This is a genomic window from Pseudomonas sp. AU11447, assembly GCF_001672555.2.
Classification (GTDB): domain Bacteria; phylum Pseudomonadota; class Gammaproteobacteria; order Pseudomonadales; family Pseudomonadaceae; genus Pseudomonas; species Pseudomonas nitroreducens.
The window spans coordinates 228424-286094 of the sequence record NZ_LZDG02000024.1 but is presented as its reverse complement, the minus strand read 5'-3'; the positions used below and the strand labels follow the sequence as shown (position 1 = coordinate 286094).

Sequence of the window (57671 nt, the reverse complement as noted above, 5' to 3'; positions counted from 1 at the left end):
GCCTGAAGCTGCGCACCGCCGGCCCCTGGGAAGTGACCTGCGGCGCGTTCGGGATCGGCGGGCTGCTGACCCTGCCCTTGCTGATCTGGGTGCCGGTGCCCGGCACGCCGCAACCGATCGATGTGTTCTTCCTGCTGATCTGCGGCTGCATATTCAGCGCGGTGAACTACGTCGTCTACTTCCAGCTCGTCTCGCGAATCGGCGCGACCAGAACCATCAGCGTGGAGTTCGTCGTCACCGTGGTCGCCGTCCTGATCGGCGCCCTGGTGCTGGGCGAGAGCCTGTCGCTGGTGCAGGGCGTGGGCGCGCTGATCATCCTGATCGGCTGCGCCCTGGTGCTCGGCCTGGTGCCCGGCACCAAAGCCCGCGCAGTGACTTAACCGACCTGAGCCTGGGCAACGCCCGGCGAGGCGTCGTCGCGGTCGATCAGTTCCATCGGCAGATGCGAGGTTTCGCGCAGCAGCCAGGAACAGATCGCTACCAGCAATAGCGCTGCCGCGCCGTAAAGCACGACGCCGAAGGGGTTGCGCCCGGTGGCGATGAGAATGGCGGTAGCAATGCTCGAGGCCGTGCCGCCACCCAGTGCCGCGCCGATCTGGTAGCTGAAGGAAATCCCCGAGTAGCGCATCTCCCGCGGGAACTGCTCGGCGAGGAAGGCCGGGATCGGCCCCTGGGTCGCCCCCATGAAGAAGCCCACGGCGATATACGCCAGCAACGCCAGCGGCAGGTTGTGCAGGCCGATCAGCGGGAAGAAGACGAACAGCCCCAGCGCCATGATCGCCGCGCCGAAGATCATCACTGCACGCCTGCCGAAACGGTCGGACAAGTGACCGAAGAACGGCGCAGACGCGACGATGGCCACCGACAGCGAGAAGTCGAACAGCAGGGCGTGGCTGCTGCTGTAGCCGATGTCGGTCGCGTAGGCGAGGAAGAAGGTACTGCCGATATAGGCGATGGTGACGTAGCCGAAGGCGATGCCGATGCACAGCAACAGCTCGCGCGGCCGACGGCGGAAAGCCTCCATCAGCGGCATGCGCGCCTCGGCTTTCGGCGCGGCCTTGGGCTGCGGCGCGGTGTTCTGCAGGCGCGCGTAGAGGCCGATCAGCACCAGCAGGCCACCGAGCCAGAACGGAATGCGCCAGGCAATACCGCTCAGGTCATCGTCGAAGGCGAAGCTGACGATGGCGAATACCGCCGAACCGAAGATGCCGCCGATGCCGATACCCATGCTGGTGAAGCTGCCCCACAGGCCGCGGCGGCCTTCAGGCGCTACCTCAATGCCGAACAGCGCCGCCCCGCCCCACTCGCCACCGGCGGCGAAACCCTGCACCAGGCGCAGCAACACCAACAGGACGGGCGCGGCGGCACCGATGCTGGCGTGGGTCGGCAGGAAGCCGATCAGCAAGGTGCTCAGGCCCATCAACACCAGGGTGGCGACCAGCGCCTTCTGTCGGCCATAACGATCGCCCAGGTGCCCGAACACCACACCGCCCAACGGTCGGGCGAAGAAGCCGGCGCCAAAAGCGGCGAAGGCCACCAGCACGGCGGTCAGCCGGTCCATGCCAGGGAAGAACAGTTGCGGGAAGATCAGCGCGGCGGCGTAGCCGTAGATGACGAAGTCGTAGAACTCCAGCGCGGTGCCCATGCCGGAGACGCAGAAGGTGCGAAAGGCCGAGCGCGAGCCCGGCGCGGCGGGCGTGTGGTCGATCATGGCGGTTCACTCTTGTTTTTGTGGCAATACGAAACCCGCGCGGCGGCCGGTGGGCTGCCACGGGGGCGTAAGTTCTGAAATTGAGTAGTTGCGTTGTGACGTTTTACGAACTGCGGTGAAGCCAACTTCAGCGCTCGGACATAGCCCTCACTCCAGCCCTCTCCCAAAGGGAGAGGGGGCCGCATGTACCGGCTGACACCGTCGTTTCAACCTCTGCCGATCAGTCCCCTCTTCCCTTGGAAGAGGGTTAGGGTGAGGGGCTTTCAGGGCGCGCGACTCCCACCCGTTTGCCTCTAGAACCGCAGGAAGCCCTCATCGGCCATTTTCTTCGGCGTACCAGCCACGTATTCCAGCGCACAACCGGCGGTGTCCAGGCCGATGCTCAGCAGGGTTTCCCAGCGCTCGGTGTCCGGCTCGGACATATCCGGATGGAAGCACACCACCGCCTGGTCGCCGTCGGCGCCACAGAAGGCGTCGGCACGTTCGCGCAGGGCCTTGCCGGTCATGCCGGTGGTGGCCGCCTTGAGGTGCTCCAGGCGCGCGTAGGTGGTGGAGACATCCGCGGTACGTTCCCCCCAGCTCAGTTCGCCGTCGAGGAAGTGGTTGGTATGCAGCAGCCAGCCATCTTCGCGCGGCACCACCACGGCGGTGTGCGCCGGGCTCATCTCGATACTCGCGGCACGCGCGCGCACATCGTTGCGGGTGAACACGCTGAGCACGGTGGACGCACTGACCCGCGCCGAGCGTGCCATGTCGATGGCCTCGGTGACGCTGGTGGCTTCTTCCAGCACGCGGCGGGCGATGGCGTGTACCGGCACACCGGCGCTACCGTTGTCGCTCTCGTGGTGCAGGATGTTGAAGTGCACGCCCAGGCCCGCGCTGTTCACGCCGATCTTGCCGAGCATGCCGAACTCGGTGAACAACTTGGCGGTCAGGCCGGTGCTGCCGATGAAGCCCAGCAGCAGGCCGTGGGGCACCAGGCTGTCGTGCCAGTCCCAGGTCTGCAGGCTGCGCGGTGCGATGGCGCCGGCGGGCGCATGGACGGAAGTGGAGCACTCGCCCTCCACCGGCTGTTCGGGCATCACCGCCAGCACTTCGGTGCGCGCATTCAGCGCTGCCAGCTGCCACAGCGGCAGGCCGGCGCCCAGGGCCAGGCCCTCCACTTCCTTCGCCAGCGCCGGGCACCAGTCGGCCAGCGCGGACAGGCTGCCCTCGCCGATGGCCCGTGCCTTGTCGATCTCCACCCCGACGCGCGGGAAGAAGTCCAGGTACAGCGCCACGGTCTGGCGGATCTGCTCGGCGAAGGTTTCGCCGATCTGCCGACCACGCTGCAGCGGGTCGCGGATGTCGGTGGTGAAGGTGTGAAGGATCACGGCAAGGCTCCTGCAATTGCTTTATTTCAAGAAGCCAGAGCGCCGCGGCGCTCGGGCTGGATCAGAGTTATTCGCTCGAACGACTATAGACTTCGCGGCCGGCGAACCAGGTCTTGAGCACCCGGGTGTCGCGCAGCGCTTCCGGCTTGACCGTGAACACATCGCGGTCGAGCAGGATCAGGTCAGCCTGCTTGCCCGGCTTCAGCGAGCCGATGCGGTCCTCCAGGCGGAGGGTGCGCGCGGCGTTGAGGGTGTAGGCCTGGAACATGGTCTGCCGGTCGATGTCCTCGGCGGCGTTGAGCACGCCTTTCGGGCCGACGCGCTGGATCGCCTGGTAGATGGCCTTCCACGGATCGGGCGTGGTGATCGGCCAGTCGCTCGCGCCGGAGATGGTCGCGCCGTGCTTCAGCAGCGAGCGTGCCGGGTACATGTGCAGGAAGGCCATGGCGCTGACGTAGGGCTTGACCAGATCGACGCTGTTCTCGTCGGCGGCCGCCCAATAGAGCTGCATGGCGGCGATCACGTCGAGCGCCTTGAAGCGCGGGAAATCCTTCGGGTTGACCATCTGCAGGTGGGTGATCGAGTGCGGGATGCCGCTGTGGCGATCCTTGCGCGCCTGCTCGATGCCATTGAGCGATTCGCGCACCGCGCGGTCGCCGATGGCGTGGATGTGCACCAGCCAGCCGCGGGCGTCGGCGGCGCTGACCAGTTCGCCGAAGTGCTTGGGGTCGATCAGCAGTTCGCCGTACTTCTTCGAGTTGCTGTAGGGCTCGAGCATCGCCGCGCTCTGCGCCGGCACCTCGGCCACGCCGTCAGCGAAGATCTTGATGCCCGGCAGCGTCAGGTTGGGGACATCGATGAACTGCTGGCGCACCTTGTCCAGCTCGTCGAGGTCAGCCGGGGTCGCCTTGGAGTCGGCCATCAGCAGCGCAGCGACATGCGCAGTCAGCCCGCCCTGCTCGGCCAGCAGCTTGTAGGCCGGCAGCACGCCAACAGAGTCGTTGTGGATGTCACCGCCCGGATTCTCGTTCGCCAGGGGCTCCATCCAGCCGGTGATGCCCAGCTCGTGATAGTAGCTCTGCGCGCCTTTCAGCGCCTTGAGCAGCTCGCCATCGGTCGGCAGCGGCAGCAGTGCCTGCACCGGATAGAGACCGGCGTCCACCAGGAAACCATTGGGCGCGCCATCGGCACCGTGGCCGATGGTGGCCTGCTCCTCGCCCTGCAACGACTTGACCTTGGCGGCGTCGATGCCGGCCAGTTTCAGCAACGCCTGGTTGGCCCAGCCAGTGTGATAGTCGCCACCGGCCAGGAGGATCGGCTGATCAGCCCATTCGCCCTGGTTGAAGCGCCGCTGCAGCTCACCGATTTCATCCCAGTACGCCGTGGGCACGCCGCCGACATAGAGGAACTGGCCACGTCGTGCGCGGCCATCCTCGCGCCACTGGCGCAGCTTGCCCTCGAACTCGGCGAGCGGCAGGTCCTGGTTGTCCAGGTTGGCCTGGAGCATCTGCAGGCCGCCCTTGACCAGGTGGGTATGAGCGTCAATGAAACCGGGCATCAGCACCTGGCCATGCAGGTCGATGACGGTCGTTTCCGGTTGCTTGAGCTTGAGGATCTGCGTGTCGGAACCGACGGCGAGAATGCGGCCGTTCTCCACCGCCACCGCCTGCTGCAGTGCCTGGCCGGGTTCGGCGGTGTAGACCTTGCCGCCATGGAAGATCAGGTCGGCGGCGGCCATCGTTTCCATCGAGGAAAAAGCGCAAGCGGCGGATACCAGCGCCGGAATCAGTAGTTTCATCGCAAAGCCTTCGTTATTGTTGGTCTGCGAAGAAGGTTAAGCAAAAGCCCCGGCGCCTTTAACACCGACTTCCCGCACAACTTCTGTTCCTGCCAGGAAGTAATCCATGGACAAGATGACCGCCCTGACCATGTTCGTCGCCACCGCCGACCATGGTGGCTTCAGCCGCGCCGCCGAACAGCTGGGCAAGACGCCCTCGGCCATCACCAAGGGCGTCGCGCAGCTGGAGGCCGAACTGGGCCAACGCCTGTTCGAGCGCACCACCCGGCGCATGGCGCTGACCGAGGCCGGGCACATCTACCTGGAAGGTGCGCGCCAGGCGCTGGTGCAACTGCAGCGGGCCGAGGAGGAAGTGGAGCAGTTGCAGACCGAATTGCGCGGCAGCCTGCGCATCGCCGCCCCGCCCTCCTTCGCGCCGGCCTTCTTCAATGCCGTGTGTTGCCGCTTCCTGCGCGAACATCCGCAAGTGCGCCTGGAGGTCGACCTGGCCGACGAGTTCGCCGACCTGGTGGAAGGCGGCTACGACCTCGCCCTGCGCGACGGTCCCATCGACCTGCCGGACGTGATCGCCCAGCCACTCCTGGAAAACCGCCTGCTGCTCTGCGCGAGCCCGGCATACCTCGCACGCAAGGGGCTGGATGTAACCCTGGAGAACTACGAGCAGCACGACTGGCTGATCTTCCGCCACCCGTTGCTGAACCGGAATTTCTGGTGGGTGCAGCGTGACGGCGAGCGCATCCGTATCCGCCAGCCGACACCGCGTGTGGCCAGCGACAACTACGACTTTCTGCTGTCGTGCCTGCTGGATGGCCAGGGCCTGCAATTCCTGCCGCAATGGAGCGCGTTGCCCTACCTCGAACGCGGCGAGCTGGTGGAGCAACTACCGGATTGCTGGCGCGACCAGAGTGCATTCGGGCCATGGGTGCATGTGCTCTACCTGCCGCACCGAAGGAGCACGCGCAAGGTGCGGGTGTTCATCGACTACCTGCGCGAGCATTTGCAGGGGAAGGGATTGATCTGAGGTGCGCACCAGCCTCGTGGGAGGTGTGATGTCGATCCTGATCGTGCACAGAGTGCGCCTCTGCATCATCAAAGCCCCTCGCCCTGACTCTCTCCCGCACGCGGGAGAGTGCTGAGGTGAGAGGGAAGCACCGGCACCGATCAGCCGACAGAAGACCGTTGCTCCTACAGGGATTTTCCTGCCCGATCAGACCAACCGCTGCTCGCGCAGGTAATCCCGGAGGTGCTCGATGAACGCGATGATCTTGCGCGTCGCCCGCCGCGTACTCGGGTACACCGCCAGCAACTCGGACCCGAGCGCCTTCGGATCGAAATGGCAGTCGTCGAGAATCGTCCGCAACCGCCCGTCGCGCAGGTACGGCAGCACGCTCCAGTAGGGCGACGGCAGTATCCCCTGCCCGGCCAGGCAAGCCTCCAGCAGCAGTTCCTGGTTGTCGCTGTTCAACCGCCCGTTGCGCGGCAGCAATACGCGCTCGCCACCGCGCTCGATCAGCCAGCTGTCCCCCAGCGCCGGGTGGCGATAGACCAGGCACTCGTACTCCACCAGTTGCTCCGGCCGCTGCGGCTCGCCGTGGCGCTGCAGATAGTCGGGGCTGGCACAGAACACGATGCGGCTCGCGCCGACCGGCTGCGCGATCAGCCCCGGCAGGTCACTGTGGCCCAGGCGCAGCGCCAGGTCATAGCGACCGTCGAGCATGTCGATGTAGGCATCGCTCAGGTCCACCTGCAGGCGCATGTCCGGATGCTTCTGCAGGAAGCTTGCACAGGCGCCATTGAGGAACGGGCGACCGAATGCCAGCGGCCCGTTGATCCGTAGCCGTCCCTTCAAGCTGTGGTGCAACTGGGCGATTTCCTCCTCGGATTCGCGCATGCGCTCCAGCACTTCCCGCGCGGTTTCCAGGTAGAGCTGCCCGGCTTCGGTCAGCGCCATGCTGCGCGTGGTGCGCTCGAACAGCCGCGCGCCCACCTCCTGCTCCAGCTGCCCGACCGACTTGGCCACGGCGGAGGGCGTCTTGCCCAACTCCTCGGCGGCACGGCTGAAACTGCCGAGTTCGGCGCTGATGACGAAGAGCTGCAGGCTGTTGAGCTTGTCCACGATTGAGTCCAATTTTTCCCAAGTGTTGTGCCGGCGCGCCGCTTACTTGTCGCCCGCCAGGCACTTAGCCTCTGCGACACACCAACAAGAATCAAGGGCAACGCCATTTCTGCGGGTACTGACGCCAGGTCATCCCGCCGCACGCCGCGCCCTGCATTTTGAACTCGAAAATGAAAATGAGCTGCCCCGTCCGTCCCCGAGCACCGTTCCCGCCCCGCCGTCCGCACCAATGGGTGACGGATTTGGCAAGTCCAACCCGAGCCGCCCCGCCCATCCCAAGCCCCCTGGACGACTAACCGCCATCCAGGCGATACGCGGCCTCCGCGATGTCGCCTCTGCTCACTCAACTTCCGCCTTGCCTGGAGTCAACATGTCCACCCCTGCCGAGCTGATCATCACCCACGCCGACATCCGCACCCTCGACGACCGCCAGCCGCGCGCCGAGGCCATCGCCATCCGCGACGGACGCATCCTGCGCGTCGGCAGCAATGCCGAGATCGAAGCCCTGGCCGATGTCGCCACCCGGCGCATCGACGCCGGTGGCCGCCTGATGCTGCCGGGCTTTCAGGACACCCACGTGCATTTCCAGCTGAGCGCCGCCGACCTCTACCACAACGCCTCGCTGTACGAGGCCACCAGCCTCGACGAGCTGCTGGCGACCATTCGGGCCTTCGCCGAAGCGCATCCGGAGAAGCCATGGATTCGCGGCGTCGGCTTCTCCTCCGCGCGCTTCACGCCCGAGCAATTGACCAGGGAGCTGCTCGACAGCGTCACCGACGGCCGCCCGGCACTGATGTTCGCCAGCGACTACCACAACGGCTGGGCCAACAGCGCCGCCTTCGAAAAGGCCGGCGTGCGCCCCGGCAGTGCCGAGCCGGACAATGGCGAATACCTGCGCCTGGCGGACGGCACGCCGAAAGGCTGGCTGGTGGAAGACGCCATCTGGACGATGAACCGCATCGCCCCCGGCTACACCGACGACGACTACCTGCAGGCCATGGCGCACTACAGCAAGGCCTTCAACGCCCGCGGCATCACCGGCGTGCTGGATGCCATGGCGGCACGCAATTACCTGAAGAACTACCAGGCCTCCCATGAGCGCGGCGACCTGACCCTGCGCGTCTGCGCGACCTCGAAGGTCTTCGCGCACAAATCACTGGCCGAGCAGATGGCCGAGCTCAAGGACCTGCGCGCCACCTATCAGGGCGACCGCGTGCGCCTGCATTCCGCGAAGTTCTTCCTCGACGGTGTACTGGAGAACGGCACCGCCGTGCTGGCCGCGCCGCGCAGCGACACCGGTGGCAATGCCGAACTGATGTTCAGCCAGGAGCAGATCGACGAGTTCTTCACGGCCTTCGACAAGGAAGGCTTCCAGATCCATGTACACAGCATTGGTGATGGTGCCGTGCGCGCCGCACTGAATGGCCTGGAGATCGCCCGCGAACGCAATGGCAAGTGGGATTCACGCCACCAGTTGGCGCACCTGCAGGTCGTCGCGCCGGAGGACATCCCGCGCTTCAGGCAGCTGGACGCACTGGCCAACTACCAGACGCTCTGGGCGCAGCCCAACCCGGAAGCCGACGCCATCGTCGAAGCCATGATCGGCCCCGAGCGCAGCCAGTACATCTACCCGCTGGGCGAGTTCATCCGCCAGGGCGTGACCTGCATGCTCAGCAGCGACTGGGGCGTGACCGGCTACGACCCGTTCCAGATCATCCAGTGCGCCCTCACCCGGCAGAACCCGGCGCTGGGCAGCGACAGCCCGGTGCAGACCGCCCAGCACCGTATCGGCATCGACGACGCGATCCGGGGCTACACGATCAACGCCGCCCACGCCGCCTGGCGCGACGACTGCACCGGCAGCCTCGAACCGGGCAAGTACGCCGACCTGATCCTGCTGGACCGTGACCTCTACGCCATCTCGCCCTACGAGATCGGCCAGACCCAGGTCCTGCTGACCCTGCTCGAAGGCCGCGAAGTCCACCGTGACGCCGCCTTCACCGGCTGAGCCTCGCCGCCACTACGCCCGTCGCATGGACGGGCATCCCTCAAGAACAACAAGATCGGAGCCTGATCATGGGCGTTGCAAACCTGCAGAGCGGAGCGCAACTCAAGCGCACCCTCGGCCTGAAAGACCTGGTGGCCTATGGCATGGCCTACATCGCGCCGATGGCGCCGCTGACCACCTTCGGCTTCGTCTGGGACGCCTCTGGCGGATTGATCGCCCTGGCCTACCTGCTGGGGGCGATCTGCATGTACTTCACCGCGCAGAGCTACGCCACGCTGTCCAACGAAGTCCAGAGCGCAGGCTCGGTATACGGCTTCGCGCGGCACTGCCTGGGCGAACTACCGGGATTCGTCGCCGGCTGGCTGATCCTGCTGGACTACCTGCTGATCCCGGCACTGGTGTTCCTGATCATGTCGGTGGGCCTGCAGATCCTGATCCCCGGCCTCGACCGCGCGCCCTGCCTGGTGCTGCTGGTGGCGGTATCGCTGGGCATCAACTGGTTCGGCGTCGCCGTCACCACGCGGGTGAGCATGGTCTCGGTGGTGCTGCAGTTCACCGCAATGTTCGGTCTGCTCGGCCTGGCGCTGTTCGCGCTGTCCCAGGGCAAGGGTGCAGGCACGCTGACGGCTGCGCCGTTCTTCGACAGCAGCACCTTCGATGTCGCCAAGGTGTTTACCGCAACGTCCATCTGCGTGCTGTCATTCCTGGGTTTCGATGCCATTTCCACCCTCGCCGAGGAGGTGAAGGACAACGACCGTCGGCTGGTCGGACGCGCCATCCTCACCGTGCTGTTCCTCTGCGCGGCGCTGTTCGTGGTGACGACCTGGGTGCTGGGCAACCTGATGCCGGGCGTGGCCATCAAGGATGCCTCGGCCGCCATCTACGAGCTGACCTCGACGCAGATCGGCCCCTGGCTCGCGCTGGTGCTCGCCTGGGTGATCGCGGTGATGGTCGGCCTGACCAACGCACTGCCGATGCAGGTCGGCGTATCCCGCGTGCTGTTCGCCATGAGCCGCGACCGTCAACTGCCGTCGCTGTTCGCCCGCCTGCACCGTAGGCATGGCACACCGCACGTGGCGCTGGTGCTGTCGACACTGCTGTCGCTGGGGATTGCGCTGGTGATGCGGGAGAAAATCGACACCCTCGCCTCCTTCGTCAACTTCGGCGCACTCACTGCCTTCGTCCTGCTGCACCTGTCGGTACTGGTCAAGCTCGGCATCAAAGGGCGCAGCCGCCGCTGGTTCGCCCACTGGCTGGTGCCGATCGTTGGTATCGCAGTGGTGCTGACGGTGCTCGACGGCATGGACGTGCATGCACTGGCCATGGGCAGCATCTGGCTGGCGGTTGGCGTGACCTACGGCCTGTATCTGCGCGGCAAGGGACGGGTTGCACTGAGCGTCTGAGGCCCGGACAGGCCATGCCCGGGCAATCCGAATGACAGAACAACGCAGCGATACCCATCGACTTCCTGCACCGACTCGCACTTCGGCGCCGGACGGGTTCGCGAGCAAGCTCGCTCCTACAGGTGTGCGCCGGAGTATTTCCTGTAGGAGCGAGCTTGCTCGCGAACAATGGCCATTCGAGAGATCGCGGTCGGAGAGCAAGGCGCGGCCGAAGCCGCGCTGCGCTTCACATCACTTGATGTACCAACCCCAAGGCTGGTCGCTGAGGTACTCGGTGACCTGCTTGGTCTCCAGGTAGTTGTCCAGGCCCCACACGCCCAGCTCGCGGCCGATGCCGCTCTGCTTGTAGCCGCCCCAGGGCGCCTGGGTGAAGGTCGGTTGCGAGCAGTTGACCCAGACGATGCCGGCGCGCAGGCCACGGCTCACGCGCTGGCAACGCGCGGGGTCGGCGGACATTACCGCCGCCGCCAGGCCGAACTGGCTGTCGTTGGCCAGGCGCAGGGCCTCGGCTTCGTCCTTGAAGCGGCGCACGGCGAGCACCGGGCCGAAGATTTCCTCGCGCCACAGGGCGCTCTCCAGCGGCGAATCGATGAACACCGTCGGTTCGACGAACCAGCCCTTGTCCCGATGCGCCGGGCGCTTGCCACCAGTGGCGAGTTTCGCACCATCGCGCACGCCGGCTTCGATGGCCTGCAGTACCTTGGCGTGCTGGCCGGCACTGACCAGCGGGCCGAGCAGCACGCCCGGCTCCAGGCCGTTGCCGATGGTGATGCGGCGGGTTTCCTCCACCAGGCGCTCGATCAGCCGATCGTGCAGGCCGTCCTGTACCAGCAGGCGCGAGGTGGCGCTGCACACCTGGCCCTGGTTCCAGAAGATGCCGAACAGGATCCATTCCACGGCGGCCTCGACATCCGCGTCATCGAAGACGATGAAGGCCGACTTGCCGCCCAGCTCCAGGCTGACGTTCTTGATGTCCTGGGCCGCCGCCTGCATGATCGCGCGCCCGGTGGGCACGCTGCCGGTGAAGGCCAGTTTGTCCACGCCCGGATGCGCCGAAAGGGGCGAACCGGCATCGCGACCCAGCCCGGTGACCACGTTGAGCACGCCTTTGGGCAGGCCAACGGCATCAGCGGCAGCAGCCAGCTCCAGAGCGGTCAGCGGAGTCAGCTCGGAGGGCTTGAGCACGGCGGTGCAACCGGCAGCCAGCGCCGGAGCGACCTTCCACGAAGCCATCAGCAGCGGGTAGTTCCAAGGGATGATCTGCCCGGCAACACCGACCGGCTCGCGCAGCACGCGGCAGGCGAAACGCTCGTCGGGCAGCGCGACCACTTCGCCCTCGTCGTTCAGCCCTTCGGCCAGCTCGGCGTAGTAGTCGAAGCAGCCGATGGCGTCGTCGATATCCCACTGTGCTTCAGGCAGCGGCTTGCCGTTGTCCTGCACTTCCAGGCGGGCCAGGTCTTCGCGGCGGCCGCGCAGGTTGTCGGCGATGGCACGCAGGTAGCCGGCGCGCTCCTTGCCGGTGCTGCGACCCCATTCGCCTTCATCGAAAGCCCGACGCGCGGACTGCACGGCGCGATCCACATCCTCACCGGTAGCGGCGGCGACCTCGGTCAGCACCGCTTCGCTGGACGGTTCGTACACCTCGAAGCGGCCGCCCTGTGCGGGTGCCTGCCACTGGCCATCGATATAGAGCTGGTCGCGCATGCGAAGGTCTCCTGAGCTTGTTGGAATGCTTGTCGGGCGAGCATAGGGAAATGGACACGGGATTGATAACGCGGGCGCCGTGCATGCGGGCACGCGCGGAGCGGGCACGAGAATTGGGGGAATCGATCAACACCGACTCCCTTCACGTCGCACTTTGTAGGATGGGTGGAGCTTGCGATACCCATCGCCCGGATCGCCAGCGATTGATGGGTATCGCTTCGCTCCACGCCATCCTACAAAAGCGATCCGATCACGAAGTCGCCTTCTGCTCCAGATACGCCTTGGGCGACAGCCCCGTCTCCTCGCGGAAGCAGCGGTAGAAGGTCGACAGCGAACGGAAGCCCGCCGCCCGCGCCAGTTCGTCGATGCGCGTGACGCTGGTGGCGCCGTCGAGTTGGCCGAGCAGGTGGCGCAGGCGCAACTGGTTCAGGTACTGGTAGAAGCTCAGGCCCAGCACCTGGTTGAGGAAGTAGGAAATCTGGTTGCGCGTGTAGCCGGTGGCCGCTGCAACCTGCGGCATGTCCAGGTCGGGATTGAGGAACGGCCGGGTCTGCTGGAAATACTGCTGGATATCGCCGCCGAGCTGACTCAGCTGCCGCGCTGAAAGTCCCAGCCGGCTATCGGCCATGCGCGGTTGCGGCTCACTGGCAGCCTTCTGCGGCTGACCGATCAACGCGGCGTGCTCGTTGACCCGGATGATCCGGCCATCGCGCACGGTATAGGCCTCGGTGGTGCGGAAGGACACCAGCCCTTGCGTGCCGCGCAGGGTCACCTGGTACTGCAGGAAGGCCGTGTCACCGTCCACCCGCAGGCGATCGGTGTAGACCTGCGATTCATCTCCCGCCGCCGGCATGCTGGTCTGCAGGTACTCGCGCAGCTCACTCGGCGCGATCCGCCGCCCCTGGAAGAAATCGTTGTACTCCACCTGCGGGTCGAACAGCGCCATCAGCGCCTCGATGTCATGCCGGCGCCAGGCCTGGTGGTAGCGCATGACCACCGCGTGAGTAGCGGCGCTGGCCGGGTCGGGCTGGTGAGTCGTGCCGTCGAGCGTGGAGCTCCAGCCCTGTTCTTCGATCATTGTTTTCCCCTGCCGGTCTCGGCCGGCATTTCCTGCTCCGGGCGTGCCCGCAAAGAGCAGCGGACCGTATGCCTGGCCCCCCGGAGCGATTACAAAACTCGGACGCGGCCCGAAGACCGCTTTTTCTTCCGACATTCTGCCGGAGTTTTCCGATGACATCCGCCCCACTTGCGCACGCCACTCCCAGACCCTACTGGCTCGACACCCTCGACCCTGCTCCCGCCGCACCGGCGCTGGAAGCGGATCGCCGCTTCGACCTGGTGGTGGTCGGCGGCGGCTTCACCGGTCTCTGGACCGCCCTCCACGCCCGCCTGCGCTGGCCTGGCGCAAGCATCGCGGTGGTCGAGGCGCGGCGCTGCGGCGGCGAAGCCAGCGGGCGCAACGGTGGCTTCTGCGCGCCGAGCATTTCCCACGGCGTCGGCAATGCCCTGCGCCGCTGGCCGGAAGAAGCCGAGACTCTTGTACGCGTGGGTCGGCAGAATCTCGATGAATTCGAAGCGGACCTGAAGCGCTTCGGCATGAACGTCGAATTCGAGCGCCGCGGTAAACTCAGCGTTGCCGCCCAACCCTGGCAGGTCGACGGCCTGCGCAGCATGCAGCGCAACTACGAGCGCTTTGGCATCGCCTCGGAGTTTCTCGACAAGGCGCAACTGGCCGACAAACTGGACTCACCCGCCTACCAGGCCGGCGTATTCGAGCCCAACTATGCGTTGCTCAACCCGGCGAAAATGGCCGCCGAGCTGCGCCGGGTGTGCCTGGAACAAGGCGTCGAGCTGTTCGAGAACACCCCCGTGCACGAGCTGCACCAGCGCAGCGACCGCCTGATGCTGCGCTGCGATCGTGGCGAGCTGGAGGCCGGGCAGATCGCCCTGGCGACCAACATTGCACCGCCGCTGCTCGGCCACCTGAATTCCAGCGTAATCCCGGTGTACGACTATTCGCTGGTCACCCAGCCGCTCACTGACGAGCAGCTGCGTGCCATCGGCTGGGTCGACCGCTACGGTATCGCCGACGCCGGCAACCAGTTCCATTACCTGCGCAAGACCGCCGATAACCGCATCCTCTGGGCCGGCTACGACGCCATCTACCACTTCGGCAACCGCCGCGACGAAGCCCTGACCCAGCGCCCGGAAAGCTTCGAGCGCCTGGCCGGGCAGTTCCGCGAGGCTTTCCCGCAGCTCGGCCCGGTCGAGTTCAGCCATGCCTGGGGCGGCATCATCGACACCTCGGCGCGCACCACGCTGTTCACCGGCTGCGTGCTCAACGGCCGCGTCGCCTATGCGCTGGGCTTCACCGGCCAGGGCGTGTCGGCCAGCCGTTTCGCCGCGCTGAACATGCTCGACCAACTGGGTGGCGAGCGCACCGAACGCACCCAGCTGCGCATGACCTCGCAGAAGCCCTTCCCCTTCCCGCCCGAGCCGCTGCGCTACCTCGGCGTGAAGCTCGCCCAACGCTCGCTGGCCAAGGAAGACCGCACCGGCCGTCGCGACCTGCTGCTCAAGACCTGCGATGCCTTTGGCATCGGTTTCGATTCCTGATGGAGAACTTCATGTCCACCCTGCCCCGCCACGTCATCGACTTCGCCAACCCCACCCTCGCCCCGCAGGAGCGCGAGATCAACGACCCGGCCATCGTCGATGCGCCCTATCAGAGCCGCAGCTGGCGACACTTCAGCGCCCCCGAAAAGAACGCCATCGCCGGCATCTGGGAAGCCGGCGTGCACCTGGAGCGCTGCGAGTGCGACTACGACGAGCTGTGCCACATCCTCGAAGGCACGGTGCGCCTGACCGACGCCGACGGCGTGGCGAAGACCTTCGGCCCGGGGGACTCGTTCGTCGTGGCAGCGGGCTTCAAGGGCACCTGGGAAAACCTCACGCCGGTGCGCAAGGTGTATTTCATTCTCGGGTAACTTCAGCGTTTGCCTAATTGTTCGCGAGCAAGGGCCAGGCGTTCCCTCGGTCCTACCGGTGCGGCCAGCTTCAGAGCTTGCTGGCAGGTGCGGGCTTGCTCGCGAACAGCCTGAACCCTGGCATCGCCGTTGACGGTTCCGACCTGCCTCTACTGCGCCCCCGCAGGCCGTACGTCCCCCAAAGTTCCACTGCCGTTTGAAAGGGCTATAACTAGCGAACCGAAACGGCGAGCTGCCAGGGATAAACCCTGCAACAGCCGCCCCTATTGGCATTTCCCATTTGCCCGGATCAGGCGCCCCAGCCTGATCGGCGCCCGCGGCGCGGAGCGGCTTGATGAGTTCCAGAACCTGGCGATGGGCTCGCAGGAGCCTTCCTGGCTGCATCGGACTGGCATTGCTGGTCGCGCCGCTTTACGCCAACGCCCTGTTCAAGTGCCACGCGCGGGACGGAACCGTCAGCCTCAGCAGCCAGGCCATCGCCGGCTCGCACTGCACTCGCCAGAAAGACTCGGCGAGCGCCGCTGGCAGCACCCGGGCAATGACCGCATCCACGCTGGAGCGGGGCAACAGCCAGGGGGCAGATCGGATTCGCGTGTACACCTTCGTTCACAAGGGCGTTCGCCAATATGTGAGCCGACGCCCGGTCGGCATTTCAGCGCGAGTCGATGTGATCGAGGTGTATTACATCAAGGGCTGCTACCTGTGCATGGCGCCGAAGGATTTCAACGTCGCCACACTGCGCCTGGACACCCGCTCCTATCGCCGGGAGATCGAAGCCGCATCGGTGCGCTACGGAGTCGACCGGGCGCTGGTGCGCGCGGTGATCCATGCCGAATCGGCATTCCAGCCCAACGCCATTTCCATTGCCGGCGCCCAGGGCCTGATGCAGTTGATGCCCGACACCGCCGAGCGCTTCAACGTCAGCGATCCGTTCGACGCACGGCAGAACATCCGTGGTGGCGTGCGCTACCTGGCGTGGCTGCTCAAGCGCTTCAACGGCAATCAGCGGCTGGCGCTGGCCAGTTACAACGCGGGTGAAATGACGGTCGACAAGTACAACGGGATACCGCCCTACGCCGAGACGCAAACCTACGTCGCCCGCGTGCAGTCCCTGACCGAGCGCTATCGCAATCATCCGTAGGGCGCCGGGGACGGAGGCGGCTCGCGAGCAGGCATGTAGGGCGCATAACCTGGAACAGGTTATCCGCCGGCTTTTCGGCGGATAACGCTGGCGCGTTATGCGCCCTACGAAGGGCGCCAAGGTTTCAGCCGAACTTCCACCCCGCCGCCGCCAGCCGCGCATCCAGCGTGGCGAGGTCGGCCTCCACCCGCGCGGCCGGTTCCGGCATGTAGGCCAGCGGATCGGGCAGCGAGGACGGCTGGCCGAGGAAGCCTTCGGTCGCCGCGTGCAGGCAGTACGCGCTGTACGCCGGGTTGTAGCCGCCCTCCTGCACCACCAGCAATCGCCCATCACACAACTCGTCGGCCAGCGCACGGGCGCGGCGGGCCAGGCGGTTGAAGCCCTGCATGGTCACCAGTTGGCGGCCGTTGGGGTCGAACTGCGAGGCATCCAGGCCATTGGCGATGATCAGCAGGTCCGGCTTGAACGCGCGCAACGCCGGCTCGACAAAGCGGCTGAAGACCATCTCGTAGAGCTGGTCGCCAGAGCCCATCGGCAGCGGCAGATTGAGATTGCTGCCCAATCCCGCGCCAAAGCCGCGCTCGTCCACCGCGCCGGTCTGCGGGTGGCTCGGGCCCCAGGCGCCGTGGTCCATGTGCAGCGAGACGGTGAACACCGAGGGATCGTCGTAGAAGCCTTCCTGCGTACCGTTGCCGTGGTGCACGTCCCAGTCGACGATGGCGACGCGTTCCAGGCCAGCCGCCTGTGCAGCGCGCGCGGCAATCCCGGCGTGGTTGAAGAAGCAATAGCCGTCCGCCATGGCCGGCGCGGCGTGGTGACCCGGCGGGCGCACCAGGGCCATGGCCGGATGGCCGCTGGCCAATACGCTTTCCAGCGCCGCCAGGCTGGTGCCGGCAGCGGCCAGCAGCCCGGCGAGGCTGCCGGCGGACATCAGCGTGGTGCTGCTGAAGCGCTTGCCGGCGGCGTCCGCCTCGAAGATGCCGCGCAGGTAGTCGGCATCGTGGAAGCTCAGCAGATCCTCTTCGCTGGCGTGGCGGCCTTCGTGCCAACGCAACGAGCCGGCGACCGGCCCGCGCTGGAGGATAGCGCGCATGTTGAGCAGCCGGGGATTGCTCTCCGGGTGCAGCAGCTGCTCGGCCAGCAGGTCGCTGGGTGGCGCCTCGAACACGCCGGCGGCGGTGTCGTGACGCAGCACGTCGTCGTGCCAGAAAACATCCATCGTGTGACTCATCAGAAGCCCTCGGTTTCCATCACTGCGCGCGCAGGCGCAGACACGCAACACGGCTTCGCCCCCGGCGGTACGCAGACCGGGGGCGAATCTCCATCAGTCGATGATCGTCAGTTCCGGCGGTATCTCCGACAGGCTCGCCGAGCCCTTCTCGCCACACAGCACGGTGTCGCCGAGCTTGATACCGAAGCCTTCGTTGTACAAGGACAGGTTGGGCTCGATGGAGAACGACATGTTCGGCTGGAACACGTGGTCGTCGGCCTCGTCCACCATCATCGCTTCCAGCCACGTCGGCGGGTAGGCCAGGCCCAGGCTGTAGCCGATGCGGTGCACGCGGGTGCGCGAGAGGTCGATGCGGTCGAGGATCTGGTTGCACACGCGGTTGGCCTCGCCTACCGGGGTGCCCGGCTTGGCGATCTCGATGGCGGCGTTGAAGGCCTCGGTGAGCAGGGTCGCGACTTCCTTCACGCGCGGGCTGGGTTTGCCGATCACGGCGGTGCGCATGAGGATGGCGTGGTAGCGGTTGCACACGCCGGCGTGTTCGAGGATCACCACGTCGCCATGGCTGATGGTCTGGCGGTGCGGCATGGCGTGGGTCATGGTGCTGCGGCGGCCGGTGGCGCACATCGGGCTGATCGCCGAGTACTCGCTGCCGGCGCGGCCCAGGGCGTTGGCTACGATGCCGGCCACTTCCACCTCGGAGATGCCCGGACGCAGCGCCTCGAAGGCGGCCAGCATGCCCTGGTCAGCCATGCGTGCGGCGCTGCGCTGGTACTCGATTTCCTCGGCAGTCTTGATCAGGCGGTTCTCCGCGACCAGGGGGCCGGCGTCTTCGAAGCGTGCTTCGGGCATGTAGCCCAGCAATGCGTTGTACTGCGCCGGGGAGAAGGTCGAGGCAGTCATTTCCAGGCCGATGCGCGCCTGGGACAGGCCGGCCTGGGCCAGCACGTCGGCGACGATCTTCAGCGGGTCCTGCTTGGCGATGTCATAGAAGATCGCCTCGTTGATGCACGACAGCTCCCAGGTGCAGGGCTCTTCGCTGGTGCGGGTGAGGAACACCGGCTCGGCCAGTTTCGGCGAGATGATCAGCGCCTGGTACCAGAGGAAGCCCAGGCTGTCGAAGCCGCTCAGGTAGTTGATGTTGTCCGGGTAGTTGACCACCAGGGCATCCAGGCCACGGTCGGCCATGCGGCGTTTGACGGCTTCGACGCGTTGACGGTAGGTGCGAGCGGGGAAAGCAGTAAGCATGGGGATTCCCTCCTCAGGGACAAGGTGCAAGCGACACAGGTGTTGTTGTTTGGGGCCGCCATCCAGCGGCCGTATGCGGGGGTTGAAACAGTCAGCTGGGTGGTTGCTGTCGCGCCAGGTACAGGCGCACCAGCATCACCACCAGGGTGAGGACGATCATCAGGGTGGACACGGCGGCAATCGCCGGGTCGAGGTTGTAGCGCAGGCCGTCCCAGATGCGCTTGGGCAACGTCACCACGTTCAGGCCGCTGGTGAACAGGGTGACCACCACCTCTTCCCAGCTCATCACGAAGCCCATGAAGAAGCTGCCGAGCACGCCGCCGCGCACATTGGGCAGCAGCACGTTCCACAGCGTCGGCCAGAGCCCGGCACCCAGGGAGCGCGAGGCCTTGTACAGGCTCTGGTCGAGCCGCGCGTAGGCCACCAGCATGGCAATCACCGAGTACGGCAGCGCCATCAGCAGGTGGCCGAAACCGACGCCCAGCAGGCTGTCGAGCACGCCCAGGCGCGCATCGAGGTAGTAGATCGACATGGCCGAGACCACCTGCGGGACGATCATCGGCAGCAACACGATGGCAGTCAGCAGGGTGCGGTGCCGGCGCTGCAGCCAGATGCCGGTGGCGAACAGGAAGGCCAGCGCCGTGGACAGCGCACCAACCACCAGGGCCAGGCCCAGGCTCTGCAGGATCGACACCAGCCAGGCGCCGTCGAACAGCGTCGCATAGTGACGCAGCGACCAGCCGCCGTCCGGGAAAGCCAGGTAGCGCTGGTTGCCGAACGACAGCGGAACGATCACCAGGATCGGCAGCAGCAGGAACAGCGCAGACAGCGCCAGGGCGGCCCAGGACAGCCAGCGGCCGACCTGCGGGCGTGGCAGTTGCGGCTTTTTCACGCCCTTGGGCATGGCGGAGAGATAGGTTCCCTGCGGAGTCACAGCTCAGCCCTCCCGAGCAGGCGGCGGTAGCCGATGAGTTGTCCGAACAGCAGCGCGCAACCGACCACCAGCAGCATCAGCACGATGCTCAGCGCGGCGCCCAGGCCCCAGTTGGAGAGCTGGAACATCTGCACGTAGATGTACTCCGCGAGCATCGCCGCCTTGCCGCCGCCCAGCAGCGCCGGGGTGACGAAGCAGCCGAGGCTGAAGACGAAGACAATGGCCGATGCGGCGACCACACCGGGCAGCGTCAGCGGGATGAAGATGTCCTTCAGCGTCTGCCAGTGGCTGGCGCCCAGGCTGCTGGAAGCGCGCAGCAGGCTGTCGTCCACCTGCTTGAGCGAGGACAGCAGTGGCAGCACCGCGTAGGGCACCATGAAGTGCACCATGCCGATCAGCGCGCCCAGTTCGTTGCGCACCAGCGGCGGCGGCGCGTCGAACCAGCCGGTGGCCATCAGCCCCTGGCTGACCAGCCCACCGTTGCGCAGCAGCACCAGCCAGGCGAAGGCGCGGATCAGCATCGACAGCCAGAACGGCAGCAGCACGAACAGCTCGATCAGTTGCCGGCCGCGCGGCGTCGCGAACCGCCAGCGATAGGCGATCAGGTAGGCGATGGCGACGCTGATCGCGGTGGTCAGCAGGCAGATGCGCAAGGTGCGCCAGATCACTGCCTGCAGGTTGGCGTTGTCGGCGATCGCCGCGTAGTTCTGCGTTCCCCACTCCGGCAGGCTGAAGCTCCAGCCCAGCACGCCGAGGGTCGGCAGCAGGTAGCCGACCACCACCAGCAATGGCAGGGGCAGGATCAGCAGGCCGTAGACCGGCAGCACGCCCGGTGCGAAACGTCGCATCTCAGCCACCGATCAGCGCGAGGTAGCGCTCCAGGGTTTCGCCGTAGTGTTCGGCATGCCACTTGTTATTCAGCGACACCTGCTTCTTCAGGTTGTCCGGCGCGGTGGGGTTGATCGCCTGCAGCTGGGCGCTGAGCAGGTCGTTGGCCGCAAGATTCACCGGGCCCATGTTGTAGACCTCCATGAGCTTGGCCTGCACTTCCGGCCGCAGCGCGTAGGCGATGAACTCCATGGCCGCCTTGGCGCCGGCCGGGTTGCCCTTGGGCACCATCCACACCGAAGGCGAGACGATGCCGCCGTCGAAGCTCCAGTCGATCTTGCCGCCGGTGTCGTTCTTCACCAGCTCGGCGCGGGTGTGCCACATCTGCGCCATGCTCACTTCGCCATCGCGGATCAGCTGCTGCGACTCGGCTCCGGTGGACCAGTGGGTGGCGATGTGCGGCAGCAGTTCCTCGATCTTGCGCAGGGCACGGTCCACATCCAGCGGGTAGAGCTGCTCCGGCGGCACACCGTCGGCCAGCAGCGCGCATTCGAGGTTGGCGCTCATCCATTTGTAGAGGGTGCGTTTGCCCGGGTACTTCTTCACGTCCCAGAAGTCGGCCCAGGACTTGGGCGGGTTCTTGCCGAACTGCTCGTGGTCGTAGCCGATCACGTAGCTGTAGGTGTAGTTGGCGAGGCCGAAATCATGCACGTCGCCGTAGCCGATCAGCGACTTGTCGACGATGCCGAAGTCGATGGGTGCGAGGAACTTGTCCTTGCCCAGGCGATAGGACGAATACATCTCGCCGTCGCACACATCCCAACGCACCGCGCCGCTGCTGACCTGGGTCTTCAGCGCACCCTCGGTGGGGCCGCTGCCATCGATCTTCAGCGTCAGCCCGGCCACCTCGTTGAAGCCGCCGAAGCTCTTCTCGAAGGCCGGCACCGCATCACCACCCCAGTTGGCCACCACCAGGTTGCCGCCGGCAGCAAGGGCGCGGCCACCGGTGCCGAACGGCAGCGCGCTGGCGGCGGCGAGCAGCAGCAAGCTGCGGTTGAAATCACGACGGCTGATGCCGGCGCGCTCGCCCTTCTGGGCAGCGATTTCGATGGCGTCTTCGATGAAGCCTGGGCGTTCTTTCATGGTGATTGCTCCCCGATCGTTGTTTTCGTTATGTGGTTGTCAGGCGGACAGCAGGTGGCAGTGCTGCGGCGACCAACTGCACCAGTAGCGCTGGCCGCTGCGCAGATCGGCCAGCAGCGGGTGCGCGACCGGCAGGCGCAGGTCGAGGCGCTCGCCCTGCTCCAGGGTCAGTTCGAGGTTGACGTGGGCACCCTGGTAAGTGGCATTGCCGACGGTGGCGCACAGGCCGTTGTCGCGGCCGGCGTCCTGCAGCGGGCGCAGGTCGATATGCTCCGGGCGCACCGCCAGCCAGCTCTTGCCGCCCTGGTTCGCCTGGGCCGAATGGGCCACGCGCAGGTGCTGGCCACGGAAATCGCAGAGCGTGGCCTCGGCTTCGCGTCGTACCACGCCAACCTCCAGCAGGTTGGTGTCGCCGAGGAAGTTGGCGACGAAACGGCTGGCCGGGCGTTCGTAGACTTCGCGTGGGGTGCCGACCTGCTCCAGGCGACCCTTGTTGAACACGGCGATGCGGTCGGACAGCGCCAGGGCTTCTTCCTGGTCGTGGGTGACGAAGACGAAGGTAGTGCCGAAATCCTTGTGCATGCGCGCCAGCTCGCCCTGCATTTCCTGGCGCAGGCGACGGTCGAGGGCGGACAGCGGTTCGTCGAGCAGCAAGAGCCTGGGTTTGAACACCAGCGCACGGGCCAGTGCCACGCGCTGCTGCTGGCCGCCGGAGAGCTGGGCAATGCCGCGATTGCCCATGCCGGCCAGGCCGACGCGCTCCAGCACCTCGGCCACCCGGCGCTCGATCTCCGCGCCCGGCACCTTGCGGATGCGCAGCGGGTAGGCGACGTTCTGCGCCACGCTCATGTGCGGGAACAGCGCGTAGCCCTGGAACACCACGCCGAAATCGCGCTGGTCCGGCGACAGCTGGGTGATGTCGCGGCCGTCCATCTCGATATGCCCTTCGCTGGGCTCGACGAAGCCGGCGAGCATCATCAGCGTGGTGCTCTTGCCCGAGCCCGAAGGGCCGAGCAGCGTGAGGAATTCGCCCTGGCGAATGCTCAGGCTGAGGTCGCTCAGGACCTGCAGGTTGCCGTAGCGCTTGCCCAGGCCGAGCAAGTCGACGAAATGCTGCATGGCGGGTCTCCAGCCGTTTTTCTTGTTGATCGGTGTTGGCTTGGTGCTTTTTTTGTATTGGCTTGGGGCCATCTTCTGTGCAAATTTAACTAACGACAATTCAATAGATTTCCGCCTGAATCGTTAGTCAAATTCACACAAAAAGGTCTTCCATGCGTCAGAACAGTGCGTTCCGAATGCCTTCCCTCATCGCCCTGCGCGCTTTCGAGGCGCTGGTCCGGCAAGGCAGCATCAGCCGTGCGGCGCTGGAGCTGCACGTCACCCACGGGGCAGTCAGCCACCAGGTGAAGAAGCTGGAGGAAGAGCTGGGCATGGCGCTGGTGGAGCGCCAGGGCAAGGGCGTGAAACTGACCGCCGCCGGGCGCCAGCTGAGCCAGCAGATCAGCAGCGCCTTCGACCAGTTGCGCGACATCCGCCGCGCCCTGCCCAGCGAGGAACCCGCCGGCGAACTGCGCATTGCCTGCGCCCCGGCGCTGCTCGCGCGGGTGTCGTCGCTGCTGGAGAAATTCCTGCGCAACTACCAGGAAGTCGCCCTGCACCTGCTGCCGATGAGCAGTGACCTGGGCCAGGTGGACATGGTGATTTCCTTCGGCGAGACGCACATCGAAGGCCAGCGCTTCGCCGCGCTGGGCGACATCCGCTACTTCCCGGTGTGCAGCCCGCGCCTGCTCAACACCCAGGAACACCTGCGCAAACCGCGCGACCTGGCGCGCCAGGTGCTATTGCACGAGGACGATGGTTTCGACTGGAGCCGCTACTTCCTCGCCGCCGGCGTGCCCGGCCTGCAGGCGCGGCAGAACGTCTTCCTGCCCGACGCCTACCTGACCATCCGCGCCGCACTGGCCGGCGGCGGCGTGACCATCAGCGACCACATCCTGGCCGGCGAGGAGCTAGCCGAAGGCCGGTTGGTGCGCCTGTTCGACATCGACTTCCCGGCGCCCCACCCCTACTTCCTGATCATCCCGCCCCACGGCAACCAGGCCCTGGCGCGAGAGTTCGCAGATTGGTTGCTGCACGAGCTGGAAGCGATTCCGGCGTTTGATTGAGGAGCCAGGGTGCTTTGTAGGATGGTGTGGAGCGCAGCGATACCCATCGATTCCGTGCGGCGACAGCATGGGTATCGCTGCGCTCAACCCATCCTACGGTGGAGGCCATCCGGCAGGGCCCGCGTTGGGCGTTCGCGAGCAAGCTCGCTCCTACAAAGAGCACCATGGCGCACCCTGTAGGAGCGAGCTTGCTCGCGAACAAAGACCCGCTGTGGCGGGCGGCTATGACCTCAGAGCTTCCGCCCGCCGAGGAGGAAATGCGACAACGCCGGAATCAGGATCAGCGCCCCGAGCATGTTCCAGAGGAACATGAAGGTCAGCAGGATGCCCATGTCCGCCTGGAACTTGATTGGCGACCAGGCCCAGGTGATCACACCCGCTGCCAGGGTCACGCCAACCAGCGCGACCACCTTACCGGTGAAGGCGACCGCCTGCTGGTACGCCACCGACAGTGGCAGCCCGGCCCGCTGCAACTGCAGCTGCACGCTGAGCAGGTAGAGCGCGTAATCCACCCCAATCCCCACACCCAGGGCGATCACCGGCAGCGTGGCGACCTTCACGCCGATGCCCATCATCACCATCAGCGCCTCGCAGAGAATCGAGGTAAGCACCAGCGGCAGCAGCGCCACCAGGGTTGCGCGCCAGCTGCGGAAGGTGATCAGGCAGAAGATGCCCACGGCCGCATAGACGTAGAACAGCATGCGGTGGTTGGCCTCGCGCACCACGCGGTTGGTCGCCGCCTCGATACCGGCGCTGCCGGCGGCGAGGAGGAACTGGCGGTCCGGGGTGCTGTTGGCGCGGGCGAAGTTCTCGGCGATGCCGGCCACTTCGTCCAGGGTTTGCGCCTTGTGGTCCTTGAGGAAGGCGACCACCGGCATCAGCGAGCATTCGGTGTTGAACAGCTCCGGGGTGTTCACCGAGGCCTGCTGCGCAGCGTAGTTGAGCACGTCCTGGTTGCGCTGCAGGCTGGCGAACTTGGGGTTGCCCTCGTAGGTGCCGGCGGTGATCTGGCGCACCGCGTTGACCAGCGAAGTCGTCGCCTGCACACCGTCGTGCTGTTGCAGCGCCCAGCCCAGGCGGTCGGCGAGGATCAGCGTGCGGTAGTTCAGGCAGCCTTCGGGGGCGGTCTTCACCATCACCGCGAAGAGGTCGCTGGAGAGCGCGTAATGGCTGGTGATGTAGGCGTTGTCGCGGTTGTAGCGCGAGTCGGCGCGCAGCTCCGGCGCGCCGGCGTCGAGGTCGCCGATCTGCAGGTGCTGGCTGACCAGCAGGCCACCCGCGCCCAGCAGCGCCGCCACGGCCAGGGCGATAGTCGCCCAGCGTCGCTCGGTGAAGTGATCGAGCAGCGCCCACAGTTTGCCGAGGCCCTGCCGGCGATCCACCTGGCGTTCCTCGCGCAGGGCGCGCTCGGCGGCACGCTGGCTGACACCGACATAGGACAGCGCCACCGGCATCATCAGCAGCGAAGTGAAGATCAGCACTGCCACACCGATGCTGGCGGCGATGGCCAGGTCCTGGATCACCGGGATGTCGATCAGCATCAGCACGGCGAAGCCCACCGCATCCGACAGCAGCGCAGTGACGCCGGCGAGGAACAGGCGGCGGAAGGTGTTGCGCGCGGCCACCTGCTTGTGGGTACCGCGGCCGATGTCCTGCATGATCCCGTTCATCTTCTGGGTGGCGTGGGACACGCCAATGGCGAAGATCAGGAACGGCACCAGGATCGAGTACGGGTCCAGCGCATAGCCCAGCCACGCCACCAGGCCGAGCTGCCAGACCACCGCCAGTAGCGAGCAGCCGATCACCAGCAGGCTGCTGCGCAGGCAGCGCGTGTAGAAGAAGATGATGACGAAGGCGGTGACCACCGCCAGGCCGAAGAACAGCATCACCCGCAGCAGGCCATCGATCAGGTCGCCCACCAGCTTGGCGAAGCCGATCACGTGCAGGCGTACTGCGCCCTTGCCCTCTTCGCCAGCGGCGAAGGCCCGGGAATTCCCCAGGTATTCGTACTTCAGGCGCAGCTCGTCGAGGGCACGGGAGAATTCGCGGTAGTCGATGCCCTTGCCGGTGGCCGAGTCGCGGTCCAGCAGCGGCACCACCAGCATGCTGGAGCGGAAGTCATTGCCCACCAGGCTGCCGACGATGCCGGCGCGGGCGATGTTCTGGCGCAACTGGCCGATGGCCTCGGGTTTGCCGTCGTAGCCGTCGGGCATCACCGGGCCGCCCTGGAAGCCTTCCTCGGTGACCTCGGTCCAGCGCACCGCCGGCGACCACAGAGACTTCATCCAGGCGCGGTCGACGCCGTGGCTGAGGAACAGCTGGTCACTGATCTGCCGCAGGCTGGAGAGGTAGGCCGGGTCGAAGATGTCGCCGTTGGGGTTCTCCACCACCACCCGCACCGAGTTGCCCAGGCCGCGCAGCGCGGCGCGGTTGTCCAGGTAGTTGCGGATGTAGGGATCGCCGTGGGGGATCATCTTCTCGAAGGCCGGGCGCATCTCCAGGCGGGTCACGGCCATGTAGCCCAGCACCAGGGTGACCAGGGCAATCAGGGCGATGAACAGCGCGCGGTGGTTGAACACCAGGCGCTCCAGCAGGTTGCCGCTGTGGGCGTCGAAGTCCCGCAGTTCGCGGACTACAGGCATCTCGCCTTGCTTGAGGTCGACCATCAGGCTGTCTCTCTTTCTCTTGTTCTTATGAAGGGCCGGCGCACTCAGCGCACCGGCATGGCGTTCTCGCGAACGCCGCGGGTGCCGACCAGCAGCAGGCGACCGGGACCAGCCACGGCGCCGCTGACGGGCAGGCGCTCGGCCAGTTCCAGCGGTTTGAAGCTGACACCGCGGTCATCGCTGACCAGCCCCTGGCCAGCCTGGCTGAACAGGTACAGCCGGCCGCTGTCGTCGAAGCTGGCGGCGGTCAGGCTCACCGGCAGGCCGGTGTCGACTGCGCTCCAGCTCTCCCCACTGTCGACACTGCGCACCGCGTGCCCGCGCAGGCCGTAGGCGAACACCAGGCCAGGCCGCGCGACCACGCCGAAGAAGCTGCCGGCATAGGGCGATGGCAGGGCGACGAAGCGTTCCTGCTGGCCCTCCTGCTGATGGGAAAGGCGCAGCAACAGGCCCTGCTCACCGACGATGAACAGGTCATCGCCGCTGGCCGCGATGGCGGTCAGGTGCAACGCCTGGGGGTTGTCGATGCGATGGTTCCAGGGCTCCCAGGTGCGCCCGCCGTCGCGGGTATGCAGGATCAGGTTGAAGGCACCGACCACGAAGCCTTCATTGGCATCGAGGAACCACAGGTCGAGGAACGGCTTGTCGGCGCCCTCCTCCTTGAATCGCCGCGCCTGCTCCAGCCAGGTAGCGTTGTCCGGCTGCGGATGGGCGGCGTAGTAGTCGAGCATCAGTTGGCCGATCTGCCGGCCATCGAGCTGGCGCTCCCAGTGGATGCCGCCGTCGGCGCTGTGCAGCACCACGCCATCGTGGCCCACGGCCCAACCCTCGTTCGGCGTCGGGAAGTAGACGGCAGTCAGGTCCGAGCTGACCGGCACTTCGGCCTGGCGCCAGTGAGTGCCGCCGTCGTCGGAGTACAGGATATGGCCGCGCTGGCCGACGCTCACCAGCCTGTTGCCGGCACGGGTGACGGCCAGCAGCGGTACGCGGCTCGGTGCGTTGCTGTAGGCCGCCGGCAGGTCGAGCACGTCGACAAAACCATCAGCCTGTTCGCCAGCCTGGACGCCACCCGCCAGCAGCAATGCGCCCAGGAATAACAGGCGCTTGAAGGGGATCTGCATGGAGCTTTCCTCGGGTAGAGCAGCGGCGGCTCCGGGGGGAGCCGCCACTTCTTTCATCAACGAATACCGCTACCGGCCAGCGCCTCGGGGGACCACTGGGTCTTGGCCAGCGGGTCGATGTAGCTGATGCCGCCATACGGGCCGACGACGCCGTTGATGTTGTAGGAGCCGGCAGTCAGGTCGTAGATCATGAACGGCGTGGCGTCCGGGATGCGCTTGTCGTAGCTCTGGCTGAGGAAGGCGAAGGAGCCGCGATAGAGCTGGCCGCGAGCGTCATATTGGTCGGAAGCCAGGGCCACCCAGCTGTCTTCGTCGAGGTAGAAGCGACGCTTGGCGTAGATGTGCCGCGCGCCGGACTTCAGCGTGCCTTCGACGACCCACACGCGGTGCTTCTCCCAGCGCACGTAGTCGGGTGAGAGGTGGTTGGGCGTGACCACCGGCTTGATGTCGCTGGCATAGGTCAGGCGGTAGGTGTTGTAGGGCACGATCATTTCCTGCTTGCCGACCAGTTTCCAGTCGTAGCGGTCCAGCGCGCCGTTGAAGACGAACACGTCATCGTAGGTGCCGGCGCCGGCCATGCCGGGGTTCGGCGTGTCATAGGCGAGGTTCGGCGCGAGCTTCACGCGGCGCTGGCCGGGCAGGTACTGCCAGGCGCGGCGCGGCTGCTGCAGCGGGTTGGCGGCGTCCTTGAGCATCATCGCCTCGCCGGCACGTCGGGCCGGGCCGCTGTAGTACAGCTTCATCTGGTAGTAGACCTCGGAGCCTTTCACCGGCTGGGTGAGGTCTTCGTACACCGGGTAGTTGATGAAGGCCTGGCCGGTGGTGGCGAGGTTGGCGCTACCGGAGGCGTCGACGTTCCAGGAGTCGTACTTGGCCTTGATGTTCACGCCCTGGTAGCGCAGCAGGAAGTTCCACATGGCTTCCGCGCCGGTCTGCGGGATCGGGAATGGCACGCCCGGCAGCGCGTTGTCGATGGCCGTGCCGCCTTCCAGGGACTGCGCGGTGACGGCGTTCTTCTTGCTGTTTTCCAGCACGGTATCCGGCAGCGCAGCGCTACGGTGGGTCGGATAGACGTCGACGCGGAAGGTCGGATAACGCTTGGCCAGCTCGACGGTGGTGGCCGACAGCTGGTTCTTGTACTGGTCGACGTTCTTGCCATCGATCACCAGCAACGGCTTCTCGCCGGCGAATGGGTCCGGGCGCATGGAGTCGCCGGCCTTGAAGCCGGCCGGAGCGCTGGTCAGGCCGCCGGCGTAGGCGGGAATCGAGCCGTCGCTGCTGGCGGCTTTCTCGGCGCCGACCAGGGTCAGGGTGCTGCCCAGCTGGGCAGCGTCCTGCGGGGAGACAGCGGCCTGGGCCAGACCGCAGAGGGTCAGGCCGAGGGCGGTGGCGATCAGGGTGGGTTTGAAGTTCATGCTGGGTTTCTCCTGCTTCGAGCGCGAAGCCTGGGGTGAAATCAGAAGGTGGCCTTCAGGGAGGCGGTGACCATGCCGCGGTCCTTCAGCAGGGGCGCGAGGCCGCCTTGCGAGGTGATCTGGCCGGGAATGCACTGGTACTGGCCGTTGGCACCGGGGGTGTTGTTGTCGCGGCCGCTCTCGCAGGTATCGAAGGGGCCGAAGGCGTCGACGTACTTCAGGTCCAGGCGGTACTTCTGGTGGAAGTCCGCGGCCACGCCCACCGAGTAGCTGCCGGCGTCCTCGTTGCCGCCCAGTTGCACCGCCGAGTTGCCGTGCAGGCCGACGTTGTACGAGAGCGGCATGGACAGGTCGACGCCGGGGAAGGCCTGGTACCAGGTCGGAGTGAAGTTGGCCGACATGGCGTAGGCGTTGGTGGTGACCTTGTCGACACCGTGGTAGCTGGAGTCGCCCTTGAAGGTCTGCTCACCTTCGGTGACGTCGATCAGGTGAGTCAGGGTGCCTTCCACGGCCAGCGAAGAGGCATCCCACAGCGGGGTGGCGCCGAAGGTCACCAGGCCGTTGAGCACGACGTGGAAGGTCTTGCCGCGGGCAAGGCCCGTGTCGCCGTCGCTGGGCAGCTCGCCGATCAGGTTGGCGCCATTGACCGCGCCACGCTTGGCGGCCGCGTAAAGGGTCGAGTTGACGGTGGTGAAGTTGCTCGCCAGCGGCATGTTCTCGCGGTAGTTCAGGTCCATGCCGACGCTCACGCCGGCGATTTCCTTGGACAGGCTGATGCCGTAGATATCGATGTCGTCGGCGTAGGCGGTGATGTAGTTCATCCCCTGCAGGCCGGCGAGGCCGGGCTTGTGCAGGTTCGGTGCGTCGATGAGTACCGCCGGCAGGGTGTCCGAGGTCTTGCGGTAGTAGAAGCCCAGGGTGCCGTCGAGCCATTCCGGGCTCCACTTGGCCATCAGGCCGAAGTCGCCGGTGTTGCTCGGCTCGCGGTCGTGCCCGCGTGGCGCGGCGTAGAAAGCATTCTGCGCCGGCAGCGGCAGCCAGAAGACGTTGCCGCCGTCGTTGAGCATGTCGTAGGGGCCCATGTAGGTGCCGCCTTCGGGGAAGCGCGAGTTCTCGAACTCGAGGAAGTACTGCGCGGCCAGGGTCAGCTCGGGGTTTACCGTCAGCGAGGCGGACAGCTGGTTGCGCGGCATGAACAGCTCTTTCGCCTCGGTGCCCGGTACGTTGTAGAGCTTGCCCAGGTCCAGGGCCGATTGGCCGTAGTTGATGCCGTTGGCGGCGCTGAACAGCGTCTCGCCCCAGTAGATGGTGTGGCGGCCGAGCTTGCCGCTGAGCTGCATGTCGTCGCCCACCTGGTGGCTGGCGAAGACGAAGGCATCGAGCAACTCGCCCGATGGGCCGTTGTAGTAACGGTCGGCGAAGGTGCTCAGGCCGTGGGTGGCCGGCTGCGCGCCACGCGGGGCGATTACCGTGCCATTGCGGCTGACCAGGTGGCCGGCGTTGCCCTTCTCGCCGGGGAACGGGTTGTCGGACCCGACATCATCGTAGGCATGGTCGTACCAGCCGGCGGCGCTGAGGCGGAAGCCCATGCTGTCGCGGTAGACGAAGTCCAGTTCGCTGAGCAGGTCGAAGCGCTGGGTCACCGGAGTGCCGGACGAAAAGTTGCGGTCGCCGTCGTTGGTGTTGGCAGTGCCGGCGATCTTGCTGTTGGGCGACTCGACCCGTTGCCCGTAGCTGAGCTTGACGGTGTTGTCGAAGCGGATCGACAGGTCCGGGTTGCCGGTGTCCAGCTCGAAGGCCTGCAGGGGCTGGCCAGCCATGGCGGCGAGGACTGCGGTCGCCAGCAGGCAGCGCTGCAGGGGACGATTCGGATTGCTCTGGTGATGCATGCGTGTGCTCCGTTTCTTGTTGTGGTCGGGACGCTTTCCGGGCCCGTCCCGCAGCCCCTTCTTTGCTCTGGAAGAGCGTGCGCCGGGGCGCACGAGGGCCTGCCCCGGCGCGAACGCCGGAACCGGGGGTTGTCGTTGAGTCAGGTGTGGTGGATCAGTGGTCCAGCATCTGGATCAGTGCTTCGGCCTCTGGCCAGTCGCCGAACCCCGAAGCGGGATTGAGGTGGCCGACACTGCCCAGCTCTACCAGGCTCGCGCCCCAGGCCTCGGCCAGTCGCCGTACGGCATCGGGCGTGGCCAGCGGATCGTTGTCGCTGCACGCCACCAGGGTCGGGAACGGCAGAGGCTGCTGCGGCAGCGGTGCCCACCCCATCTCGGCAAGCACGGCAGGCCTGGGATAGTGGGCCGGCCAGTCGCCGTCCAGGTCCGGCGGGGTTGCCAGCAGCGCACCCTTGATCGGCCGGCTGTAGCGCGCCGCCCAGTGCGCGACCATCAGCACACCGGCGCTGTGGGCCACCAGGATCACCTCGCCGTCGATGCCCTCCAGCTCGCACTGAATGGCTTTGATACGGGCGTTCAGGTCGAGTTTGTTCTCGGTCAGTGGCGGCACGCTGCGAACATTGGGCAGGCGCTGCTGGAGCAGGGTCTGCCAGTGCTCGGCCACGTGGTCGCGCAGGCCGGGAACCATGAGGACGGTGGTGGAAGATTTATTGTTGTTCACCGGTTCACCTTTCAGTGATTTCGAACTTGTTGGACAGACAGTAGAGATGCCCCGGTGGCGGTGCTTTGCATTGAGCGTCAGGCACTTCGCATTTGATGACAGCCTGCCCCCCACCCGGCATGTCGTCGCTGAGCCAGGGGCCGTACGTTACGGGACGTACGGTGCATTCCAGAGCGCCGGAAGCACTGGCCGAAGCACGAACTTTCGTACACGCTTGGTTACAGCTGTCGCTAGAATCTGATGTCATCGACCCAGCCAGCGTGCGCCCCGGTCGCCAGGTGTCCATGAACCCTGCCGGCACGGAGCAACCACAAGAACAAGAAGGCGATCGGCATGACCCCAATGGTTCGCATTGCGGCCCTCACCAACTACCTGGAAGTGGCCAGGCACCTGGGCCTCAACCCGCAGCAACAACTGAGCGCGGTGGGCCTCTCCCAATCCATGCTCGAACACCCGGAGCAGCGCATTCCCGTTGCAACGGCAGTGACCCTGCTGGAGGAATCGGCACGCATCAGCGGCTGCGAAACCTTCGGCCTGCGCATGGCCGAATCGCGCCAGCTCGCCGACTTTGGCGTGATCAGCCTGCTGTTGTCGCACCAGGCGACGCTGCGCGAGGCGATGGATACCATCATTCGCTATCGGCACCTGCTCAACGAGTCCCTGGCGCTCTACGTCGACCAGGAAGGCAAGATGGCGATCCTGCGCGAAGAACTCCTCACCGTACCGCCAATGCCCATGCGCCAGGGCCTGGAGCTGGCCCTGGGCACCCTCTACCGCCTCTGCGCCGCCCTCCTCGGCCCGCACTGGCGACCGATCAGCGTCAACTTCAGCCACGACGCCCCGGCGGACCTGCAGGTGCACCGCCGGCTGTTCGGCTGCAAGATCGAGTTCGGCAGCGAGTTCAACGGCATCGTCATCCCCGCCGCCGACCTGGACGCCGCCAATCCCATGGCCGACCCGGCCATGGCCCGCCACGCACGCAGCTTCGTCGACTCCCTGCCCGGCGCCACCGACGGCAGCACGCTGAACGAGGTGCGCAAGTCGATCTACCTGCTGCTGCCCATGGGCCGCGCGACCATCGAGCAGATCGCCCAGTCGCTGGGGTTGAACGTGCGCACGCTGCAACGGCGCCTGGAAGACAACGGGGTGACCTTCTCCGACCTGATCAACGAAGTCCGCCGCGAACTGGTACTGCGCTACATGGAGAACCCGCGCTATTCGCTGGGGCGCATCGCGGATTTGCTCGGGTATTCGATGCCCAGTTCCTTCACCCGCTGGTTCGCCGTGCAGTACGGGATGTCGCCGGCGGCGTGGCGCAAGGAGCATCTGGGGCGGGAGGGGGAGTGATTTTTCCCTGAAGGGAACGGTGCCGTGCGGTTCGCGAGCAAGCTCGCTCCTACAAGGAGTGCGCTTTGGCTTTGGCTCAGCAAGGCTTCCAGATAAACGTCAGCGCACTCCGAATGCCCCGTTCAGGAGGCCTCGTTGAATTGGAGTTTCAGGGGTTGAGCGACATGGATGTCGCGAGAGCGGCGATGGGCCAGGGATGGCCCTTCGCCGCGKGCCCCTGAAACTTCRATTCAACGAGGGTATTTTTCGCCCYAAGCGAAAAACCGGATGTCCGGGGCAAGACCTTTGCCTYCTTTGGGKCGTTTGCCAAAGAAGGTCGCCCGACGGGGCGAAACACAGAGTTTGCGCGTATGCCGTCGCGACGCTGAAAACCTCAAGCCAACGCAGCACCGTAGGCCGCATAACCCGAAACGGGTTATCCGCCGAATACCTCGCGGCGGATAACGCTGGCGCGTTATCCGCCCTACGAAGTGGCCCAGCCTTCTCCCGTGCCCGGCACGCCCATCCAATACACCCACCAACATCTGTCCGATATTCCGAAGCCAATGACCGGCGGCGCCAAGGCGCGGCCCCTAGACTGCCCCCATCCCACCCAGCCGCCGGAGCGATCCACGGAGGACACATGAGCTACCTGATCTCCCTGGCCATCGGCATCGCCGTCGGCCTGGCCTACCACTTCCTCGACTTCCGTTCGCCAGCGCCGCCGCTGGTGGCGCTGGTCGGCCTGCTGGGCATGCAGATCGGCGAGAACGCCCTGCCGCTGCTGACCCGCTGGTTCCACTGATCCCATCTCCCACTGCTTGCCAAGGACCCGTGCCATGAAAGCCCTGCAATTCGACCGCACCGGCGACCTCGCCGCCCTGAGCTTCACCGAGATCGCCGATCCGGTGCCCGCCGCCGACGAGGTGCTGGTGGAAGTCCATGCCGCCGGCCTCAACCCCAGCGACGTGAAGAACGTCCTCGGCCGCTTCCCCTACACCACCCTGCCCCGCGTGCCCGGCCGCGATTTCGCCGGCACCGTGGTGAAGGGCCCGGCCGAGTTGCTGGGCAAATCCGTCTGGGGTACGGGCCGGGGCCTGGGCTTCAGCCGCGATGGCAGCCACGCCAGGTTGATGAGCATGCCGACCGGTGGCGTGGCGCTGATGCCCGAGCGCATGAGCTTCGCCCAGGCCGCCAGCTGCGGCGTGCCCTTTACCACCGCCTGGGACGCCCTGGAGCGCAGCCAGGTCGGCAAGGGTACGCGCCTGCTGGTGATCGGCTCCGGCGCAGTCGGCGCGGCAGCCATTTCCCTGGCCAAGGCCCGTGGTGCGCAGGTGCTGGGCGCGGTACGGCGCGCCGAGTCGCAGGTGGAACTGCAGGCCCAGGGCGTCCCGAGCCTTCTGCTGGGCTCGGCGGAAACGCTGGCGGCGCAGGTGGAAGAACATTTCCCCGGCGGCGCCGAGGTGATCTTCGATACCACTGGCTTCTGGCTGCCGGCCGCCGTTTCCGCCCTGGCCACCTTCGGCCGCATCGCCATCATCGCCGCGCCGGTGGACGGCCATGTGCAATTGCCGGCCCTGGCGCTGTACCGCCGCGGCGGTTCGGTGGTGGGAGTGAATTCGCTGCTGTACGACACGGTGGCCTGCGCGGCGATGCTGCGCCAGTTCGGCCAGTGGTTCGACGACGGCAGGCTGCCGCTGCCCACCGGCCTGCGCGAAGTGCCGTTGAGCGAGGGTGTGCAGCGCTACCACGAGATCAACGAGGGCAGCAGCGAGAAGATCATTCTCGTGCCGTGAGGCTGAACTTGAGGTCGATGGAGAGCCCCTCTCCCCAACCCTATCCCTGAAGGGAGAGGGAGCCGTCCGAGCGGGCCGAACAAGACGTCTTTATCCTGCGACCTCAGACTGTGCTCGCCAGGCAGCGACGATATCAATCCGCTCCCCCTTTCCCTCTGGAGTGGGGCGCGCAGCCAGGGTTGGGGTGAGGGCAAAGCCCTGTCGAGTGGCGGTGGCCCTACCCCGCCGCCTTCATCGAAGAGTCCCGCCGCGCCCCACCCTGCGCCTGCTCCAGCGCCAGGCAGTGATCGAGGAACATGCGCATGTAGCCGTAGCTCTTGCAGATCGCCTCGCGCAGGGCCAGGCAGCGCGGCATGGCGAGCTGCGGGCCGCAGAGGGTGCAGATGATCTCCAGGGCTTCCCACGGATGATCATCGTCGTAGCGGGCATGCATCTTCAGCCAGCGCATGGCGTCCTTGCGGGTGCCGGCCGGCAGGGTACGTTCGTAGGTGTCGGAGGAGCAGACCAGCGCCGACCAGTCTCCCGTCGCGCCTTCGATGGCATAGTTGGTGGCCGCCATGGCCAGCGCCAGCTCCTCGGTGGCGCAGCTGTGCCAGCACCAGTGGCCGAGGGCGTGGAGCTCCGCGGGCACCAGTTGCGCCTTGAGTTCGGCCAGGGTCACGCCATAGGCCTCGGCCCAGCGCACCCAGTAGTCGGCGTGATTGAGTTCGACGCGGATATTGCGCATCAGCCAGCGCCGCGCCATGTCCTCGCCGGGGCTGCGGCCGAAGCGGGTCTTGAGCAGGTTGTGGGACATGTACAGGGGGAACTGCTCGACCACCTGCCAGCCGCCGATGAGGAAGGCGCGCAGGGTCTGGCGGCTCAGCTGGCCGTCGCGCATTCGCGCATAGAGGGGATGCCCGACCACCGCCAGGCGGCTGGTCTCGCACTCCTGCACCAGGCGTTGCGCCCAGTGCGGGTAACTGGAAAGTTCCTTGAGCGGCCCACTACGAACAAAGGTGTCGTTCATCCAAGGCTCCGTGCTGGTCGATCCATGCAAGCACCGGTAGATCAGGCCTCAGGTTAGTCCTCTCCGGGCGGCGCGTCACCGTCCGGAGGTTGTGTCGGTTGCTACGGCTGCGACGTGCGTCTCACGCAGGAAGCTGCGATTGAAGGGTTGCGGCCGAGCCAGGCCGTACCCCTGGGCATAGTCGATGCCTATTTCGCGCAGGACTTCGAGGATTTCCTGCGTCTCGACGAACTCCGCCACGGTGCGTTTGCCCATCACATGGCCGATCTGGTTGATCACCTGGACCATGGCGCGGTCGATCGGGTCCTCCAGCATGTCCTTGATGAAGCTGCCATCGATCTTCAGGTAGTCCACCGGCAGGTGCTTGAGGTAGACGAAGGAGGACATGCCGGCGCAGAAGTCGTCCAGCGAGAAACGGTACCCGAGGGCCTTGAGTTCCTGGATGAACCGCGTGGCGTTGACCAGGTTGGCAATGGCGCTGGTCTCGGTGATCTCGAAGCACACGCTGGACGGTTCGATGCCGTAGCGCGGCTGAACCTCGCGGAGAAAATCGAGGAAGGTATCGTCGCCGATGGTCGCGCCGGAGAGGTTGATGGCGCAGGTGTGGATCGGTTCGTAACCGCCCTCGGCGATGCGCTCAGCCAGGATCTTGAAGGCGTTCTCGACCACCCAGCGGTCGATGTCCGGCATCAGGCCGTAGCGTTCCGCGGCGGGGATGAAGTTGATCGGCGCGACCAGCCGGCCGCACTCGTCGTTCAGGCGCAGCAGCAGCTCGACATGGGCGCCTTCCATCGCGCGGTCGTCGACCGGGAAGATCGACTGGGCGTAAAGACAGAAGCGCTCCTCCTCCATTCCCAGGCGGATGCGCTGCACCCAGGCCATTTCGCCGACGCGGTTGGACAGTTCGGTGTCGTCCGGGCGGAATACCTGGGCGCGGTTGCGGCCCTTTTCCTTGGCCATGTAGCAGGCCATGTCGGCGCAGCGCAGCGCCTCCTCCACCGACACCAGCATGGCGGAGATATGCACCACGCCGATGCTCACGGTGATGTTGAAGCCGCGGCCCTCCCACATGAAGTGCAGGGCCTGCACGGTCAGGCGGATGCGCTCGGCGATCTGCACCGCCATGTCCGGCGGGCAGTGTTCCAGCAGGATGCCGAACTCGTCGCCGCCCAGGCGCGCCAGGGTGTCGTCTTCGCGCAGGCACTGCTGCAACACCGAGCAGACCTGGCGCAGCAGTTCGTCGCCGGCGGCGTGGCCGCAGGTGTCGTTGACCAGTTTGAACTGGTCCAGGTCCAGGTACATCAGCGAGTGCTGGTCGTGGGAGTCCGCCGAACTTTCCAGGGCCTGCTTGAGGCGGAACTCGAACTCCCGGCGGTTGGTCAGGCCGGTCAGCGCGTCGTGGGTCGCCTGCCAGGACAGGCTGGCCATGTACTGGCGCTCGCGGGTCATGTCATGCAGCACCAGCACTACGCCGACCACTCGCCCTTCGGCATGGATCGGCGTGGCCACCAGGGTCACCGCCACGCTGGTGCCGTCCAGGCGCTGGATCAGCTTGCTGGTCTCGCTGCCGCCGTCCACCTCGCCACGCAGGATCTGCCCGACCAGCGGCAGGCCCTCGACCTGGGAGCTCTCGTCGAGCACCCGCAGCAGCGAGCGCAGCGGCAGGCCGACGGCCATGGAGTTGTCCCGGCCGATCAGGCGCTCCGCCGCGGGGTTGAAGTAGGCGATGCACTCATGTTCGTCGAGGGTAACCACGCCGTCGCCGATGGCTGCCAGGGTGGTCTGCGCGCGCTCCCGCTCGGTGTCCAGGGCACTTTCGAAGGCGCGTTGCTGGTGCAGCAGCTTGCGCGTACGCCAGACCGCCAGGAGGATCAGCGCCAGGCCGGTCAGGCAGTTGGTGACCAGCAGCACCCACATGATCATCCGCGAGCCCTGCCCCAGGGCAGCGGAGAAGGCCATGGCGGCCGGCGTGACACCGTCGTTGATCGCCTGGATGCGGCTGTTCCAGTAGCTCAGGTCGCCGGGGCGGACGTCATTGGCGCGAATCTTCGCGCTCATCTCGTCAGCCAGCTGCTCCAGCTGGTCGAGATAGGCGTCGCCGATGATCCACATCTTCACTGCCTGGTCGAAGTAGCTGTACTCGTGGAAGTAGCGGTACAGCCACACCAGCGCGCCGACATCGTCAGGATGGATGCCGCCCTGCAAGGCACCGGCACGGGCGAGTTCCAGGTCGGGCTGACTGAGGTCGAGTGCAGCACGGAAGGTCCGATCGCCCTGGGGAATGGCAATGGCGGTGCGATAGCGCTCGTAATCCTCCGGATCACGGCTCTGGCCGTAGAGCTGCAGGTAGTGGATGGCGTCCTTCTGGCCCTTGGACCAGAGGCTCTCGCCGCCGACATAGGCGCGCACGCCAGAGAGGATAAAGAAGCTGCCGCTGCCAATCATCGTCTGCAGCAGGACCACGACCATGAACGGCCAGACCAGCTTGAGCAGACGCGTCGTACGGCGGGTCGGCAACAGTCCCAATGCATCCATAGCCAGTTTCGACTTCCTTCTTTCAATGCCTGGCAGGCCAAGGGGTGCAGTCAGGCAACACCCGGGACTTTTCTGTCAGGCCGCCCCTTCCTTAACTTCTAGCCGATCACGGGAAATCCACAAACCAGGCACCATGACGCTTGGTCGGCTGGTGGCCGGCCTCCCGCCGGAAAAACACTGCCGAAGGCTCTGGAGCGGGCCTGCGCAGGCAACGCGAAAAGCAACCGATTAGTGGCCTTGCGACAGCTAAGGCCATGTGCCATACCTCAGTCGATCGTGCATTCTGCAAAGTGCAATCTGCAAGGTGATCCGTGCAATCCGCGAGCAACCGATGGAGCGCCCATGCCACAGCGGGATATGGACATGCAGTACGACCGGCTGGTGGGCCTGACCTACGAGTGCGTGCTCGACGAGGCCAACTGGCTGCCGCTGCTCACCGAGCTGATCTGCGCCAGCGGCCGCCAGCAAGGTGCCCTGCTGTTCTGGGACCAGACCGAGAGCAGCGCGCTGGCGAGCGAGATCAATCTCTGCGATCCCGGCGCCATCGAGACCTATAACCGCGAGTTCTGCACCATCGACCCGTCCAAGGGATTCATGCTCCATCGCCCGGTAGGCCACTGGTACCACGACCGCGAGGAGTATGGCCCGCAGCGCATCGCCCGCGATCCGTACTACCAGGAATTCCAGCGCCCCAATGGCATGCACAACGTGTCCTGCCTCAAGCTCAACGAACAGGCCAACTCCGGCGTCTACCTGTCGGTGCTGACCAGCCTCGGCGCTCGCTATCCCGATACGCAGGAACAAACCCTGCTGACCCGCCTGAGCGAGCATCTGACCCGCGCGGCACGGATGTTCGGACGCATCGATGAGATGCGCCAGCAACTGGCCTACCGCGACTTGCTGCTGGACCAGCACCCCACCTCGCTGTGGCTGCTGGAGGGCAATGCCCGCGTGCTCTACGCCAACCAGGCGGCGCGACAACGGCTCGGGCAGCGCGCCGGGCTGTTCCATGAAGTCTTCGGCCGCCTGCACTGCCGCCAACACGACACGAGGCTCCAGGCGCTGGTGCGCCAGGCCGCGCCGCGCGTCGGCAAGGCAAAGGCCGGGTGGCTGCCGCTGGACGATGGCAGCGGGCAGGAGCTGCTGGTCACCCCGGTGTCAGCCGAAGCGAAGTTCAACCATCCTTTCCAGCGCCCGCTGGTGCTGCTGGCGCTGCTCGACGCGCACCGCCAGAGCGGTCTGCTGGGCGACCTGTTCGGCCTCACCCCGGCCGAACAGCGCCTGGGCGCCCTGCTGGTACGCGGCCTGACGCCCGAACACTGCGCCGACCAGCTCGGCACCTCGATCAATACGGTACGCAGCCAATTGCGCGCGCTGTTCCGCAAGACCAGCACCAGCCGCCAGGCTGAACTGGTCAGCCTGCTGGTGCGGCTGGGACAGCGCTGATTTTTCGCTGCCGTCATTCATTCAGATGATGGCCCGGGGCCAACCTGCCCCTAAGGTAGTGGACAGGTCAGCGGCCAAGTCGCCACTGGTGCACTTACTTCACTGAGCGTGGCCCCCAGGTGGATGCAATGGACAATCGCTTTCAGCAGCATCCGGGCTCGCTAAGCGAGGCCATCGAACAACTCGAACAACAGCTGCGCCACCTGCGCGATGGCGAGGCCGACCTGCTGGCGTTCGCCACGGACAGCCCCTCGCCAGCGCAAGCACCGCGCGTCCTGCCGTTCCCCCGGCGGCGCGAACGGCCGATGGGCGAAGGCGCCGGCAATGCCGTACTGATGGATTACCTCTATGGCATCGACAGCACCCTGCACTCGCTGCTGCCCGACGGGCCGACCGAAGAGCTGTTCCGCTACGCCAGCTCCGCCCCCGCCACCCGCGCGCTGCGCTCGCGCCGCCAATTGCTGGCGCGGGAGATCGACCGCTGCTGCGACCAGCTCAGTGGCCAGGCCCGCATCCTCTGCGTGGGTTGCGGGCACCTGCGCGAGGTCGAGCTGGCGCGCTCGCTGCGCCATGGCCACTTCCGCGAATTCGTCGCCCTCGACGCCCAGGCACTGTCGCTGCAGACGGTGGAGGCCAGCTACGCCGCGCTCGGCGTACTGACGCAGCAATGCACCCTGGATGAGCTGTTCTACGGCCGCCAGGAGCTTTGCCATTTCGACCTGATCTACTCCCCCGGCCTCTACGAGGTGCTCGACGACCACGACGCTCGCGACCTGACCCGCAACCTGTTCGCCCGCCTGCTGCCCGGCGGGCGCCTGCTGATGGGCAACTTCCTGCCCGGCGTGCCCGACATCGCCTACCTCGAAGGGCTGCTGGACTGGCGCCCGCACTACCGCACCGATGCGTCGCTGCTCGACCTGCTGCTGGGCATTCCCTACAACGACATCGGCAGCGCGCGGGTCTTCCACGACCTGGGCAACTGCGTGGCCTTCCTCGAGGTCACGCGCTACGGCTGATCAGCCCTGCTGCAGGTGGCCGTAAAGGCGAGCGTAAAGCCCGCCTTCGGCGATCAGCTGCTGGTGATCGCCATCCTCGGCGATGCGCCCGCCATCGAACACCAGCACGCGGTCGGCCTGTTTCACCGCGGACAGGCGGTGGGCGATGATCAGCGTGGTGCGGCCTTCGAGGAAGCGCTCCAGAGCCTGGTGCAGGGCATATTCGGTGGCGGCATCCAGCGCCGAGGTCGCCTCGTCGAGGATCACCACCTTCGGCTCGGCGAGCACCATGCGGGCAATCGCCAGGCGCTGCCGCTGGCCGCCGGAGAGGCGCACGCCGGAGCGCCCGACCACGCTGTCCAACCCCTGTGGCAAGGCACGGATGGTGTCCGCCAGCTGCGCCACTTCCAGCGCACGCCAGCACGCCTCGTCGTCACGCTCGCGGCCCATGGTCAGGTTGGCGCGCACCGTGTCGTTGAACAGCGCCGGATGCTGCAGGACCACGGCGACATGCTCGCGCACGCAGTCCAGGCCAATCTCCTCCAGTGCCGCGCCGCCATAGCGGATGGTCCCGGACTGCGGCTGGTAGAGGCCCAGCAACAACTGCACCAGGGTGCTCTTGCCGCCGCCGCTGGCGCCGACGATGGCAACCTTTTCGCCGGGGGCGATATCCAGGTCGAGACCGTCCAGCACCAGCTCATCGCGGTAGGCAAAGCTCAGGTCGCGCACCTGGATGCCGACGCTGCTCTGCCCGGCGAACGGATCGCGGCGATGTTCGTAATGCGGCTCATCGGCACGGGCCAGCAGCTCGTTGATCCGCGCCAGCGCACCGCCGGCGGCGTAATACGCGTATTGCAGGCTGAGCAGTTGCTCGACCGGGCCGATCATGAACCAGAGGTAGCTGAACACTGCCAGCATCTGGCCGATGGACAGGTCGGAGAACAGTACGGTGACCATCGCCGCGGCGCGGAACAGGTCGATGCCGAACTGGAACAGCAGGCCGCTGGCACGCCCGGCGGCATCGCTCTTCCATTGCGAGGCGACGGCATAGTCACGCACCTCGCGGGCGCGCACGCCGAGGCGGCCAAGGAAGAAGCCCTGGCGATTGCCGGCGCGTACTTCCTGGATGGCTTCAAGGGTTTCGGTCAGTGCCTGGGTGAAGCGCGAGGTGCTGTCGTTTTCCAGCTTCTTCAGGTGCTTCACGCGCTTGCCCAGCTGCACCGTGGCGAAGATCACCAGCGGATTGAACAGCAGGATCAGCAGCGCCAGCTTCCAGTGCATCCAGATCAGGATGCCAGCGGTGCCGCAGAGGGTCAGCAGCGCCACCAGGAAGCGGCTCAGGGTGTCGCCGACGAACTTGTCGAGGGTGTCCAGGTCGGTCACCAGGTGCGTACTGACCGAGCCGCCGCCCAAGGTTTCGTACTCGCCCAGGGCGATGCGCTTGAGCCGTTCGATCAACCTCAGGCGGATGCGATAGACCACGTCCTTGGACAGCCGTGCGAACAACCGGGCCTGCAGCACGTTGAATACCAGCGCACAGCTGCGCAGCACCAGGGTCACCAGCAGCATCAGGCCGATGTAGCCGGCGGGCTTGTGCCAGCCGGCGGGCAGCCAGTGGTTCATCACCTGCAGGGCGGCGTCGCCCTTGCCCAGCAGAACTTCGTCCACCAGCAGCGGCAGCAGCAGCGGGATCGGCACGCTGCAGGCGGTGGCCAGCACGGCGACCAGGTTGGCGAGAAGCAGGGCCTTGCGATGACGGAAAGCGAGCCGGCGAATCTCCGCCCAGCTCAGGCGGTCAGCGGACAGCTCAGGCATGCCGCCCACGCTCCAGCCAGCGCTCCAGCAACGGCGCGAGTTCGCCCAGCGGCTGGTAGCCGTTGGTCAGCAGGGCCAGTTGGCCATCGCGCTCGGCCAGCAGCGTGGGGAAACCGGCGATGCCCAGGTCGCGGGCCCAGGAGAAGTCCGCCAGGGTCGCCAGGTGGTTGTCCTGGCTGTCGAAGGCTTCGGCGAACTCGATGCGCGGCAGGCCGACCTGTTCGGCCAGCTCGGTGAGCACGCTGGCCTGGGTGACGTCGCGGCCTTCGGCGTAGAAGGCCCGCTGGATTTCGCCGACCAGCGCCCAGGCGCAGTCTTCGTCCAGGCGCCGCGCAGTGACCACGGCGCGGCAGGCCGGCTCGGTATCGTAGACGAAGCCGTCGGGCAAGGCGTCCTCGAAGCGGAACGGCTGGCCGGTGGCGTCATGCACCGCGTGCCAGTGTTCGAGGATGTAGCGCTTGGTGGTCGGTTCCAGCGCCGCGCCCTGCCCCGTGCGCAGCCCGCCCATGACCAGCGCCAGCGGCACTCCCGCGGCGCGCGCCTGCTCCACCAGCTTCCCGGCCACCGGGGCGAAACCCCAGCACCAGGAGCACATCGGGTCCATCACGTAGAGCAGGCGGCTGGTCATGGATCAGTTCTCCGCGCGGGGATCACGGCCAATGGGGTGCGGCTGGTTGCGCTGGCGCGCCAGTTCGATCTGCTTCTGCCGCTCGCGGGCACTGGCGCGCGTCTTCTCCGAGAGCGAGTCCCAGCAGTGCGGGCAACTGATGCCGGGGGCGTAGTGTTCGGAGGCGCGGTCCTCGACCGAGATCGGGTTGCGGCAGGCATGGCACTGATCGTAATCGCCCTCGGAAAGGTCATGGCGCACGGTCACGCGGTTGTCGAACACGAAGCAGTCGCCGCGCCAGAGAGTGTCGGCTTCGGGCACTTCCTCCAGGTACTTGAGGATGCCGCCCTTGAGGTGGAAGACCTCTTCGAAGCCTTCGCTGAGCATGTAGCTCGAAGCCTTCTCGCAGCGGATGCCGCCGGTGCAGAACATGGCGACCTTCTTGTGTTTCGCCGGGTCGTAATGCTCGCGGATGTACTCGGGGAATTCGCGGAACGACTTGGTCTTGGGATCGATGGCGCCTTCGAAGGTGCCGATGGCCACTTCGTAATCGTTGCGGGTGTCGATCAGCAGCACTTCCGGATCGGAAATCAGCGCGTTCCAGTCCTTGGGCTCGACATAGGTACCGACCTTGGCGTTCGGGTCCACGCCCGGTACGCCGAGGGTGACGATTTCCTTCTTCAGCTTGACCTTGGTGCGGTAGAAGGGCTGCTCGTCGCAGTAGGACTCCTTGTGGTCCACATCAGCCAGGCGCGGATCGTTGCGCAGCCAGGCGAGCAGGCCGTCGATGCCGGCGCGAGTGCCGGACACTGTGCCGTTGATGCCCTCTTCGGCGAGCAGCAGGGTGCCCTTCACGCCGTTGTCCAGCAGGGCCTGCAGCAGGGGTTCGCGCAGGTCGACGTAGTCGGGCAGGGAGACGAACTTGTACAACGCCGCGACGACGATTCTTTCGGTGGTCATGCATCACTCCAGTGGTCACCCGCGTAAAGGGCGGACCGGGTTTCTTCGGAACAGAACGTTTGGAAACAAAAGCTGATCGACAGCCGAATCAGAGGCTGAAAATGACAGCGCCGGCAGAAGCCGGCGCTGGGAGTCGCATTCTACCGGAGCGGGACGCAGCCCGCATCCGGCAGCCGATCAATGCGGAAGATCGTGCTTGCTGCCGCCCCTGCAGGTCGGCGAATCCGGCGCTTGTCCCTGCTGCGCCCACTCCTCGGGGGTGTAGGTGTGCAGGGCCAGGGCATGGAACTGGCCCATCAGCTCGCCGAGCGTGGCATAGACCTTCTGGTGCCGCTTCACCGCGTTCAGCCCGGTGAACGCCGGGCTGACGATCACCGCCTTGTAGTGCGTTTCCTGCCCGCGGCTGTGCATGTGGCTCTCATCGAGCACCTCGAGGTGTTGCGGTTCGAGGGTGTCCAGGGCGGATTGAATACGGTCACGCATGCTCATGGCGGTTCTCTTTCAGGTACGGGCTTTCAGGTGCGGGCTTTCGGTTACTGGCTTTCAGTTACTGGAGATCAAGGCTTCTTGGCCGGAGCGGCCGGGGCTTTCACGCCCAGTTCCTTGTCCATGTCGGCCATCAGCTTGTTCACCGGCTCTACTGCGGTCTGCAGCTTGGCCTGGGTCAGCTGGGCGGATTCGGCGGTCAGGCGCGGCATCTTCTCCAGCACCTTGCGGCCCAGAGGCGAGGCATAGAAGTCGTTCAGCTGCTTGAGCTCGGATTCGCTGAAGTTGCTGGTGTAGAGCTTGACCAGTTCGGGCTTGAGCTTGTCCCAACCCACGGCACGGTCCAGCTCGGCGTTGGCCTTGGCCTGGTAGCGGTCGAGCACGGCCTTCTTGCTGTCCGGCGCCTTGGCCTGGGCGAAGCGCTGGGCGAGCATCTGCTGGACTTGCGCGTAGACCGGCACGGTCAGCTTGTCGGCGTGCACCTGCTTGAGGAATTTCTCCGCCTCGGCGTTGGCATCAGCCAGTGCCACGGAACTGAAGCCAACCAGAAGTGCTGCGGTGCAGAGGGAACGAAGAACGGTCATGGGGCAGTCCTGTGAGTCTGAAGGGTGTCCGTGTGGGACCCGCCATTCTGCGCCTAAGTTCGGAATGCGCTCAAGTGAGTGCCAATTGAGCGGGAAGTGACCGGCTTCTCTTGTAGGACAGTTCATGAAACGGCATGCTGCGGCGCGTTGCCACATGGATGTGACCGATGAACACCCTCAGCCTCCCGCCGACTTCCGTCGCCGCACCGCCCCTGTGCGATGCGCGCGGCCGCCTGAACAGCGCGGCCGTGGGCTGGTCGTCGCGGCCACAGACGCTCTGCCAGCTCTCCGGCAACGCCGGCCGGCGCAAGCGCTGGAACCACTGGTGCATCAACGCACCGGGCTGGATGCTCTCGATCACCATCGCCGACCTCGATTACCTGGGCTACGGCGCCGTGTACTTCCTCGACCTGGAAACCGGCCAGTCGGTGCACCGCACCCAGTTCAGCCCGTTCGGCCTGGGCTGCCACCTGCCGGACATGCCGAACCAGAGCCACCGCTTCGCGCATGGCCAGCTCAGCCTGGGCTTCGACGAGCAGCCTGGCCAGTTGCGCATCACCGCCTGCGCGCCGAACCTGGGGGGCCAGCCGCTGAACCTGTCCCTGGAGGTACAGCGCCCGGCGCACCTGGAGTCGGTCAACCTGGTGGTGCCGATGAGCGGCAAGTGCTTCCACGCCTGCAGCCGGCAGATGGGCCTGCCGATCAGCGGCAGCCTCAGCCTCGGCCACAAGACCTACCGCTGCAGCGAGGGCCAGAGCTTCGCCGCGCTGGATTTCGGCCGGGGCGTCTGGCCCTTCCATACCCGCTGGACCCGCGCCGCCTTCGCCGCGCCCGGCGGCATCGCCGGCAACTTCGGCGCCGGCTGGACGGAAAACAGCCACCTGAGCGAGAACGCCTTGTGGTTCGGCGGCGAACTGCAGGCGCTGGCCGGCCCTGTGGATATCCGCCAGGTACCCCACGACCCGCTGTCGCCGTGGCAATTGCGAGATGCCGACGAGCGTGTCGACCTCACCTTCACCCCGCGCAAGCTGCATCGCGCCAGCCCGCGCCTGGGCCCGCTGTTCGCCGAGACCAGCCAGTGGTTCGGCCGCTTCGACGGCTCCCTGCGCGAAGCCGGCGGCGAACTGGTGCCGGTCAACGGCGCGCTCGGCTGGATCGGTGCCACTCACGCCCGCTGGTAACCCGGCGCGTCGTTGAAACCGCTCTATCACGGCCATTGAGCCAGAGTGGAACCCGGAAGCCCCGTGGCGGCCTAAACTGGCCGAGACCCTTTTCCGGAGAAGCACCATGAGCCGCACCGAAACCGACAGCCTCGGCCCCATCGAAGTCCCCGAAGACGCCTACTGGGGCGCCCAGACCCAACGCTCGCTGGAGAACTTCGCCATCGGCGGACAGCGGATGCCCTTGGCCGTGGTGCACGCCCTGGCCCTGATCAAGAAGGCCGCTGCACGGGTGAACGCGCAGCTCGGCGAGCTGCCGGAGAACATCACCAGCCTGATCGAGGAAGCCGCCGACGAAGTGCTGGCGGGCGAGCACGACGACCAGTTTCCCCTCGTCGTCTGGCAGACCGGCAGCGGCACCCAGAGCAACATGAACGTCAACGAGGTCATCGCCGGGCGCGCCAACGAGATCGCCGGCAACGGCCGCGGCGGCAAGAAGCCGGTGCACCCCAATGACCACGTGAACCGCGCGCAAAGCTCCAACGACAGCTTCCCCACCGCCATGCACATCGCCGCCGCCCAGGCGGTGCAGAACGACCTGCTGCCGGCCATCGCCGAACTCAGCGGCGGCCTCGCCCAGCAGGCCGCACGCCACGCCAACCTGGTGAAAACCGGGCGCACCCACCTGATGGACGCAACACCCGTCACCTTCGGCCAGGAACTTTCCGCCTTCGTCGCCCAACTCGACTATGCCGAGCGCGCCCTCCGCGCGGCGCTGCCGGCCGTCTACGAGTTGGCCCAGGGCGGCACCGCCGTCGGCACCGGGCTGAACGCGCCGAAGGAGTTCGCCGAGGCCATCGCCGCCGAACTGGCCGACCTTTCCGGCCTGCCTTTCGTTTCCGCACCGAACAAGTTCGCCGCCCTCGCCGGCCACGAACCGCTGGTGACCCTCGCCGGCGCGATGAAGACCCTGGCCGTGGCCCTGATGAAGATCGCCAACGACCTGCGCCTGCTCGGCTCCGGCCCCCGCGCAGGCTTCGCCGAGGTGAAGCTGCCGGCCAACGAACCGGGCTCCTCGATCATGCCCGGCAAGGTCAACCCGACCCAGTGCGAGGCCCTGTCGATGCTCGCCTGCCAGGTCTTCGGCAACGATGCCGCGATCACCTTCGCCGCCAGCCAGGGCCACCTGCAGCTCAACGTCTACAAGCCGGTGATCATCCACAACCTGCTGGAGTCCGCACGCCTGCTGGCCGACGGCTGCCGCAACTTCAACACCCACTGCATCGCCGGCATGGAACCGGACGCCGCGAAGATGCGCGAGCACCTCGACCGCGGCCTGATGCTGGTGACTGCGCTCAACCCGCACATCGGCTACGACAAGGCCGCCGAGATCGCCAAGAAGGCCTATGCCGAAGGCAAGACGTTGCGCGCCGCCGCACTGGAGCTGGGCTACCTGAGCGACGCCGAGTTCGACCAGTGGGTGCGCCCGGAAACCATGCTGGAGGCCGGGCAGAATGGTTGAAGCCGTCAAGCATGGCGCCACGCCCCTTGAAGGCGACGGCAAGCGCGTACTGCTGGTGCTGGGTTCGCCCAAGCCCGGCGGTTTCTGCCATGCGCTCGCTGAGGCCTACGCCCACGGCGCCCGCACCAAGGGCCATGTGGTGCACATGCTGAAGCTGGGCGAGCTGAACTTCGACCCGGTACTGCGCGGCGGCTATGAACTGGGCCAATCCCTCGAACCGGACGTGCTCGAAGCGCAGCGGCAAATTCACTGGGCGCAGCACATCGCCTTCGTCTACCCGGTCTGGTGGGGCGGCCTGCCGGCGCTGCTGCAGGGCTTCTTCGACCGCGTGCTGCAACCCGGCTTCGCCTTCCGCTACCGCTCGGTGGAGTCCCGCGAGTTCGAACCCTTGCTGGGCGGGCGCAGCGCCGACCTGCTGGTCAGCCACGACCAGACCCACTGGCACTACCGCCTGCGCCAGGGCGCACCGGCCCATCGGCAGATGACCCGCTGCATCCTCGCGCCCTGCGGCATCGCCCTCCACCACCTGGAAGAGTTCAGCCCGGTGCGCGGCTCGGGCGAGGAACAACGCCAGGGCTGGCTGCGGCGGGCGGAGCAGTTGGCCACGCAGATCTGAATATAAGGAGGGCACCTGCCCTCCCCATCAAATTCATCAGGCTTTTCCTGGCCGCAAACGGAAGGTACCTACACCCCGTCCGTCAGCCGCTTCCCTAGCATGCGCTCGCCCCAATTCGGGGTTCCACTTGCCTTTGGAGGCAGCATGCTTCGCAAACTTTCCGCCGAAATGATCGGCACCTTCTGGCTGGTGTTCGGTGGTTGCGGCAGCGCCATCTTCGCCGCCCACGCCATTGGCGTCCTGGGTGTCGCCCTGGCTTTCGGCCTGACGGTCGTGACCATGGCCTACGCCATCGGCCCGATCTCCGGTTGCCACCTCAACCCTGCGGTCAGCCTCGGCCTGTGGGCCGGCGGCCGCTTCCGCACCGCTGAGCTGGTCCCGTACATCGTCGCCCAGGTAGTTGGCGGCATCCTCGCTGGTGCGGCGCTGTACTTCATCGCCAGCGGCAAACCGGGCTTCGACGCGCTGGCGGGCTTTGCCGCCAACGGCTTCGGCGAAGGCTCGCCGAGCGGCTACAGCATGATCTCCGCGCTGGTGACCGAAGTGCTGCTGACGGCGTTCTTCCTGTTCGTGATCATGGGCGCCACCGACAGCAAGCTGGCCCCGGCGGGCTTTGCGCCGATCGCCATCGGCCTGACGCTGACGCTGATCCACCTGATCAGCATCCCGATCGACAACACTTCGGTGAACCCGGCGCGCAGCCTGGGCGTGGCGATCTTCGCCGACCCGCTGTTCATGAAGCAGCTGTGGCTGTTCTGGGTCGGCCCGCTGGTGGGCGGCGTGATTGGTGCGCTGGTCTACCGCGTGGTGCGTCCGGCTGCCTGAGCCTGATACCTGCAATAGCAAACGGGCGCCTTCGGGCGCCCGTTTTCGTTGGCACTTGGCGCAGGCCTTTTGGTAGGGCGCATAACGCCAACGGCGTTATCCGCGGTGAGCACCATCGGCGGATAAAGCGTCCCGCTTTATGCGCCCTACGGGCACGCCGGACCGTAGGAGCGAGCTGGCTCGCGAACCCGCCCTGCTCCGCTGCTGCCGGGAAATTCGTTCGCGAGCAAGCTCGCTCCTACAGTCGACAGGGAGTCTCTCAGAAGTACTGGGTAAGGCTGAACTTGGCGTTGCGGCCCTGGCTGTAGACGCTGTCGCCGGCCAGCGCCGGGTGATAGTCGCGGTTGAACAGGTTGTCGACGGTGAAGTTCAGCTCGGTATTCTCGAAGCCCAGGCGGCGCGGCTTCCAGCTGGCGAAGACGCGCTGGGTGTCATAGCTGTCGTTGACCGTCTGGTCCCAGAAGATGTCGCCGACGCTGGTGCCCATGCCGCCCTTGTACTTGTCGCTGGGCAGGCGATCGGTCTGGCGGACGAACTCGCCCTGCCAGCCGATCTGCGCATCCCACGCCGGAATCTTGGTGCCCAGGGTGGCGACCCACTTGGCCGGCGGCACGTCACGCGCCCACACGTTCGGCCCCCAGGGGTTGCTGTAGGCGCCATCGTGCTTGCCGGTCACCCACGAGTACGACAGCCCGCCAAACAGCCAGGGGCTGTCGTAGAAGCTCTCGATCTCGAAGCCCTTGTAGGTCACGCCCGGCAGGTTGCGGTAGTTGGAGAGCGGCAGGTAGTCGCCGCAGCTGCCGGAGATGGTGCCGTTGTCGATGGCCTGCTGCGCGCAGCCGACGCTGCGGGTGCGGAAGATCTCGTCCTTGATCTTGTTCTGGAACAGCGTGGTGCGCACCTGCAGGTTGTCGCCGTTGATGAACAGGTCCGGCAGGTTGACCAGCGAGCCGAAGCGCAGCGCATGAATGCGCTCGGGATCGAGGTCGCGGCTGGTGGCGCTGACCGTGCTGCTGTTCTGCACCTCGTACATCTCGTCGATCACCGGCGCGCGCCAGGTGCGGCTGTAGTCGGCGAAGAAGCCCAGGCGTTCGGTGGCCGTCCAGAACAGCGAGAGGCGCGGCGACCAGCCGCTGTAGGTCTGCGAGCTGTAGTCGTGGCCTTGCGCGGCGTTGTTGTAGATCGGCGCGTCGTTGTCCTTGCCCTGGTTGCGCACATGGTCGAAGCGCAGCGACGGGGTGATGGTCACGCTGCCCAGGGTGAGCGCGTCCTGGATGTAGGCGCTGTTGGTGTTCTGCTTGCCGCTGGGCATGAAGGTCGGCTGGAAGTGCCCGTAGTTGTAGCGCGCGGTGTTGTAGGTGGAGCCGGGGATATACATGTCGGTGGTGCGGGTGTGCCGGTGGAACTCGGTACCCACGGTGAATGCATGCTGTACCGGGCCGGTGGCGAACAGGCTGGTGTTGCGCAGCTCCAGCACCTTGTCCTTGTAGTCGGTATCCATCTTGCGGCCACCGGTGGAGACCTGGAAGAAGGCGTCCGGATTACGCTCGTCGGTCTGGTCGATGTGCGACTCGGAGTACTGCACCATCAGGTCGATCAGCGGGTTATCGATCGGGTGGTATTCGTACTTGCCGGACCAGGTGGTGTCGGTGGTGTCGCGGTGCGCCAGCAGGCGCTTGAGCGCCGCTTCGTAGCCGTAGCGATCAATGCTCGACTGGGTCGGTGGCGTCGGGTAGGAGGCCGAGGAGAACGGCGTCCAGCGGGTGCTGTGGGAGCGGCTGTAGGCCAGGCTGATGTCGTTGTCGAGGTTGGGGTGCAGGTTCAACTTGAACAGCCCGGCGTCCAGGTCCTGGGCGCTGTTGGGCAGGCGGCTGGGGTTGATCGGGTAGTTGTTGTTCGGGTCGGGAATGTGCCCGGCGAGCTTGATGTCGCGACCATCGCGGGCGGTAACGTAGGCCAGCGCATCGACCTTGCGGTCCTCGGTGCGGCCATAGACGGCGCCGCTGTAGATCTTCTGCTGGTCGTTGGAGTGGTAGCCGTACTTGAGCATGGCGCCGACGTTCTGATCGTCGCGCAGCAGGTCCGGCGCGTCCTTGGTTTCCATGTGCACGGTGCCGCCGAAGCCGCCGTTGCCGTTATAGACCGAGTGCGGGCCCTTCTCCACTTCGATGCGCTTGATCAGCTCCGGCTCGATGAACACGGTGCCCTGCTGGTAGCGCTCAAAGCCGCTCTTGGGCGCGCCGTCGAGGGTGAAGGGCACGTCCTCGGCATCGCCCAGGCCCCAGATGTTAACGGTCTGCCCGCCCGGCTTGGGCGAGCCGCCCATGGTCACACCCGGCAGGGTCTGCAGCAGGGTGGGAATGTTGTCGGCCTGGATGCGCTCGATGTCCTTGCGGGTCAGGGTCGAACGGCCGACGTTGCTGGAATCCACCGACAGGCCGCTGCCGACGATGGTCTGCGAATCCAGCTCGATGGCGTTGTCGCTGAACTTGTCGACCTTGCCGGAGCGCCGCACGACAAAGCCGTCGCCCGCCTCCACCAGTTCCAGCGATGAGCCCCTGAGCAGGTGCTCCAGGGCTTCGCGCATGCTGTAGCGGCCGGCTACCGCGGGCGCCTTGAGGCCTTCCAGCTGGGAGGCGTCATAGAGCACCTGCACGCCGGCCTGTTGCGACAGGCTGCCGATGGAGTCGCTCAGCGCCTGCGCCGGCAGGTCGATCTGCCAATCGGCAGCGCGGCTGTACTCGGCCATCATCAGGCTGCCAAGCAGCACGGCACAGCCCAGCGGGCGCGCGAACGGGAAATTGAAACGAGACTGCATGCAAGGCCCTCCCCAGGGACGAAAAGCGCTGCGCGTTTCGCAGCGAATGACGGGGAAGACCCTCATTCGAGAAAAACCCACACCTGCAAATAAAAATATTTCTCAAGAAAGATTTGCGGCACGTGTGATCCGGTTGGGTAGGAGCAACCGTCTTCATTCGACTATATCGGTGCCCGTCCCTTCCCTCACCCCAGCCCTCTCCCGGAGGGAGAGGGAGCATTCCGAGCCGACTGACGCGAAGGTTTCACCCGGCACCGAACGGTCCCCTCTCCCTCTGGGAGAGGGTTAGGGTGAGGGCCGGCCCCAGCGCGGACTCAAATCGTTAGGGCCCCTGCAGGAGCGAGCTTGCTCGCGAACCGGCCCAGGTCCGGTGCTTCCGGGAAATACGTTCGCGAGCAAGCTCGCTCCTACAAGAGAGGGGCGATCAGCGCGGCAGGATCACGGCGCTGCCATCGGCCTTGCGCTGCACGCGCACGTCGAGCAGTACCGGCAGGGCCGCGAGGAAGTCGTCCGGGCGGGCCAGGCGCACGTTGCCGGAGATGGGCCTCTGCGCCAGGCGCTCATCGCCCAGGCGGATGGGCGCAGCGCGGTACTGCGACAGCTCGTCCACCAGCGCCCCCAGGGGCTGATTGCGGAAGGCGAGCATGCCGTCGCGCCACGCAGCGATGGAGGCGACAGGCACGCGGTCGATCTGCGCCGCCCCTGCCCCAGCGGCAAGCTGGGCGCGATCACCCGCGGTCAGGGTCTGCTCGTCCCACGCATCGAGTTTTGCCTGCAAGGCCACCTTGCCGTGGCGTACAGCGACAGTCAGTCCAGCGTCTTCCCGGTGTACATCGAACCCGGTACCGAGGACGCGCACACGGCTGTCACCGGAGGTCACCCGGAAGGGCCGGCCAACATCGTGGGTGACTTCGAAATAGGCCTCGCCGCGCAGCAATTGCACATCGCGGAACGCATCCGAGAAGTCCACACGCAACGACGAATCCCCCGCGAGGAAAACCCGCGTGCCGTCGGCCAACGTCACCTCGCGCTGCTCACCCGCAGCGGTGGTCTGCACCTGTTGCGGATCGGCCAGGCGGCCGCCACTGAAGTCGTTTGCCAGCAGCAACGCCGCGCAGAACACACTGGCAGCCGCGAGCCCGCGCCAGGGCAATGCCGGGCGACGGCCAGGCACGATGGCCGGTCGGCGGATGTGGTCGAGATCGCTCCACAACTGCTCGATCTCACGGTAGGCGGACTCATGCGCAGGGTCTTCCGCCAGCCAGTCGGCGAAGGCCTGGCGCTCGCGGGCATCCCAGGCGCCTGCGCGCTGGCGGCTGAACCACTTGGCGGCGAGTTCGTCGATCACCTGCTGGCGTTCTTCCTGCGGCGTCATGCTTCGCCCTCTCCCTGAACCTGACGCTTGCAATGCAGCAGCGCGCTGGCAACGTGCTTCTCCACCATGCTCAATGAAATCCCCATGCGCCTGGCCACCTCCGGCTGCGAAAGGCCATCGAACTTGTGCAGGATGAAGGCCTCGCGGCGCCGTGGCGGGAGGCTGTCGAGCGCCTTCGAAAGCTGGCGAAGATAACGTTGTCGCTCGAACTGCACCACGGGTTCGCCTCCTTCGGCGGCCGGTTGCTGGTCACTGTCGAGGGCCTCTTCCGGCTCGCTGGAGAAGCGCCGGGAGCGCTGCCAGTGATCGCGCAGCAGGTTGCGCGCAACCTGGAAGAGAAATGCACGCGGCTGTTCCACTTCATGCCGCGAGGAGGACTTGAGCCACTGGGCGAAGGCATCCTGGGCGAGGTCGGCGGCGTCCGCCGAACTGCCCAGCTGCTTGCGCAGGAAGCGCAGGAGTTCGCCGTGGAAGGAGCGATAGGCCTGGGACACTGAACGGGAGAAACGCTCATCCATCGACCCACGCCTCCCGGCGTCGCCGCCCTGCCCCGCTGTTGCCCGCTACCACGTCGCCCCCGAACCGAGGCGCTGGGCCTCGACAACCATCGAATTGCACAAATGATAATACATATCATTTGCGAAAATGAAGCCGAACACGAGCGCTGGATAGCAGAAGGCCGCCTCGCGGCGGCCTTCTGGGATTCAGAGGTTGGCGATGCGCGCCCTTCGCGCCCGGTAACTGCGCAACAGTGAAGGCGCCAGCGCGGTCAGCGCGGAGCCGCTCACGACCAGCAGCGCGCCGACATAGGCCAGCCCGTTGAGGTCTTCGGGCAGCACGAACTCGGGCCACAGCGAGGCAGCCAGCGCCACCGACGCGAAGGTCACCAGTGGGGTGATCGCCAGGGTAGCGCTGACCCGCGAGGCCTCCCAGTGCGCCAGCGCTTCGGCGAAGGCGCCGTAGGCCACCAGGGTGTTCAGGCAGCAGGCCAGCAGCAGCCAGCCCTGCAACGGCGAGAGGTCCAGCGCCTCCAGCGGATGCGCCCAGGGCGTGAGCAACGCGCCGCAGCCCAGGTAGATCACCATCATTACCTGCACCGAGGTCCACTGGGTCAGCAGTTGCTTCTGCGCCAGGCCGTAGAAGGTCCAGATGAAAGCGGCGAAGACCACGATCAGCACGCCGGTGGTGTACTCGCCCAGCGAGCTGAACAGTTCCGCCAGGCGCTGGTTGAAGAACAGCCCGAAACCGAAGATCAGCACGGCGAGCCCCAGCGCCTGGCCGATGCTGAAGCTCTCCTTGAAGACGAACAGGCTGCCCAGCAGGAGCAGGATCGGCGCGATCTGGATCACCAGTTGCGTGGTGCCCGGCGTGAGCATGCGCAGGCCGATCAGGTAGCACACGTAGTTGCCGGTCAGGCCGAGAATGGCCAGCAGCACCAATCCCTTGCCGCGCGCGCCAAGTGGCGAGAAGCGCGGCAGCTGGCGGGTGAAGGCCAGGTAGATCAGCAGCAGACCACCGGACACCACCAGGCGAAACCAGGTGACGGTGATCGGGTCCATGACCTTCAGGACCTCCTTGAGCTTGATCGGCAGGATGCCCCAGAGAACGGCGGTGACCAGGGCCAGGAACAGGCCGAATTGCCAGCGGCCGGATGAAACGTGCATGGAAGCCTCGACGCGTGTGCGGTCCACCATGCTAAGTCATGGCGGTATCGCCCCATAGGAACAGTTGCGTTGCGCAACTGTTCCGGTCGCCGCTCAGATCAGGGTGGAAAGGCGCAGCAGCCACCAGATCAGGATGATCAGCTGGACGAAGAACGCGGCGAAACGGATCCACACCGCCAGTGCCGAGATGCTGACCAGGTGCACGACGGATTGGACGATCCGCGCCACCAGCAGGGTCGGCGCCAAAGGGTCGGTGATCAGCACCTGGTCGGTGACCATCGCATAGAGCAGCACCGCGCAGAACAGCGGCACGTTCTCCACGCAGTTGGCGTGGGCACGCACCAGGCGCTGGCCGAAAGTGCCGGGGGTGTTGCTGCCGTCGGCGGCGAAGACGTTGACCTTCATGCGGCCGCTCATCACCAGCAGGCCACGCTGGTTGACCAGCAGCAGAACCAGCAGCACGGTCCAGGCGACCAGGCCGAGCAACGCGAAGGCAGAGGGACTCAGGGACATGCGGGACTCCTTTCTCTTGTTGGTTTGAGCGGGAGTCTAAGGGAAGTAGAGTAATTGCTCTAGCCGTTTGCCGCTGGCGCAAAGCCTGGCTATTCGTAGGATGGGTGGAGCTTGCGATACCCATCGGGCCGCGCGCCGACAGCATGGGTATCGCTGCGCTCCACCCATCCTACAAAATCGCCCGGCGCGTCCCGGAAGCCGTCGCGCAAAAGAAAACGGGCAGCCCGTTTCCGGACTGCCCGTTGTATTCCAGCGCCGCATTCAGAGCTTGGCGATGGACACCTCGGTGGATTTCACGAAGGCGATCACTTCGCTGCCGATGGCCAGTTCCAGCTCTTTCACGGAACGGGTGGTGATCACCGAGGTGACGATGCCGGCAGCGGTCTGCACGTCGATTTCCGACAGTACATCGCCTTCGACGATTTCCTTGATGGTGCCTTTGAACTGGTTGCGGACGTTGATGGCTTTGATGGTCATGGCGTTTCTCCTTGGGGAATGGCGTTACACGTGTGAACGTTGGATCAGAGTGCCCAACGCAATTGCGTGGGCAGTGGGGATACGGGTTCCGGCTCGGGCGGCTGTGCCGGCAGCGACAGCACGCGTTCGAGCACCTCGGCTTCCAGCGCGGCCAGGCGTGCCGAACCACGGGCGCGCGGGCGGTGCAGTTCGACATTGAGGTCCAGGCCGATCTCGCCGTCCTCGATGAGGATCACCCGGTCGGCGATGGCCACGGCCTCGGCGACGTCGTGGGTGACCAGCAGCACGGTAAAACCATGCTGCTGCCAGAGGCCCTCGATCAGCTGCTGCATCTCGATGCGGGTCAGCGCATCCAGTGCACCCAGCGGCTCGTCGAGCAGCAGCAGGCGCGGCTGGTGGATCAGGGCGCGGGCCAGGGCCACGCGCTGCTTCTGGCCACCGGACAGGCTGGCCGGCCACTCGTTGGCGCGGTCGGACAGGCCCACGGCTTCCAGCGCTTCCAGCGCCTTGCCGCGCCAGTCGCCCTTCAGGCCGAGGCCGACATTGTCGATCACCCGCTTCCAGGGCAGCAGGCGCGAGTCCTGGAACATCAGGCGGGTTTCTTCGCGGGCGCTTTCCAGCGGCGCGGAGCCGGCCAGCAGTTGCCCATCGCTGGCTTCATCCAGCCCGGCCAGCAGGCGCAGCAGGGTGCTCTTGCCGCAACCGCTGCGGCCGACGATGGCGACGAACTGGCCGGCGGGAATCCGCAGGTCGATGCCCTTGAGCACTTCACGCTCACCGAAGCGCTTGCGCACGTTTTCCAGCGCCAGCGGAATGCCTTTCTTGAGTTGTTGCGGCAACTGATTCACTGCGTTCATGCCGCACCTCCCTTCACCTGATAAGCCGGGTGCCAGCGCAGCCACACGCGTTCCAGACCACGGGCGGCGAGGTCCGCCAGCTTGCCGAGCACGGCATAGAGCAGGATCGCCAGGACCACTACGTCGGTCTGCAGGAACTCGCGGGCGTTCATCGCCAGGTAGCCGATGCCGGAGTTGGCGGAAATGGTCTCGGCGACGATCAGGGTCAGCCACATGAAGCCGAGGGCGAAGCGCACACCGACCAGGATCGAGGGCAGCGCGCCGGGCAGGATCACCTGGCGGAACAGCGCGAAGCCGGACAGCCCGTAGCTGCGCGACATTTCCAGCAGGCCCGGGTCGATGTTGCGGATGCCGTGGTAGGTGTTGAGGTAGATCGGGAACAGCGTGCCGAGGGCGACCAGGAAGATCTTCGCCGACTCGTCGATGCCGAACCACAGGATCACCAGCGGGATCAGCGCCAGGTGCGGCACGTTGCGGATCATCTGGACCGAGCTGTCGAGGAAGCGCTCGCCCCATTTCGACAGGCCGGTGATCAGCCCCAGCACCAGGCCGATGCTGCCGCCGATGACGAAGCCGACGGCAGCGCGCCAGGTGCTGATCGCCAGGTGTTGCCACAGCTCGCCACTGACCACCAGGTGGTAGCCGGCCTCGGCCACCGCGCTGGGTGCCGGCAGGATGCGGCTGGA

At 66.2% G+C, this 57671-nt stretch carries 48 protein-coding genes and 1 pseudogene (2 of these 49 only partly in view); 17 read left to right on the top strand and 32 right to left on the bottom strand.

Features of this window, described 5'->3' with window-relative positions:
* On the top strand, positions 1 to 380 hold the final stretch of the coding sequence (locus A6723_RS06925) for a DMT family transporter (protein WP_038803179.1). It extends 505 nt beyond the left edge of the window; only the last 380 of its 885 coding nucleotides appear in the window; its start codon lies beyond the left edge, outside the window; the stop codon is at positions 378 to 380.
* Here A6723_RS06925 and A6723_RS06920 read toward each other — a convergent pair.
* The 3 genes from A6723_RS06920 to A6723_RS06910 form a co-directional block, all read right to left on the bottom strand.
* On the bottom strand, positions 377 to 1711 hold the full coding sequence (locus tag A6723_RS06920) for an MFS transporter (RefSeq protein ID WP_054909764.1): 1335 nt from the start codon (positions 1709 to 1711) through the stop codon (positions 377 to 379). The two genes, A6723_RS06925 and A6723_RS06920, sit on opposite strands and share 4 nt — an antisense overlap.
* A 293-nt stretch (positions 1712 to 2004) precedes the next feature.
* On the bottom strand, positions 2005 to 3084 hold the full coding sequence (locus A6723_RS06915; RefSeq protein WP_054909765.1) for a C45 family peptidase: 1080 nt from the start codon (positions 3082 to 3084) through the stop codon (positions 2005 to 2007).
* Between the two features lie 67 nt (positions 3085 to 3151).
* Complete coding sequence (locus A6723_RS06910; protein ID WP_054909766.1) at positions 3152 to 4882, bottom strand: amidohydrolase; 1731 nt, start codon at positions 4880 to 4882, stop codon at positions 3152 to 3154.
* Between the two features lie 106 nt (positions 4883 to 4988).
* Between A6723_RS06910 and A6723_RS06905 the strand changes: the two genes are divergently transcribed.
* The gene (locus A6723_RS06905; protein ID WP_054909767.1) at positions 4989 to 5903 is read left to right on the top strand and encodes a LysR family transcriptional regulator; all 915 of its coding nucleotides are present in this window, start codon (positions 4989 to 4991) and stop codon (positions 5901 to 5903) included.
* Positions 5904 to 6089: 186 nt separating this feature from the next.
* On the opposite strand, the gene A6723_RS06900 is transcribed toward A6723_RS06905, so the two are convergent.
* Complete coding sequence (locus A6723_RS06900; protein WP_054909768.1) at positions 6090 to 6998, bottom strand: LysR family transcriptional regulator; 909 nt, start codon at positions 6996 to 6998, stop codon at positions 6090 to 6092.
* 370 nt (positions 6999 to 7368) lie between these two features.
* On the opposite strand from A6723_RS06900, the gene A6723_RS06895 reads away from it, so the two are divergent.
* Together A6723_RS06895 and A6723_RS06890 are read left to right on the top strand one after the other, a co-directional pair.
* Positions 7369 to 9006, top strand: a complete 1638-nt coding sequence (locus A6723_RS06895) for an amidohydrolase (protein ID WP_054909769.1) — start codon at positions 7369 to 7371, stop codon at positions 9004 to 9006.
* A 68-nt stretch (positions 9007 to 9074) separates the two neighbouring features.
* Entirely contained in the window at positions 9075 to 10409 is a 1335-nt protein-coding gene (locus tag A6723_RS06890; protein ID WP_054909770.1) for an APC family permease, read from the top strand.
* A gap of 231 nt (positions 10410 to 10640) precedes the next feature.
* Here A6723_RS06890 and A6723_RS06885 read toward each other — a convergent pair whose 3' ends face one another.
* A complete protein-coding gene (locus A6723_RS06885; RefSeq protein WP_054909771.1) occupies positions 10641 to 12113 on the bottom strand; it encodes an aldehyde dehydrogenase family protein in 1473 nt (490 codons plus the stop codon).
* A gap of 250 nt (positions 12114 to 12363) precedes the next feature.
* Positions 12364 to 13104 carry a nuclear transport factor 2 family protein gene (locus A6723_RS06880; RefSeq protein ID WP_054909797.1) on the bottom strand — a complete coding sequence of 247 codons (741 nt, stop codon included), beginning with the start codon at positions 13102 to 13104 and terminating at the stop codon, positions 12364 to 12366.
* Positions 13105 to 13343: 239 nt separating this feature from the next.
* Between A6723_RS06880 and A6723_RS06875 the strand changes: the two genes are divergently transcribed.
* The 3 genes from A6723_RS06875 (at position 13344) to A6723_RS06865 (ending at position 16241) form a co-directional block, all read left to right on the top strand.
* Complete coding sequence (locus A6723_RS06875) at positions 13344 to 14729, top strand: FAD-binding oxidoreductase (protein WP_054909772.1); 1386 nt, start codon at positions 13344 to 13346, stop codon at positions 14727 to 14729.
* 11 nt (positions 14730 to 14740) lie between these two features.
* Positions 14741 to 15100, top strand: coding sequence for a cupin domain-containing protein (locus A6723_RS06870; RefSeq protein ID WP_054909798.1), 360 nt, complete (start codon positions 14741 to 14743; stop codon positions 15098 to 15100).
* Between the two features lie 334 nt (positions 15101 to 15434).
* On the top strand, positions 15435 to 16241 hold the full coding sequence (locus tag A6723_RS06865) for a lytic transglycosylase domain-containing protein (RefSeq protein ID WP_054909773.1): 807 nt from the start codon (positions 15435 to 15437) through the stop codon (positions 16239 to 16241).
* 124 nt (positions 16242 to 16365) lie between these two features.
* On the opposite strand, the gene A6723_RS06860 is transcribed toward A6723_RS06865, so the two are convergent.
* From A6723_RS06860 to A6723_RS06835, 6 genes are all read right to left on the bottom strand, one after another.
* Positions 16366 to 17472, bottom strand: a complete 1107-nt coding sequence (locus A6723_RS06860; protein ID WP_064979589.1) for a hypothetical protein — start codon at positions 17470 to 17472, stop codon at positions 16366 to 16368.
* A gap of 93 nt (positions 17473 to 17565) precedes the next feature.
* Entirely contained in the window at positions 17566 to 18717 is a 1152-nt protein-coding gene (locus A6723_RS06855) for a Xaa-Pro peptidase family protein (protein WP_054909775.1), read from the bottom strand.
* 91 nt (positions 18718 to 18808) lie between these two features.
* Positions 18809 to 19651, bottom strand: coding sequence for an ABC transporter permease (locus A6723_RS06850; protein ID WP_196913645.1), 843 nt, complete (start codon positions 19649 to 19651; stop codon positions 18809 to 18811).
* Positions 19648 to 20499, bottom strand: a complete 852-nt coding sequence (locus A6723_RS06845; protein ID WP_054909776.1) for an ABC transporter permease — start codon at positions 20497 to 20499, stop codon at positions 19648 to 19650. Before A6723_RS06845 ends, A6723_RS06850 begins: the two co-directional genes overlap by 4 nt.
* Position 20500: 1 nt before the next feature.
* Positions 20501 to 21622 carry an ABC transporter substrate-binding protein gene (locus tag A6723_RS06840; RefSeq protein WP_054909777.1) on the bottom strand — a complete coding sequence of 374 codons (1122 nt, stop codon included), beginning with the start codon at positions 21620 to 21622 and terminating at the stop codon, positions 20501 to 20503.
* Positions 21623 to 21661: 39 nt separating this feature from the next.
* Entirely contained in the window at positions 21662 to 22741 is a 1080-nt protein-coding gene (locus tag A6723_RS06835) for an ABC transporter ATP-binding protein (RefSeq protein ID WP_024762760.1), read from the bottom strand.
* A 176-nt stretch (positions 22742 to 22917) separates the two neighbouring features.
* Between A6723_RS06835 and A6723_RS06830 the strand changes: the two genes are divergently transcribed.
* Positions 22918 to 23787, top strand: a complete 870-nt coding sequence (locus A6723_RS06830) for a LysR substrate-binding domain-containing protein (RefSeq protein ID WP_045207678.1) — start codon at positions 22918 to 22920, stop codon at positions 23785 to 23787.
* A 230-nt stretch (positions 23788 to 24017) separates the two neighbouring features.
* Here A6723_RS06830 and A6723_RS06825 read toward each other — a convergent pair whose 3' ends face one another.
* The 5 genes from A6723_RS06825 to A6723_RS06805 form a co-directional block, all read right to left on the bottom strand.
* On the bottom strand, positions 24018 to 26453 hold the full coding sequence (locus A6723_RS06825; RefSeq protein ID WP_054909779.1) for an RND family transporter: 2436 nt from the start codon (positions 26451 to 26453) through the stop codon (positions 24018 to 24020).
* 44 nt (positions 26454 to 26497) lie between these two features.
* A complete protein-coding gene (locus A6723_RS06820; RefSeq protein ID WP_054909780.1) occupies positions 26498 to 27574 on the bottom strand; it encodes a YCF48-related protein in 1077 nt (358 codons plus the stop codon).
* 56 nt (positions 27575 to 27630) lie between these two features.
* Positions 27631 to 28989, bottom strand: coding sequence for a DUF1329 domain-containing protein (locus A6723_RS06815; RefSeq protein WP_054909781.1), 1359 nt, complete (start codon positions 28987 to 28989; stop codon positions 27631 to 27633).
* A 41-nt stretch (positions 28990 to 29030) separates the two neighbouring features.
* A complete protein-coding gene (locus A6723_RS06810; protein ID WP_054909782.1) occupies positions 29031 to 30878 on the bottom strand; it encodes a DUF1302 domain-containing protein in 1848 nt (615 codons plus the stop codon).
* Between the two features lie 154 nt (positions 30879 to 31032).
* Positions 31033 to 31599 (bottom strand): alpha/beta hydrolase, encoded by a 567-nt coding sequence (locus tag A6723_RS06805; RefSeq protein ID WP_139092915.1) that lies wholly within the window; start codon positions 31597 to 31599, stop codon positions 31033 to 31035.
* 342 nt (positions 31600 to 31941) lie between these two features.
* On the opposite strand from A6723_RS06805, the gene A6723_RS06800 reads away from it, so the two are divergent.
* The 3 genes from A6723_RS06800 (at position 31942) to A6723_RS06795 (ending at position 34721) form a co-directional block, all read left to right on the top strand.
* Positions 31942 to 32946, top strand: coding sequence for an AraC family transcriptional regulator (locus tag A6723_RS06800; RefSeq protein ID WP_051445555.1), 1005 nt, complete (start codon positions 31942 to 31944; stop codon positions 32944 to 32946).
* A gap of 622 nt (positions 32947 to 33568) precedes the next feature.
* The gene (locus tag A6723_RS31140) at positions 33569 to 33730 is read left to right on the top strand and encodes a DUF1427 family protein (RefSeq protein ID WP_081754002.1); all 162 of its coding nucleotides are present in this window, start codon (positions 33569 to 33571) and stop codon (positions 33728 to 33730) included.
* A 34-nt stretch (positions 33731 to 33764) separates the two neighbouring features.
* Positions 33765 to 34721: a zinc-binding alcohol dehydrogenase family protein gene (locus A6723_RS06795; protein ID WP_054910931.1), complete on the top strand. Its 957-nt coding sequence runs from the start codon at positions 33765 to 33767 to the stop codon at positions 34719 to 34721.
* 217 nt (positions 34722 to 34938) lie between these two features.
* Here the strand turns inward: A6723_RS06795 and A6723_RS06790 are convergent, their stop codons facing one another.
* Both A6723_RS06790 and A6723_RS06785 read right to left on the bottom strand, forming a co-directional pair.
* Positions 34939 to 35730 carry a TenA family transcriptional regulator gene (locus A6723_RS06790; RefSeq protein ID WP_054910932.1) on the bottom strand — a complete coding sequence of 264 codons (792 nt, stop codon included), beginning with the start codon at positions 35728 to 35730 and terminating at the stop codon, positions 34939 to 34941.
* A gap of 75 nt (positions 35731 to 35805) precedes the next feature.
* Positions 35806 to 38265 carry an EAL domain-containing protein gene (locus A6723_RS06785; RefSeq protein WP_256235791.1) on the bottom strand — a complete coding sequence of 820 codons (2460 nt, stop codon included), beginning with the start codon at positions 38263 to 38265 and terminating at the stop codon, positions 35806 to 35808.
* Between the two features lie 342 nt (positions 38266 to 38607).
* Here A6723_RS06785 and A6723_RS06780 point away from each other — a divergent pair, with 342 nt between their 5' ends.
* Together A6723_RS06780 and A6723_RS06775 are read left to right on the top strand one after the other, a co-directional pair.
* Positions 38608 to 39711 (top strand): helix-turn-helix transcriptional regulator, encoded by a 1104-nt coding sequence (locus A6723_RS06780; RefSeq protein ID WP_064979588.1) that lies wholly within the window; start codon positions 38608 to 38610, stop codon positions 39709 to 39711.
* 128 nt (positions 39712 to 39839) lie between these two features.
* Entirely contained in the window at positions 39840 to 40727 is an 888-nt protein-coding gene (locus A6723_RS06775; protein ID WP_054908233.1) for a class I SAM-dependent methyltransferase, read from the top strand.
* On the opposite strand, the gene A6723_RS06770 is transcribed toward A6723_RS06775, so the two are convergent.
* The 5 genes and pseudogenes from A6723_RS06770 to A6723_RS06750 form a co-directional block, all read right to left on the bottom strand.
* Positions 40728 to 42521 (bottom strand): ABC transporter ATP-binding protein, encoded by a 1794-nt coding sequence (locus A6723_RS06770; RefSeq protein WP_054908232.1) that lies wholly within the window; start codon positions 42519 to 42521, stop codon positions 40728 to 40730.
* On the bottom strand, positions 42514 to 43116 hold the full coding sequence (locus A6723_RS06765) for a DsbA family protein (RefSeq protein ID WP_175405529.1): 603 nt from the start codon (positions 43114 to 43116) through the stop codon (positions 42514 to 42516). Before A6723_RS06765 ends, A6723_RS06770 begins: the two co-directional genes overlap by 8 nt.
* A 36-nt stretch (positions 43117 to 43152) precedes the next feature.
* Positions 43153 to 44088 (bottom strand): rhodanese-related sulfurtransferase, encoded by a 936-nt coding sequence (locus tag A6723_RS06760; RefSeq protein WP_054908230.1) that lies wholly within the window; start codon positions 44086 to 44088, stop codon positions 43153 to 43155.
* Between the two features lie 177 nt (positions 44089 to 44265).
* Positions 44266 to 44577: a BolA family transcriptional regulator gene (locus tag A6723_RS06755; RefSeq protein WP_054908229.1), complete on the bottom strand. Its 312-nt coding sequence runs from the start codon at positions 44575 to 44577 to the stop codon at positions 44266 to 44268.
* Between the two features lie 68 nt (positions 44578 to 44645).
* A pseudogene (locus A6723_RS06750) lies at positions 44646 to 45204 on the bottom strand (DUF2059 domain-containing protein).
* A gap of 121 nt (positions 45205 to 45325) precedes the next feature.
* Here A6723_RS06750 and A6723_RS06745 point away from each other — a divergent pair.
* From A6723_RS06745 to aqpZ, 4 genes are all read left to right on the top strand, one after another.
* On the top strand, positions 45326 to 46339 hold the full coding sequence (locus A6723_RS06745; protein WP_054908228.1) for a DUF2804 domain-containing protein: 1014 nt from the start codon (positions 45326 to 45328) through the stop codon (positions 46337 to 46339).
* A 106-nt stretch (positions 46340 to 46445) separates the two neighbouring features.
* A complete protein-coding gene (locus A6723_RS06740; protein ID WP_024764375.1) occupies positions 46446 to 47840 on the top strand; it encodes a class II fumarate hydratase in 1395 nt (464 codons plus the stop codon).
* Positions 47833 to 48456, top strand: coding sequence for an NAD(P)H-dependent oxidoreductase (locus tag A6723_RS06735; RefSeq protein ID WP_054908227.1), 624 nt, complete (start codon positions 47833 to 47835; stop codon positions 48454 to 48456). Before A6723_RS06740 ends, A6723_RS06735 begins: the two co-directional genes overlap by 8 nt.
* Before the next feature lie 144 nt (positions 48457 to 48600).
* Positions 48601 to 49281 carry an aquaporin Z gene (aqpZ, locus tag A6723_RS06730; protein ID WP_054908226.1) on the top strand — a complete coding sequence of 227 codons (681 nt, stop codon included), beginning with the start codon at positions 48601 to 48603 and terminating at the stop codon, positions 49279 to 49281.
* A gap of 259 nt (positions 49282 to 49540) precedes the next feature.
* On the opposite strand, the gene A6723_RS06725 is transcribed toward aqpZ, so the two are convergent.
* The 8 genes from A6723_RS06725 to ssuC all read right to left on the bottom strand — a co-directional run.
* A complete protein-coding gene (locus A6723_RS06725) occupies positions 49541 to 52099 on the bottom strand; it encodes a TonB-dependent receptor (protein ID WP_054908225.1) in 2559 nt (852 codons plus the stop codon).
* 424 nt (positions 52100 to 52523) lie between these two features.
* Complete coding sequence (locus tag A6723_RS06720; protein ID WP_054908224.1) at positions 52524 to 53474, bottom strand: FecR family protein; 951 nt, start codon at positions 53472 to 53474, stop codon at positions 52524 to 52526.
* Positions 53471 to 53992, bottom strand: coding sequence for a sigma-70 family RNA polymerase sigma factor (locus A6723_RS06715; protein ID WP_045212275.1), 522 nt, complete (start codon positions 53990 to 53992; stop codon positions 53471 to 53473). Before A6723_RS06715 ends, A6723_RS06720 begins: the two co-directional genes overlap by 4 nt.
* A 186-nt stretch (positions 53993 to 54178) precedes the next feature.
* On the bottom strand, positions 54179 to 55138 hold the full coding sequence (locus A6723_RS06710) for a DMT family transporter (RefSeq protein WP_045212278.1): 960 nt from the start codon (positions 55136 to 55138) through the stop codon (positions 54179 to 54181).
* Positions 55139 to 55231: 93 nt separating this feature from the next.
* Positions 55232 to 55651, bottom strand: a complete 420-nt coding sequence (locus A6723_RS06705; RefSeq protein ID WP_054908223.1) for an MAPEG family protein — start codon at positions 55649 to 55651, stop codon at positions 55232 to 55234.
* Positions 55652 to 55912: 261 nt separating this feature from the next.
* Complete coding sequence (locus tag A6723_RS06700) at positions 55913 to 56128, bottom strand: molybdopterin-binding protein (protein ID WP_017517652.1); 216 nt, start codon at positions 56126 to 56128, stop codon at positions 55913 to 55915.
* Positions 56129 to 56172: 44 nt separating this feature from the next.
* Positions 56173 to 56985, bottom strand: coding sequence for an aliphatic sulfonates ABC transporter ATP-binding protein (ssuB, locus tag A6723_RS06695; protein WP_054908222.1), 813 nt, complete (start codon positions 56983 to 56985; stop codon positions 56173 to 56175).
* Positions 56982 to 57671, bottom strand: partial view of an aliphatic sulfonate ABC transporter permease SsuC gene (gene ssuC, locus A6723_RS06690; RefSeq protein ID WP_054908221.1) — the 3' portion only. It continues 99 nt past the right edge of the window; only the last 690 of its 789 coding nucleotides appear in the window; the start codon falls outside the window, past its right edge — the gene reads right to left on this strand; the stop codon is at positions 56982 to 56984. The genes ssuB and ssuC overlap by 4 nt, the downstream gene beginning before the upstream one ends.

Coding starts and splice junctions, on each gene's coding strand:
- A6723_RS06920 (WP_054909764.1), bottom strand. CDS start 1,711: ATGATCGACCACACGCCCGCCGCGCCGGGCTCGCGCTCGGCCTTTCGC.
- A6723_RS06910 (WP_054909766.1), bottom strand. CDS start 4,882: ATGAAACTACTGATTCCGGCGCTGGTATCCGCCGCTTGCGCTTTTTCC.
- A6723_RS06905 (WP_054909767.1), top strand. CDS start 4,989: ATGGACAAGATGACCGCCCTGACCATGTTCGTCGCCACCGCCGACCAT.
- A6723_RS06895 (WP_054909769.1), top strand. CDS start 7,369: ATGTCCACCCCTGCCGAGCTGATCATCACCCACGCCGACATCCGCACC.
- A6723_RS06890 (WP_054909770.1), top strand. CDS start 9,075: ATGGGCGTTGCAAACCTGCAGAGCGGAGCGCAACTCAAGCGCACCCTC.
- A6723_RS06885 (WP_054909771.1), bottom strand. CDS start 12,113: ATGCGCGACCAGCTCTATATCGATGGCCAGTGGCAGGCACCCGCACAG.
- A6723_RS06880 (WP_054909797.1), bottom strand. CDS start 13,104: ATGCGCTACCACCAGGCCTGGCGCCGGCATGACATCGAGGCGCTGATG.
- A6723_RS06875 (WP_054909772.1), top strand. CDS start 13,344: ATGACATCCGCCCCACTTGCGCACGCCACTCCCAGACCCTACTGGCTC.
- A6723_RS06870 (WP_054909798.1), top strand. CDS start 14,741: ATGTCCACCCTGCCCCGCCACGTCATCGACTTCGCCAACCCCACCCTC.
- A6723_RS06865 (WP_054909773.1), top strand. CDS start 15,435: ATGAGTTCCAGAACCTGGCGATGGGCTCGCAGGAGCCTTCCTGGCTGC.
- A6723_RS06860 (WP_064979589.1), bottom strand. CDS start 17,472: ATGAGTCACACGATGGATGTTTTCTGGCACGACGACGTGCTGCGTCAC.
- A6723_RS06855 (WP_054909775.1), bottom strand. CDS start 18,717: ATGCTTACTGCTTTCCCCGCTCGCACCTACCGTCAACGCGTCGAAGCC.
- A6723_RS06845 (WP_054909776.1), bottom strand. CDS start 20,499: ATGCGACGTTTCGCACCGGGCGTGCTGCCGGTCTACGGCCTGCTGATC.
- A6723_RS06840 (WP_054909777.1), bottom strand. CDS start 21,622: ATGAAAGAACGCCCAGGCTTCATCGAAGACGCCATCGAAATCGCTGCC.
- A6723_RS06835 (WP_024762760.1), bottom strand. CDS start 22,741: ATGCAGCATTTCGTCGACTTGCTCGGCCTGGGCAAGCGCTACGGCAAC.
- A6723_RS06830 (WP_045207678.1), top strand. CDS start 22,918: ATGCCTTCCCTCATCGCCCTGCGCGCTTTCGAGGCGCTGGTCCGGCAA.
- A6723_RS06825 (WP_054909779.1), bottom strand. CDS start 26,453: ATGGTCGACCTCAAGCAAGGCGAGATGCCTGTAGTCCGCGAACTGCGG.
- A6723_RS06820 (WP_054909780.1), bottom strand. CDS start 27,574: ATGCAGATCCCCTTCAAGCGCCTGTTATTCCTGGGCGCATTGCTGCTG.
- A6723_RS06815 (WP_054909781.1), bottom strand. CDS start 28,989: ATGAACTTCAAACCCACCCTGATCGCCACCGCCCTCGGCCTGACCCTC.
- A6723_RS06810 (WP_054909782.1), bottom strand. CDS start 30,878: ATGCATCACCAGAGCAATCCGAATCGTCCCCTGCAGCGCTGCCTGCTG.
- A6723_RS06800 (WP_051445555.1), top strand. CDS start 31,942: ATGGTTCGCATTGCGGCCCTCACCAACTACCTGGAAGTGGCCAGGCAC.
- A6723_RS31140 (WP_081754002.1), top strand. CDS start 33,569: ATGAGCTACCTGATCTCCCTGGCCATCGGCATCGCCGTCGGCCTGGCC.
- A6723_RS06795 (WP_054910931.1), top strand. CDS start 33,765: ATGAAAGCCCTGCAATTCGACCGCACCGGCGACCTCGCCGCCCTGAGC.
- A6723_RS06790 (WP_054910932.1), bottom strand. CDS start 35,730: ATGAACGACACCTTTGTTCGTAGTGGGCCGCTCAAGGAACTTTCCAGT.
- A6723_RS06785 (WP_256235791.1), bottom strand. CDS start 38,265: ATGGATGCATTGGGACTGTTGCCGACCCGCCGTACGACGCGTCTGCTC.
- A6723_RS06780 (WP_064979588.1), top strand. CDS start 38,608: ATGCCACAGCGGGATATGGACATGCAGTACGACCGGCTGGTGGGCCTG.
- A6723_RS06775 (WP_054908233.1), top strand. CDS start 39,840: ATGGACAATCGCTTTCAGCAGCATCCGGGCTCGCTAAGCGAGGCCATC.
- A6723_RS06770 (WP_054908232.1), bottom strand. CDS start 42,521: ATGCCTGAGCTGTCCGCTGACCGCCTGAGCTGGGCGGAGATTCGCCGG.
- A6723_RS06765 (WP_175405529.1), bottom strand. CDS start 43,116: ATGTGCTCCTGGTGCTGGGGTTTCGCCCCGGTGGCCGGGAAGCTGGTG.
- A6723_RS06760 (WP_054908230.1), bottom strand. CDS start 44,088: ATGACCACCGAAAGAATCGTCGTCGCGGCGTTGTACAAGTTCGTCTCC.
- A6723_RS06755 (WP_054908229.1), bottom strand. CDS start 44,577: ATGAGCATGCGTGACCGTATTCAATCCGCCCTGGACACCCTCGAACCG.
- A6723_RS06745 (WP_054908228.1), top strand. CDS start 45,326: ATGAACACCCTCAGCCTCCCGCCGACTTCCGTCGCCGCACCGCCCCTG.
- A6723_RS06740 (WP_024764375.1), top strand. CDS start 46,446: ATGAGCCGCACCGAAACCGACAGCCTCGGCCCCATCGAAGTCCCCGAA.
- A6723_RS06735 (WP_054908227.1), top strand. CDS start 47,833: ATGGTTGAAGCCGTCAAGCATGGCGCCACGCCCCTTGAAGGCGACGGC.
- aqpZ (WP_054908226.1), top strand. CDS start 48,601: ATGCTTCGCAAACTTTCCGCCGAAATGATCGGCACCTTCTGGCTGGTG.
- A6723_RS06725 (WP_054908225.1), bottom strand. CDS start 52,099: ATGCAGTCTCGTTTCAATTTCCCGTTCGCGCGCCCGCTGGGCTGTGCC.
- A6723_RS06720 (WP_054908224.1), bottom strand. CDS start 53,474: ATGACGCCGCAGGAAGAACGCCAGCAGGTGATCGACGAACTCGCCGCC.
- A6723_RS06715 (WP_045212275.1), bottom strand. CDS start 53,992: ATGGATGAGCGTTTCTCCCGTTCAGTGTCCCAGGCCTATCGCTCCTTC.
- A6723_RS06710 (WP_045212278.1), bottom strand. CDS start 55,138: ATGCACGTTTCATCCGGCCGCTGGCAATTCGGCCTGTTCCTGGCCCTG.
- A6723_RS06705 (WP_054908223.1), bottom strand. CDS start 55,651: ATGTCCCTGAGTCCCTCTGCCTTCGCGTTGCTCGGCCTGGTCGCCTGG.
- A6723_RS06700 (WP_017517652.1), bottom strand. CDS start 56,128: ATGACCATCAAAGCCATCAACGTCCGCAACCAGTTCAAAGGCACCATC.
- ssuB (WP_054908222.1), bottom strand. CDS start 56,985: ATGAACGCAGTGAATCAGTTGCCGCAACAACTCAAGAAAGGCATTCCG.